Genomic DNA, 56,220 nt, shown 5'->3' with positions numbered 1-56,220 from the left:
GGCAGGACAGGATTGTGGTGGTCCTGCACGAGGACGCGGACGCGCAGTGGTCCGGCCTCGCGGAATTCCTCGGGCAGTTCGGCGGTGTCGTCGCGGACGGGCAGCGTGGCGGGAGCGTGCCAGGGCGCGGTCTCGAGCCAGGCCTGCACGGTGATGCCGGTGACGTCGGCGAGATCATCGAGGACGAGGGTGCCGTCGACGAGGCGGAGGCCGCTGAGCAGCTCGGCCGGGCGCACGGTGGCGAGGAGCACGTCGTGGGGCGCCTCGTCCTCGGCCTGCACGACCGCGACGATTCGGGCGGAGCGGAGCCTGCCCATGCCCTCGCGGAGGGTGCGCAGCTCCACCTCGAAGGCGTCGGCATGCTCGTTGTAGCTCGGCGGCTCCTGCATGCGGGTCTTGCCGGTGCGGTCGCGCAGCTCGACCCAGGTGTTGATGTCGGTGCTCGCGGGAACGCGGTAGGCGAGGGTGTCGTCGCTGTCGAGATCGGCGGGAGTGATCACGTGCGGCACCGACGACCACAGGCCGGGCTCGCCGGGCCGCCCGAGCCGAGTCTCGGCGCGCGGCGGGCTGATGACCACAGCGATTCCGGGGCTGTCCGGGCCCGTGAGCACCGCGATGCTGTCCGCGTCATCACCAGCGACGGTGATCGTGGTGGGATCGACCTCCAGCGGTGGATCAGCCTGCAAAGTGATGGTGGCGTTGCTGAGGCCGTCCTTGGTGGGGACACGATAATCGGGCTCGGCGGTGGCGGCGAACCCCTCGGCGAGGTGGACGACCTTGCGGATGTCGGTTCCGAGCGGGCCGCGGATGACGATCTCGTAGGTGCCGAGCAGCCCCTCGGGAACGTCCTCGAACGGGTCGCAGGTCAGTTCCTCGTCCTCGAGGGTCCACGCGTAGTTGGCGACCCAGGTGACAGCTCCGAGGCGCCGGGACCCGACGAGCCACTGGGTGGCGCTGCCCACGGCGTCGGCGGGCAGCCAGGCGGCGGGACGCTCGTTGTAGAGGGGCGAGCCGTTGGCGGCGGTGACCCCGCGGATCGGTTCCGCGAGCAGCACCTCGGGCAGGTAGCCGCGCCGCACCGCGCGCGGCGTGCCGATCAGGGCGTCATCCTTGAGCAGCTGGAGCGCGGCGATGCTGGTGGTGTCCACCACGAGGAGCTTCCAGTCGTGCCAGCCGACCGGGTTGCCGCGTTGCTCGTCGGCCTCGATGGGGTCGCGCGTGGCGGCGTCGACGAGGTGGTGGCCGCGCGGGACGAGCGCGTGGACGGTGCCGAGCGGGATGGGCTGGCGGGGTGGCAGCAGCTTGCCGCCGTCGCTGAAGAGGACCAGCGGGTCCTTGGGATCCACCAGCGGGAAGACGAAGCGGCGCGGGATCGAGGAATGCTCGACGGTGACGTGGCGGGCGGGCCCGAGCACCGGGTAGTTGGCGTGCGGGGCGCTGGCGCGCGCACCGTCGCTGCTAATCAGCGGCTCGGGGGTGAGCACGTCGGTGATGTCGCCATCGGCGGAGACCTGCCAGCGATCCTCCGGGCGGGCCGGTGGCGAGGGGATGAGCAGTTGCACGCTGCCGTCGCTGGTGTCGAGGCGCAGGCGGGGCGGCTCGATGTGGCCATCGCTGTCGAACAGCCCCTCGGCGGCGGCCGCTGCGAGGTCGCAGTCGGCGAGCACGGTCGCGAGCTCGGCGAACAGGGCCTTGGGCAGCTTGCTGCTGTCCTCGATGCTGTCCTGGTGCTGCTGCCAGGTGGTGGGGTTGCCGAGCGCGATCGCGACGACGTCGATGATGCGGTCGACGAGGTCGATGGCGTACTGGCCGCCCTCGGTGACGAAGGTACGCACGGGGATGTCGACGCGCGCGAGCCTATGGGGCTTGCGCGGGTCGGTCAGCCAGTGGGTGAACGCGGCGCCGTTGGGCTCGCCGCCACGGGCGAGGTGGTCGATCATGACGTCGACGAGGCCGCGCAGGCAGGGCAGGGGGATGCCGGCCTGCATGCCGATGAGCTGGACGTAGCGGCTGCGCAGGCGGGGGAACTCGGCGAGGCCGAAGCGGCGGATCAGCTTCGGCACGGCTTGCCGGAGCTCTGTCTCTGCCTTGGCCTCGCGGGGCAGGCCGAGGTGGGTCCAGTAGCGGTCCCAGAAGTCACTGGTGCGGCTCTCGCCGCTGGCGTGCATCACGAGCAGGAGCAGGGTGAGGGCGGGGTACTTGCGGACGAGCGCGGCACCGGCGGCGAGGCTCGGCCCCGCCGTGCGCGCGGAGTACTGGGAATAGGCGGCGCTGATGGCCTCGACGGCCTCGATGCCGGGATGTGCCTCGATGACCAGGGTGGCGCGCTCCAGGACGCGGGTGGTCTCGTACTCGCGGTCGCTCAGCCAGTTCCCGATGGTTGCTGCCTCGCGGCCCGATAGCGAGCTGCCCCCCTGCGTCACGTTCCCACCCTTCTCCCGCGCCCGCCGGATCCTGGATCCGTGGCACGGGTCCTTGCATCGCTGCGGCCGCGTTGATGCTGCCGACCCACGATAGTAGTGCGATCAGGCGGCGCGCGACACCAGCCCTCCCCCGGACTGCCTAGCGTACTCGTATGTCGTCGGTCATGTCCTCGAGCTCCCGGCCCTTGGTCTCGGGGACCTGGGTGTAGACGAACGCGAAGCTGAGCAGGGCGAAGAACGCGTAGAAGCCATAGGCAAAGGTCAGGCCGATCTCGCTGAACGCCGGGAACGATGTGGAGATGGCGAAGTTCGCAAGCCATTGGGCCGCCGCCGCGACCGCCAGCGCGCCCGCGCGGATGAAGTTGGGGAAGATCTCGCCGAGCAGCACCCACACCACGGGCCCCCAGCTCACGCCGAAGAACACCACGAACGCGTTCGCCGCGATCAGCGCCGTGGTCGCCCAGCCGCCCTGCAGGTCCGCGTTGACGGTGCCGTCGGCAGCCGTGACCAAGGTCGCCTGGGAGAACGCGATCGACATCAGGCCCAGCGACAGGAACATGCCCGCGGACCCGACCAGCAGCAGGGGCCGGCGCCCGATCCGATCGACCAGCGCGATCGCGATGAGCGTGACCACGATGTTGGTGATGGAGGTGATGACGGTGATCGTGAGCGCATCGGATTCCTCGAAGCCCACCGAGCGCCACAACGTCGTCGAGTAGTAGAAGATGACGTTGATGCCGACGAACTGCTGGAACACCGACAGCAGGATGCCCACCCACACCACGGGCTTGAGCCCGAGCCGCGAGCCGCGCAGGTCGCGCAGCGAGACGCGGTGATCGGAGCGCAGCGAGTCCTCGATCGCGCGGATGCGGTCCCCCACATCGATGATGCCGGTGTAGACGCGCAGCACCTTGGTTGCCTCGTCGACCTTGCCGCGCGCCACGAGGTAGCGGGGTGACTCCGGGAGCCGCAGCGCGGCCAGGCCATACACGAGGGCGGGTATCGCCTCGGCCAGGAACATCCACCGCCAGGCCTCGAGACCGAGCCACAGCTCCTCGAGGGAGCCGCCCGCGGAGTTGGCGAGGAACGCATCGGAGAGCAGGGCAGCGAAGATGCCCGTGACGATGGCGAGCTGCTGCAGGGACGCCAGGCGGCCGCGGATGCGGGCGGGCGAGACCTCCGCGATGTAGGCGGGCGCGATGACCGAGGCGGCGCCGACGCCGAGGCCGCCGATGACGCGCCAGGCGATGAGGTCCGCGACGCCGAAGGCGAGGCCCGAGCCGAAGGAGGAGGCGAGGAACAGCCCGGCCGCGATGAGCATTACGGGCACCCGGCCGAGCCGGTTGGCGATGGGGCCGGCGAACCAGGCGCCCGCGGCGCAGCCGAGCAGCGCGGACGAGACCGCGAAGCCCTTCAGCGCCGGACCGAGCGCGAACGTCTCGGTCATCGCGTCCACGGCGCCGTTGATGACGGCGGTATCGAAGCCGAAGAGAAAGCCGCCGAGGGCCGCGGCGACGCAGATACCGATGATCCGGATGTTCATCCGGTTGAAGGTTTCCTGCCCGCCCGGAGTGCTCATCGCCAGCTCTTTTCCCTCTGCGCTTGCGGCGTGCGCGTGCTTGGTCCGAGCCTACCGCTGAGGGCGGCCCGCGTGGCGAGAATCCTGCTGATCCATCGCCCCACCAATACCCCTAGGCGTATGCTGGTTCCGTGGGGCACCCAGGGGTCCCCGGTCCGTCGCCCGGACCGCGCCCCTGCCCCCGGCACGCAGCACCAACGATTCAAGGAGCAGCGCGATGACCATCACCACGATCGAGACCTCCAGCCTCGGGGACCGCTCCTACCTGATCGACGACGGCACCGTCGCCGCGGTCATCGACCCGCAGCGCGACATCGACCGTGCCCTCGCCGCCGCCGGCGAGCGCGGCGTGATGATCACCCACGTCCTCGAGACCCACATCCACAATGACTACGTAACCGGCGGCCTCGAGCTCTCCCGCGTGACCGGGGCCGAGTACGTCGTCTCTGCCCTCGATTCCGTCGGCTTCCCCCACCGGCCCGCGCACGACGGCGACGTCATCGAGACCGGGACGCTCCGCTTCCGCGCCATGCACACTCCCGGCCATACCCACCATCACCTCTCCTATGTGCTCCTCGACGGAACCGGCAGCCCCAGCGCGGTCTTCACCGGCGGGTCCATGCTGTATGGCTCTACCGGGCGCACCGACCTCCTCGGCGCGCAGCACACCACCGAGCTCACGCACGCGCAGTACCACTCGGTCCGCAAGCTCGCCGACGAGCTCCCCGAGCACACCGAGGTGTATCCCACCCACGGCTTCGGCAGCTTCTGCTCCGCCACCCCCACCAGCGGCGATTCCTCCACGATCGGCGAGCAGCGCGCCGTCAACCCCGCCCTCACCCAGGACGAGCAGGCCTACGTCGACGAACTGATCGCCGGGCTCGCCGACTACCCCGCCTACTACGCGCACATGGGCGTCATCAACAGCGAGGGCCCCTCCCCCATCGACCTGCGCATGCCCGAGCGTGTCGACCCGGCCACGCTGCGCCGACGCATCGATGCCGGCGAATGGGTCGTGGATCTCCGGCAGCGCCGCGCCTTCGCCGCCGGGCACCTCGCCGGGAGCATGGGGTTCGAGCTATCCACGAGCTTCGTCACCTACCTCGGGTGGCTCTACCGCTGGGGGGCGCCGATCACGCTGCTCGGCACCAGCACCCGCGACATCATGGACGCCCGCCGCGACCTCGCCCGCATCGGCATCGATAATGTCACCGGGTCCGCCACTGGACCCATCGAGCAGCTCGCCACCAGTGACCAGACATTGCGCGACTACCGCGTCGCGTCCTTCGCTGACGTGGCCAGCGCCCGCGCCGAGCGGCCGATCACCGTTCTCGACACGCGACTGTCCAACGAGCACGAAAGCGGTGCCATCCGGGGCGCGATCAACATTCCCCTGCATGAGCTGCTCGCCCGCCGCGAGGAAGTGCCCAGCGGCGAGGTCTGGGTGCACTGCCAGTCCGGCTACCGCGCCTCCGTCGCCGCATCGCTGCTCGACCAGCCCGGGCGCGAGATCGTGCTGATCGACGACGACTTCGACAACGCCCAAGCCAACGGTGGGTAGGCAGCCCTGGACGCGCGCCGACCCCACCAGAAAGCGCCACCCCTGCAAATTGGCAGGGGTGGCGCTTCCTGGTGGGGCGAGGAGCTAGCTGATCGCGGCGATCGCGGTACGCAGGCGGGTCCCCGCATCGCTCGCGACCTCCTCTAGGGCTTCCTTCCCGGTGACCGTGACCATGATGTCGGGGTTCATGGCCTCGACGACAACGGTGCCAGGCTTGTCGCGGTGGTCGCGCACGATGACGTTGCAGGGCAGCAGCAAGCCGATCTGCGCATCAGCGCTGACCGCCCGATGAGCCAGCGGCGGGTTGCACGCGCCAAGGATGAGGTAGTTCTCGATGTCCTTGTCGATCTTCTTCTTCAAGGTGGCCTTCATGTCGATCTCGGTGAGGATGCCGAAGCCCTGATCGGCCAGGGCTGCGCGGGTCTTCTCGACTGCCTCATCGAACGGCAGAGTGACTTCGGTGGTGATGCCTAGCTCCATGGTTTCCTCCTGGAAATATCGGCGTTGATCTCTTGCAGGTCGAACTTTCCGGCTCAGCCGTGCGCGAAGCTGACCTCCGGCAGCACCTTCGCCAGCCAGCGGGGGCAATACCATGCTGCATGCCCGGACAGGCGCAGCACCACCGGCAGCAGGATGAGACGGATCATCACCGCGTCGAGCAGCACGGCGAGGCCGAGGATGATGCCCATCTCCTTCGGTGGCAAGGGCTCGGCGAGCGCGAAGGTGAAGAACACCGCGACCATCACCGCCGCTGCCGCCATGATGACGCGCCCGGAATGGGCAAGCCCCTCGACCTTGGCCTGCACGGCGCTGCCCGTCCTCTCGTAGTGCTCCTTGGCGCTGGCGAGCAGGAACACGGTGTAGTCCATGGCGATGGCGAAGATCATCGCGAAGAAGAACACCGGCCCCCACCCATTGAGGAAGCCCTGCGGCTCGAAGCCGAGCAGGCTCGCGCCCACGCCGTCCTGGAAGATCAGCTTGGCGACGCCGAAGGCCGCTGCGGTGGAGAGCAGGCTGACGGCGGTGCCGATGAACGCGATCAGCGGCGCGCGCAGCGCGACGAGCAGCAGCAGGAACCCGAGGATCAGGATGATAGTGACGATCAGCGGGAACGCGTCGTTGAGCGCCTGCTGCAAGTCGAGGTTCTCGATGGCGGCCCCGCCGACCACGGCGTCGGCCGGGATGGCAGCGCGCAGGTCCGCGAGGATGGTGCCGAGCTGCTCGTCGGAGGGATCGACCGACGGCATGGCCTGGATCATGGCGTACCCGGAGCCGTCGGTGGCCGGCATCGCGGGGGTGACCATGGCAATGCCGTCGGTGCTCTCGGTGGCGGCGATGGTAGCGGCAGCATCAGCCTCGGGGACGACGATCTGCAGCATGCCGGGCGCGCCCTCGCCGAACTGCTCCTGCACGACGTTGTACCCCTCGCGGACCGGCGATGCCTCATCGACGACGTCGATGGACGGCATGGCGACCTTGAGGGAGAACACGGGAATGGCGAGCGCCACGAGCAACGCGACGGCACCGGCCGCGAAGGGCCAGGGATGCTTGTTGAGGATCTCGCCCCACCTAGCGAACAGGGGCGAGCGATGCTCCTGCTTCCTCGCATGCGGCAGCGCGAGCGCATTGACGCGGTTGCCGAGCTTGCCCATCACCGCGGGCAGCAGGGTCAGGGTGGCGAGCAGCACGAACGAGACCGCGAGCATGATGCCCACCGCCATGGTCCGCACCGCGGGGGCCTCCACGAGCAGCACCGCGGAGAGGCTGATGAGCACGGTGATGCCGGAGAGAAGCACGGCCTTGCCGGCCGTGTCCATGGTCTCGGCAACGGCTACGCGGGCGTCGGCGGTGCGCGTGAGGGCATCGCGGAACCTCGCGACGATGAAGAGCGCGTAGTCGATGCCGAGAGCGAGCGCGAACATCATCGCGAAGTTCATCGCCCACACCGAGATGGGGGTGGCCATGTTCAGCAGGACTAGCGCGCCCGCGGAGGCGACGAGACCGGCGAGGGTGAGCAGCAGCGGCAGGCCCGCAGCGACAACGGAGCCGAACGCGATGATCATGATGGTCAGCGTGACCGGCCAGGAGATCATCTCGGCCTTGATCATCGCGTCATGGTTGGCATGGTTGAAGTCGCTCCACAGCGCGCTCGAGCCAGTCGGGTAGATCTCGATGCCGTTGCCGGACAGCGCCGCCAGCTCGTCGAGCCGATCATCAACGGCCTTGACCATGTCATCGGTGCTGGCGTTGGCACCGGCGATGAGGATGCCGGTGCTGCCGTCGGGCGAGATGGTCATCCCGGGCTGCGGCGGGATGATCTCGGCGAAGCGCTCGTCACCCGCGAGGGTGTTGGTGACCTCGGTGATGACGGCTTGCACGTCCTCGTCGGCGATGTCCTTGCCAGGTGCGTTGATGACCACCTGCAGCGCGGATGCCGAGTTGCCGCCGAAGTGCTCGTTGGCGAGCTCGCGGGCCTGGACGGACTGGGAGTCGTTGGCCTGCCAGCCAGCCCCGGCGAGGGAGGTGAACACGGCGGGAGCGAAAGCGCCCAGCGCGCCGATGAGGATGACCCACGCGACGAGAACTGTGCTGGCGCGGTGGGTCATGGTGATGCCGAGCCGCCCGAGGGGGCCACTTCGGGGGATGGATGACGTCGGGCGTGCATCGGGAGGCGCGGCACCCTCAGCGGGCGTCGCGTCCTCGGTGCGGACCGTCACGATGGGTCACCTTTCTACAGTTCCGGGCAGCATGGGCAGATACCCCCACGGGTAATGCCCCAACACTCGACTATATACCCACTGGGGTATTCAGCAAGCCGGGGTGTGATCCATGCCAAGATCGACCCGCTCGGATCGCCCGATTCCCCGTGCGCGGCGTACCCTGGGGGGTATCCGATCCGGTACAGTCAAGGATCCCGCACAACGAAGGAGGCCGCGATGGACCCCGCAGACCCCAGCGCCGCCCTGATCCTCAACCGCCTCCGCCGCGCCCACGGCCAGCTCGCCGGCGTCATCTCGATGATCGAGAACGGCCGCGACTGCCGCGACGTGGTGACCCAGCTCGCCGCGGTCTCCCGCGCGCTCGACCGCGCCGGCTTCAAGATCGTCGCCACGAGCCTGCGCGAATGCCTCGTCAACGAGGGCAACGCCGAGAATGGCACCGCCAAGCCGCTCTCCGAGGACGAGCTCGAGAAGCTGTTCCTCACCCTCGCCTGAGCCTCGGCGGCCGACGCTGCTAGCGGCGACTGGTCGCTGGCGGAGGTTGCTGGTCGCTGGCGCTGCTGGCGGCGGTGGCTAGCGGCGGTGGCCGGCAAACGCACCCGATACCGTCAAACGCGATAGAAATCGCCCGGAAATCCCTGGCGTTTCTATCGCGTTTGCGGCATCTGCCCCGGTTCGCGTGGGAGACCTAGCTGTGGCCGGCAACCCAGCGCGCGCGGCGGTCTTTCCAGCGCTCGAGGGTGAGGCCGAGCTCCTCGTCCATGAAGCGGTAGAACTCGATGGTCTCCTCGAGCCGCCGCCCGCCTGCTCGCGTCGCTCCGATCTCGCGGGCACCCTCGGTGAGCAGCTCGATGTAGCGCTCGAGGAACGGCTTGCGCTGCGCCATGATCGTGCCCCACACATCATCGTCGTCGATCCGGTAGAAGTCCGAGCGCTCCCCCGGCTCCCTGCCGCGCGCGAGCAACCCGGCCTGGACGAGCTGGCGAACCGCCCCCGAGATCGCCGCCGGGCTCACGCGCAGGCCCTCCGCAAGATCGCGCGCGGTGTAGGTGTCGGCATCATCGGCGAGCACGTACGCGAAGACCCGGGCCGACATGCGGGGCATGCCGGACTCGCTCAGCAGGATCGCGAGCTTCTCGGTGAATCGCAGCACTGCCTCGTGGTTGTCCGCCTCGTCCATGCCCGCTCCTTGCTCGAACCGTTGACCGCCCGCTCCCCCGTTGCCGCCTCGGCGCCCCTTGGCACTATCGTAACAAGATTCATACTATTCACACTTTAGTGAATGCTGTGTATTATCGACACCATGACTGCGGCAATCGACATGCACAATGTCGTCAAGACCTTCGGCACCGTCCGCGCCCTCGACCACCTCGACCTGCACGTCGAGCCCGGCGAGGTCCACGGCTTCCTCGGCCCCAACGGCGCCGGGAAGTCCACCACCATCCGCATCCTCCTCGGCCTCCAGCGCGCCGACTCCGGCACCACCACCCTCCTCGGCAAGGATCCCTGGCGCGACGCCGTCCCCCTGCACCGCCGCCTCGCCTACGTTCCCGGCGACGTCGAGCTGTGGCCAAACCTCACCGGCGGCGAGGCCATCGACCTCCTCGCCCGCCTCCGCGGCGGGATCAACACCGCCCGCCGCGCCGCGCTCATCGAGCGATTCGACCTCGACCCCACCAAGAAGGGCCGCACCTACTCCAAGGGCAACCGGCAAAAAGTCGCCATCATCTCCGCCCTCGCCTCCGACGTCGACCTGCTCCTCCTCGACGCGCCCACCGCCGGGCTCGACCCCCTCATGGAGACCGTCTTCCAGGACTTCATCCACGAAGCCACCGGCCGTGGCACCACCGTGCTGCTCTCCAGCCACATCCTCGCCCAGGTCGAGAAGCTCTGCGACCGCATCAGCATCATCCGCCAGGGCAAGATCGTGCAGACCGGAACCCTCGACGACATGCGCCACCTCACCCGCACCACTGTCGAGGCGATCACCGACCAGCCCGCCGCCGGGCTCGCACGCCTCGACGGCGTCCACGACCTCACCGAGGAGCACGGAGGAATCCGCTTCTCCGTCGACGGCAACCACCTCGACACCGTCATGCGCGAGCTCGCCACCCTCGGCATCCGCGGCATCACCAGCCACCCGCCGACGCTCGAGGAACTGATGCTGCAGCACTACCAGAACGAGCTCACCAACGGAGCCACGGCATGACCACCACCCACGCGCCCGAGCGATCCCGCCACGCCCTCACCGGGACCTGGACGCTCACCCGACTGGCGCTGCGCCGCGACCGCATCCGGCTGCCCCTCTGGATCGCCGGGCTCACCCTCTTCACCCTCTCCAGCGTCTCGAGCTTCGAGCAGACCTACCCCACTGCCGCCGACCGCGACACCGTCGCGCGGCTCGCCGAGCTGCCCGCCATGATCGGCATGGTCGGTCGCAACTACCAGCCCGCCGACTACCACTTCGGCATCATGATTGGCCACCAGATGACCGTCATGACAGCGCTCATCTTCGGGCTCATGAGCATCCTGCAGCTCGTGCGCCACACGCGCGCGGAGGAAGAGGCAGGCCGCGCCGAGCTCGTCCGCTCCAATGTCGTCGGCCGCCACGCCACCCTCACCGCAGCGCTCATCATCGTCACCGGCACCAGCCTCATCGCCGGGCTTCTCACCGCGGCGGGGCTCGCCGCCACCGGCCTCGAGGGCATCACCCCCGTCGGGTCGCTCCTCTACGGCCTCAGCATCGCCGCCGCCGGAATCGTCTTCGCCGGCATCACCGCCATCACCGTCCAGATCACCGAGTTCGGACGCGGCGCCACCGGCCTAGCCCTCGCCACCCTCGGCATCGCCTACGTCCTGCGCGCCTTCGGCGACATCGGCGACAACAACAGCAGCTGGCTCTCGCCCCTCTACTGGGGCCAGGCATCCCGCCCCTACGCCACCGACCAGCGCTGGTGGCCACTCCTGCTCGCCCTCGGCATCGCCGCCGCCCTCATCGCCATCGGATACCGGCTCAGCACCCAGCGCGATGTCGGCGCCGGCCTGCGCGCCGCCCGCCGCGGAGCCGCCACCGCCAGCCCCCTCCTCGGCACGCCCCTCGGCCTCGCCAACCGGCTCCATCGCGCCTCCCTCATCGGCTGGACCATCGGCATGCTGCTCTTCGGAGCGTCCTACGGCATGCTCATCGACGGCATCGAGGACATGATCGAGCAGATCGCCGCCCTCGGCGACATCATCGCCCAGATCCCCGGATCCACCCTCGTCGACTCCTACGTCGCCATGCTCATCACCTTCCTGTCCATCGTCATCTCCGCCCAAGCCGTCCTCGCCGTCAACCGCATGCACAGCGAGGAAGCCGCGGGCCGCGCCGAACCCATCCTCGCCACCGGCGTCTCCCGCCAGCACTGGATGACCAGCCACCTCACCATCGCCCTCGGCTCCAGCGCCATCCTCGCCATCATCACCGCCATCGGCATGGGTGGCTCCGGCGCCCTCGTCACCGGCGACATCGGCTTCCTCACCAAAGTCCTCGGCGCCGCGCTCGCCCACATCCCCGCCATCTGGGTCGCCGTCGGTGTCGCCGCAGCCCTCTACGGCCTCGCCCCACGCCTGCTCGCCCTCGGCTGGATCGTCCCCGTATACGGCATCATCGTCGTCTACCTCGGCGGCATCCTCGGCTTCCCCGAATGGACCCACCGCTACTCCCCCTTCGGCTACATCCCCGACCTGCCCGCCGCCGACCTCGAATGGACACCACTGATCGCCCTCACCGCGATCGCCCTCTCCCTCGCCGCCGCCGGGATCGCCGGATTCCGCCGCCGCGACCTGGAATCGAAGTAGTTCCCCCTTTGCTCGAATCTGCCCCTCGCCCGAATCTGCGAGTGAAAGTCCACCAAAGCGCCCGATTTGCCGGGTTCTAATTGACTTTCGCTCGCAGATTTCGCCGGGGCGGGGCAAGGCGTCGCCCGGCCCCGCAGCCGTAGCACCAGCCGCACCGACGAAGTTGTCCACAAGCCGAGGATTGTCCACAGGAACGCTGCAGGAAGATGCGCGCGCCACCAGCTCCCGGCAGGCTGCATTGCCATGCCACCCTCACGAAACCCGCTACGCGGTGACCAGCTGCCCCGCGCGGTGGAGAATCTCCTCGCGGCGAACGACGGTCTGGTCCGCGTCGGCGAGGGCATCTCGCGCCAGCCCGCGCAACAGTTATGTTCGCGCGGTCTCCTTGCTCGCCTCGCGCAGGGTGCTTACGTCGATCCAGTGGTCTACCAGCGACTATCGGACTGGGAGCAGTTCGCCCTGGCTTCGCGCGCATTCGTGGGATCCGGGCTGCCAGGCTCCTACCTCGCAGGCTGGTCAGCGGCGCCGGTGAATGGGTTGCCCACGATGGGGAGGCCACCCCGGTTGCCGTTGGTCGTGCGTCCGGGCACGCGATTGAGCGGGGTGACGAAGTGCGCGTATGGCCGCACGCGTGTGGAACCAATTCCCGAGAATCGGCTGCGGCACTACGCTGGCGTGCCCGCGACGACGGTAGGGCATGCTGCGTGCACGATCGCCTTGTCGCCGCGCATGCCCGATGCGCTAGCGGTGGCGGATCAAGCGTTGCGCCGAGGCGCGAGCCTCACTGGCTGCATCAAGGATTTCCGGGGCCGGGCAGGGATCGAGCGGGCCCGCTGGGTGGCAGATCATGCATCGGGACTTGCGGAGTCACCGCTGGAATCCTTGGGCCGGTTCGCCGCCTACTTGGGCGGCTTGCCCGTTCCGGTTCCGAACGCGTGGGTCGGTGATACCAAGCCGCGGTTCCGGCTCGATGGATTGTGGCCGTACCACTGGGCAGGGTTCGAGGCCGACGGTGCCATCAAGTACAACGACCGGCCCGATGCCGCACGCATAGTCGCTGACCAGCAGGAACGGGAATGGTTTCTACGGCAGAAGCTCTCGCTCGACCTATGCCGTTACACCTGGCAGCACACGCGCGGCAACCCCGACGAGCTAGCGTCGAGGTTCGCTGGCCTGCTGGCCGCCAATCCCATGCGCGCGGAGCCGATCCGCTGGTGGAAGCACGATCCTGATCGTGGGCCGTTCGAGCCGTTGCCGGAGGACTGGCCGAGCCCTCATCCGCAGGATGCCCGGTTGCCGCCGCACTGGTGGACGGACCTCCGCTAGCGTCGGTGGCCTCGCCGGCATCAACATGCCGTAATGGCCAATGTCCGAGAGGGCACCAAACCGACTATCGAAGACATGGTCCACCGCCGCAGGGGCGCGTGAAGTCCTGGCGATTGGCTGGCGGCGCTCGTCCAACGCCCCCCAAAAAATCTGCGAGCGAGAGTCAACAAATCCCGCCCAAAAATCGGACACCTGTTGACTCTCGCTCGCAGATTCCCGCCGCCGCCGGAGCTGCACACCCCCGAGCGGCCACTGCCTCAGCCTCCCACAGCGTAGGGTTGAGGGGCGCACCCATTTCAAGCAGCGGGCACCTGCCCCTGCGGGAGGCGCGTGATACGCCTGATCGGTTACCGACTCAGGCAGTCAGGAAGCTTCTCATGAGCCAGACACTCGCTCCCACCAAAGCCACTGCCACGGACACGGAAATAGCTGGCGAATCACGCCCCGACACGTGCGATATGTGCGGCCACTCCAGCGCCACTCACGATGCGATCGCCTCGCGCTACTGCCGCGCCACCCGCGAGCACACGCTGCACCGTGGATGTATCTGCCCCGGCTGACCCACCACGGTTGATCGACCACGGCTGATCCGCTCCGGTTGATCGACCACGGCAGGGCAGAGCGAACAACTCCTCGCACCCATGCGCGGTGAACTACGATCCTGGCCATGTCCAGCATCGAGCCCGCGCGCGAATCCACATCGGGCGCGCTGATCACCGGCACTGGGGCACTGTTCCTGTTCCTGCTGCTGCGACTACTGGCCGTCTGCGACTACAACTGGAACGTCGCGTTCGCCGTTATCCACACCGTTGACCTCAATGAAGGCTTCGGCATCCTTGTCGGAACGCTCATGGGCGAACCACTCTTCACCGGCATCGCACTCGCCCTCATCGCCCCGCTGCCTCTGCTCCGGCTGCTCTGGCCAGGCAGTGCCACGCACCGAGGAAGCGCGCTCGTACTGATCGCGGTAGTCACCACCGCTTACGCATCGCTGCTGGTCACCTACCAGCAATGGTGGCTGCTCGCGATCACCGCCGCCGTCACACTCACCCTCGTTGGCCTGCACCGATGGCGCCGCCATGGACGCCTGCACCAGGCCGGAACGCTCCTCCTGCGCCGCGCCTGGCTCATCACCGGGCTCCTCGTGCTCGTGCTCGCCGCACTGGTGCGGACGCCCTGGGTGCCGCTTGAGCACATCACCCTGACCGATCGAACCGAAGACGGCTATGTCATGGAAACCTCGCCCGGCTTCCTCAAGATCCTCACTGCCGAGGACCGCGAATTCCTCATCATCCCCACCGATGAGGTGACGGCCCGCGAGGAGAAACACGTCGACTAGGGCTCTGGCCGCAATGGCCCACAGGGGCCTCCGCTGACAAGGACGGTTCGCAGCCATGCACGGATGAGCGACCCGATCATGCAGTGAGCCGGACAGCGGGCAACGCGCCTTCCTGGGGCATCCTCACCGACATCCAGATCAACGACGGCGCGATGCTCCCGTCCGCCGAGCCACCTTTCAAGATCCAGATGCAGCACTACGCGCTTCTCGTGGACGACGGCCGCGGAGTGTACTTCCGCGCCCCCGCCGGCCACGGAATCGAGCTCATCACCCACCCGTACTTCTAGCTGTCAGGCTGATCCCCATCGCTCGTGCCGCCTCCGATGGGGATCAGCTCGAACACCACCGCAGCCTCGGTGCCCAGCTGCACGCCGCCATGCATGAGGATCTCCTGCATCATCTCCAACGACCGATCGTCTGGGCCGAGGCCCCGCAAGTACTCCTGATGCTCCTGCAATGACGCGACCGCTTCGTGCACGAACGCGCTCACGTCCACGCCATGCGTCGAGACGGGCGATGTACACGCTGCCACCCAGCGCACACCGCCCGCCTCCTGCGCAGCAGAAACAATCGCTGAACCCGCATTGACATGATCCGACGAGTTCGCGAAATCCCCGCCCGGCCAACGATCGCGGAAGTTCAACGTCACGATCAGCTCCGCCTGGTACTCGCGCATCACGGCGACCAGATCGGCACGCAACTCCGGTGAATTCTCCAGGACGAAGTCCGGGTACCGCAGGAAACGCACATCCGACACCCCCACCCGCGCCGCGCTCGCGATCTGCTCCTTCTCGCGCAACGGTCCACACACAGCGGGATCCATCCCCTCGATGCCCTGCTCGCCGCTCGTGATCATCACATAGGAAACCGACTTGCCCTCCCGGACCCACCGGGCTATCGCAGCGGCGGCGCCGTACTCAACATCATCCCGATGAGCAACAATCGCCAGCGCACGCGACCAATCGTTCGGAAAAGGCTTCATGGCTTCAAGTGTGGCGTAGCGGGGCAGGGTTCGGGGGCGACTCAGGCGTCGTACTCCTCGCTATCCTCGAAGTAGTGCCACTCCCCCTCATCATCCTTCACCTCGGCCCGCCAACCGAGCTCACCCTTGCGCGGCTCATGATTGCGAAACCACGTCACCGCGTCCTCCGCGCTAGCGAAATCCCCCGTGTCCGAAACATCGCCCGCCGGATCGAGAATCCGATAGGTCGCCATTAGCAAGCACCTCCTGGTTGTCGGTCACACGGAGGCTTCCCGGCGTCGCGGGTTTCAAACACGGGGGTTGGGTTGGTGGGGGTGGGGACCACGGCGGACGCCGCTATGCAGGGCGTAGTCGCACAGCGCCAATGGCTTTGTCATGCCGCGCTCTTGAGGAGGGTGCTGATTGGCGTCCTGGAGGATTGGAGAAGTCGATTACCCCGTTGCTTGTTGAGACCCAATCTCTGCCCCGAAGCCGGGAGTCAGCCCACAGCCTTCTTGACGAGCGCAGCGATGGCTTCCTCAGCCTTGTCATCCAACTCGGCCACTGCGTAGGAGGTTGGCCAGAAACCACCCTCGTCGAGGTTGGCGTCGGGGGTGAAGCCGAAAGTGGAGTACCGGTCTTTGTCATCCTGGCCGCTGCGGAAGAAGCACACGACCGTGCCCTTACTCGCATATGCGGGCTGCCCGTACCAGAGCTTCGGGGACAGTTCCGGGGCGTTGCCGGTGACGAGCTGGTGGATTCGCTCGGCCAACGATCGGTCAGGTTCGGCCATCTGCTCGATCTTCTCAAGCAGGTCCGCTTCGTCGGCAGCTGCCTTCTTGCCTCGCCCACGGCTTGCTTCCTTCTTAAGCTCGGCGCCGCGTTGCTTCATCGCTTCGCGCTCTTGCGCGGAGAAGCCCTCTGTAGCCATCGTCGTTTCCCTCCTAGCCTTGATTCATTCGGTGAGGGTGACGGTAGTCCGGTCGAGATTCGCGCACAGCATGACACGTGGGTTGGCTCCGCCGATTGGCTGTCGGCATGCGCGAGCGCGGCCTTGGCCACGGGCCTTCGCCGCGGTCGGCTGCGACCTGCTTATGCACTTCAATCCTGCTCTATTGGCTATTCCCTCGGCACAGGCCGGAAGCTCGCAGGGGTCACTCCGCCTTGGGAAACATTTCATGAGGCCTAGTAGAGAGAACCGGCTTAACACGCTCGCTTAAACGGAGCTACCAGTCGCCGGAGGTTTCGACGAATGCGGCTCCCCCTCACTCCGACACCTGCTTGACGATGCAGTCGCTGGTCACGTCCCGATACGTATCGATCACCACGTCCACAGGGATATCGTGGGGCACGAAGTACTCCGTCAGGATGCGCGTCAACGTCGTATGCCCGATAGCCGGATCATCGGTGGGATTGACCAGCGCGAGCGCCTCCTCGTACGGCATCAGCCCGTCCTCGCTACGGAACGGATCCAGGATCGGCGAGGTCGGCAGCAGGGCGAACAGGGCATTCGGTCGCTTGGCGAGGTACTCCTCGTTGACTGCCGCGATCGCATACAGGAGATAGTCATCGGTGATCCGTTGCTCGCCGTCACGGGTGTCCTGCATCGCCTCGGCAAACCCGTATCGCAGCGGACGGTCGTGGAAGCCCACGGAGGTCAGGTAGTGCACCATGGTTTCATCGATCTTCTCGTAGCCACGCGTCCCGCCCTGCGGATGGTTATTCCGCACGAGCGCTTCCTCTAGCGGCAAGAGATTCCCCGATTCATCCAGATAGCTAGCAAAGTCGCTGTTGAACTGACCTAGTCCTTCAGTCTCCTGCACGTACAAAACTAGATTGTAGGTCAATAAAGTGAAATCTCCTGGGTACGATATGCACGCGCGATCGAACGCCACCTCAGCCGCCGGTGGACCCTCGGCACAAGCAGTGGCTAGCAACACAGTGGATAGAGTCGCACAAGCGATTCCTGACCAACGCATATTGATCTGCACTTTCATCTCGGCGCCTCTAGATCATCTTTCGTGGTTCTGATCTTGCTAATGAATTCGCTAACTTCATGACCCTGATCGTCGAGGGCAAAGTAGATATTTTCCTCAAATTTATCAGCTTTTGCTGACTCGCTCGACCGTGCGTTCTCCACGAATAAAGCATCATCGTAGGGCAGGAATGCGCCATCGGCACCGCGATACTTGTCGACGCGCTCGTCGGCCTCCAGCGCTCCGCGCGCATCGAGCGACACAAGGAGGTTGTAGTAGTGGCGGGCGTCGACATGGTTGGAGCGCGCTCCGGTCTCGATATCCATGGGCTCGACATTGGGCACGCTGTGGCTGGAATAGCCATCGGCCAGCAGGGAGGTAGCCCCGCCCATGGCAGGCCCGGCGTAGGGCAGGAACGACAATACCGAGCCGGTGATCGTGCCTGTTCGCTCGATCGCGGCGCGCTGCGCATCCACGGCTTCCTGCCGGTCAGCGTTGCGATCTTCGACTTCGCCCAGGTATCCCTCCACGACGTACTCCTGGAGCCTGCCGACCACGCCTCCGAGCGAGATCAAGGACTGATCCTCGTAGAGCATGCTGGCGACGTAGCGATCCTCGATTTCCTTGATGGCCATGTACACGCTGCCGTTCCAGTCCTCGGCCACTTCTGGGTTGCTGTCGATGACCGAGAACAGGCGCATGGAATCCTCCTCGACCATGTCCGAGAATCCTCGGGTGGTGAGCAATCCTTGTTCGATGAGTCCGATGTTGGCGATGTACGGCGTCAATGCGTTCGCTATGGTGCGCGTCATGCTGGGGTCGTGCTGGCCGAGGGATTGCCCGTCGCGATCGGGCAGATTGAGGAATGCGTTGTGATTGTTGCCGTTGATTCCGGAGCCATCGGAGGAAATGGCGCTCGCGAGGCCGAATGCCGCTTCCCCGGCTCGTTGCGCTGTGTCCAGGTTGGGCGATGTCGCGTCGTCCTGGATCCAGTCGATCAGCTTTTCTGCTGGCTCGCCGCCTTCGAGGAGCAGCCAGCCAACAGCCGTATCGCGGTCGTATCCGAGCAGTTCGCGCCCATCGCTGTAGACGCCGGTGAGGATCGCGGCGGAGGAATCCTCATTGCGAGTGCCGATCTCGGTGAAGGTGTGCGCTATCCCGTCATACTCGCCGCGCATGGGATAGGGGTTTGTCCTTGGTTCGAGGACATGATGCTCGGCCTCGTATCCGAGGACGTGGAAGTCCGCGGCCCTGTCGACAAGATGAGCACCGAGTTCCTCACCCGGCGTATATGTGGCATCCGAAGCTTCGAGAAGGTCGGCGAAGTCCCTGAGCGCCGTCATTTCGCTCGCGCCGGGATAGCGGTCCGCATCGCGGTTCCAATGGATGAGCTCCTGCAGATCGTCCGGGAGCTGATCGAATCCACCTGGTCCGCGGATTTCACCGACTGCGATGCCGGTGCCGACGTTCTCGTTCGACACTGTCAGGAGAGCGTTCGCCAGCGAGGTCTGGTGCGCTGCGCCCACCTCGGTTCCCCCATCGGCGTAGTGCCTGCTGAGCGCGAGGAGACCATTCATGCCCGCGTGCTCGACAAAGTTGTTCATGAACATCAGTTGGTCAGGCGAAGCTGCGACTGGCTCGCCCGCTGCGAGAGCCTCCAGCTGCCGAGGCGTGAGGCCAACCTCCTCGAGGTGCTCGCCGATGCTCCGAGCAAGCTCGGTGGGGATGCGCCCATAGATGCTGTCGTAGGGGATGTTGGTGGTGATGGCCGCAGCGAGGGCACCCCCAAGCCTGGCTCCCTCTCCTGAGTCATGTCCCGAGTTCTGCGGCATGGCCTGCCCGAACTCGTCGATGAACGCGTCAAGCCGTGCCGCCAAGGCATCGTCCTGGGCCGTGAGATCACCGACGAGATGATTGATCCGGGTCTGCCAGGCAGTGACCACGCCCTTATCGACGTCCGCGAGCGCTTGGACCTGCCAGGAATCAGTGACCGTCGCGGACTGCGCGCCGATCTCGCGGACGAGATCCTGCAGGGCCGCGCATGTCGAACCGAGCGTGAAATGCGCGCGCTTGATGTCCTCGGCGACGTCCTCGATCATCGTCGCGATCGTGCGGGTCTGCTGCCATTCGTCGGCCGCGCGCTCCCCTGCTGCAGTGCTGGCATCCCCCTCCCACGCCTCGGTGAGCTGCGTGAACTTCTCGTTCATGGCCTTGCCGCTGCTGAACAGCGCGCCACCGGCGTTGTCGATCGCTTCGGCGTGCCGGGGGATCGAGTCCATGCGCCACTGCATTACTACGGCACGAGTGATCATGAGCCGCCACCGAACGAGCCGAGATCAGCGGTGAAGCGGTCCTCGGTGAGGTCGTAGTCCTCCGCCGTGCCGTGCGCCAGGTCGCCCAACGCATGCGCCCTATCTGCGATGATCTGGATCGCCTGGTCGATCAGTCCCGCCGCATAAGGAACAGAGGCTGCGCTCGATGACCCGGGCAGGTCCGCCGCGAGTGCGCCCAGCCCAGCCGCTGGATCGAGGCCCTCGACCGTGGTCGCATGGTCACGGAACCTGCCAGCGACCAGCCGCAGGAACTCCGGCTCGACGTGCAGCACGCCCGCACTGCCCTCGGCGGCAACGGGACGACGCTCCTCCCCATGCATCGGCGCGGTCACGATTGATCCCCCTGTTTAGATCCCCTTGTTTGGCTCAAGAGATTGGACGTGCTGGATCCGCGGTTGGTTCCGTCAGGGCCTGTGGCGTCTGTCACTGGTTGGCGACTTGACACTTTTCGCTGCTGGTGGCGCTGGGTTCATGGCGATGGCCTATGAGACTCCACAATTTGCTCCAACTGCGAGCGCGATTTGTTGCGTTTCATAGGCGTTTTCGAGCCTGCTGCCAGGGCTACTCCTCGAAGATGTCGTCGGACCCGCTGATAATGATCCGCGGCGTGCGGGGCAGGTCCCCGATCAGGGCGCGGCCGTTGCGCTTGGAGGTGAGGTACGACGCCGGAGTGTGCCCCTGGCCCCCAGCGGCGCCTCCACCTGCCATCGGTGCCATCGGAGCCATGCCGCCCATCATCGGACGGGAATTGGTGCCTGGAGCGCTGGGTGCAGTGGTGGCGGCGCCGGTCGTGGTTGGCGGCAGGGATCCTCCGGGAAGCCTCGCGGTGCCGCCGCTGCTGCTGGGCGGCCTTCCTGGTCCGCTGGGCGACGCCCCCTGCGCAATGCCGCGCGATGCGCCACCACCAGATACCGGGCCACCAGCCAGCGCGCCACCGGCTGGTCCGCCCGCGCCCGCAGCGCCGGGCTGGCCACCAGGGCCCGCTACCGCTCCCGCGCCCATGCCTGGACCGGCACCGGTGCCCGGCCGTGGTGCTGTGCTCGCTTCGCCACCGGCCGTGGCCAGGCCCGCGGGCTGCGTACCGGCCGGGAGGGTAGTCGGCTCGCTGTGGTGGCCCAGACGGGCATCACCGGGAGCGCCCTCACCCGAACCGGCTGCCAGGCTGCTGCCCGCATCCGCGGCGGCACCGCCACTACCTGATGCTCCGCTTCCGGCCCCGCCGGGCCCCCGCTCCCCCGTGCCTGGCCCGCTGCCCGCCTGTGGCGCGATACCCGGACCAGCCGTGACGGCACCATCGCCGCTGGTGGGCACGTCCGGCGACGGCAGCAGCGGCACACGGTCCGCAGCATCGTTGACCACCGGCCGGTACCGAAGCTCCATCGCGTCGCGAGCGAGTTCCAGCGCCGCCTGCTGCTCCGCGGCCAGCCGCGCCTGCGATGCTCCTGTCGGGTCCGCCACATCCGCTGCGCTCATCGTCGGCACCTCCGGTACTGCCCGCGCCGCGTCCGACAACCCCTGGACCGTAATGTCGAGCTTGCCGCCGATCTCATCCGCCACAGATCCCAGCGTGACGAGGCTGACCAGGTGGTCCTCGATCGCGGCGATCATCCGGTCAGCCAGTTCCCCCGACAGCCCGCCGGGCAGCACGCGCAGGCCCGCCGCGGCATCCTCGGCAGCCTCCGTGAGGCCCGTTGCAGCGAGCTTCCACGAGTCCGCGAAGTTCATCAGGCTGTCGAGGTCGGCAGCCAGCGCGGTGGCGGCCGCGGCGATCTCGGCATGCCCCATCGTCCCGAACGGCTCGGTGACCGCCACCGGCAGCGCGTGGTAGCCCGGCGAGCGGGGGCTGAGGTTGAATACCGCCGCCGCAGCAGCGAGCAAGCTCTTGGCCAGCACCGCGCCGGTGCCACCCTGCTTGGCCAGGGCCTCAATCGGCCCGGTTCCCGCCTGACCGGTGCTCGCCACATCGGTGCTGGGCAGCAGGCTCTTGGCCAGCACCGCCCCCGTCCCGCCCTGCTTGGCCAGCGCCTCGAGCTCGGCGAGCGCCGCGGCGGCCTCCCTATCGGTGCCAGTCAGCTGGTCACGCGCGGAGGCCAGAGTGGCCGCCATCGCCTCGGCGATGGAGACGTGGGAGGTGACGATGCCATCGAGCGAGGCTTCCCCGCCATCCCACAAGGCGCCGTAGGCCCTGGCCAGGGCATGAGCCGAGGGCAGGGTACCCAAGCGCAGGCTAGCCGAGGGAAACGTGCGGATGCGACCGTTCCTGGCGCGGACCAGGTCGGTCGCGAGTTGCTCGCAGGCGGTGATGGCGCGGTCGAGGGTGGCCGGGTCGAGCTCGAGCAGCCCCCCGGCGCTGGTGATCGGTGACGACATCGTGGTGGTTCCCCCTGGCAGTTGGGCGGTTGTCTAGCGGGCGGGCAGATACGGCTCGAGCAACGTCGTGTAGCGGATGACCTCCTCGTTGGCGTGCAACGATGGATCAGCCGAGACCGCGAAGTTCAGGTTCACCCACACCGTGCCCTCCCCCGTGGGCAGGGCGATCTCCGCGCATAGGAACGCCCCGCACGACTTGAGGTTGCTGCGTATCCCGGCACGCCCGTTGATCACCACCTCGGTGATTTCCGAGGCGATAGGGCGCTGGCGCACCTCGTCGAGCGAGCGCATCTCCGAGGCGATCCAGATGCGATGGTCCTCGCCCCACCAGGCGCACTCGCGGTGATCGTCCCAGTGCTCCCCGGAGATTTTGGCGTTGCCATAGATGCTCATGTACTGCGAGTCCCGCTCCACATCCACCGCTTCCAGCGCCTCGTCGGGGATATCAGTACACGGGTCAAACAACGCCGGCGGGCGCACAGGCCCGGTCGATGTTGGCGCAGCGATCGAGGTCGACCCGCCGGACTCGGACTCTCCCGGCAGCGCGCACCCCACCAGCAGCCCCGCCGCCAGCACCAAGCCCGCTCCCACCCCGACTCCCCGCATGCCCGTCCCCTTTTATCGTTGCCAGCACTCGCCTTGGGAAGTAGGACGCAATCCGAGCGACGATGGTTCCACCACTCCACTGTGTGATGCACCACAACCGAGGCGCCCAACCGCCTCTGCTCCAACCTGCCCCACAGCATCTGCTAGCTAATGTCACGCCAAACAGACCGTGTCGCGGCGTGTCGCGTGACATCAGCTAGCAAATTCGCCCGGAGCCACGGACCCACGGCACATCACACCCCCATGACACCTGTCATGCCTCGCCCGTGCATTCCTCCCGTTTTCTCGTGATGCGCTGCTCTACTGCGAGGCCCGAAAACCGAAGACCATAAGAGTCATGAGCAATGAACTGGTTGTGGAGGTGGATTCGCTGGAGTGCCGGTATGGCGACTTCCTGGCGGTCCGCGGTGTTTCGTTCGGGGCGGTGCGGGGCGAGTGCTTCGCGCTGCTGGGCACGAATGGCGCGGGCAAGACGACCACTCTCGAGATGGTGCAGGGGTTCCGGCAACGGTCTGGTGGTTCGGTGCGGGTGTTCGGGCGCGATCCGCGGGAGCAGCCTGATGTGGTGCGGCGCGGGACTGGCGTGGTGCTGCAGCAGGGTGGTCACTTCGGCGAGATCTCGGTGCGGGAGACGGTGAACCTGCATGCTGGCTTGTCGTCGCGGCGCGATGATGCCGCACGGGTGCTGGAGCGGGTGGATCTGGCGCACAAGACGGGCACTGCGGTGCAGAGCTTGTCGGGTGGCGAGCGGCGCCGACTGGATCTGGCGCTGGCGATGTGGGGCAGCCCGGAGCTGATCATCCTTGATGAGCCGACGACCGGCCTGGATCCGGAGTCGCGCAAGCGCATGTGGCAGGTCATTGGTGATCTGAAGGCGGCGGGATCGACGGTGCTGTTGACGACGCATTACCTGGAGGAGGCGGAGCAGCTCGCTGACCGGGTCGGCATCGTGCATGAGGGCGTGCTCGCCGTGGAGGGGACGCTGGAGGAAGTGCTGGCGAGCCGTCCGGCGCGCGTGGTGGCGGAGGTGGTTTCCGCGCCGCCGGGGTGGTGGCCGCAGCCTCCCGCGGGGGTGTCGATCACGGTCGGTGATCAGCGCGGCAAGCCGACGGGGGTGGTGGAGGCCGCGGACCAGCAGCGGTCGATGCTGTGGTTGGTGCAGCAGGCCGACGAGGCGGGGGTGGAGCTGGGAATGATCCGCGCCAATCCGGCTTCGCTCGATGAAGTGTTCCATCAGATCGCAGGAGGTCAGGCATGAGCGCGCAGACAATAGCCCCGCTGTCCCCGGCGAAGCGGGTGGCCCGGATGTCATTGTTCGAGGTCCGCTACACATTCAAGCAGCGGATGGTGCTGGCGATGCTGGCGTTCGGCCCGGTCATGGCGATCCTCCTGGCGACGGTCGTGGAATCCGATGATCGCGCGGTGTGGGGCACGATGGTCGCCTCGACAACGCCGGTGCTGGTGACGATGTCGGTGGCCTCGGCGCTGGCGATCGTGATCGCGGTGCGCCGCGAGTCCCACGTGTTCAAGGCATTGCGCACCACGGAGCTGTCGCCGGTGCAGATGGTGCTGGCGCTCGCCGCGCCGTACCTGGTGATCGGCATGGTCGTGGGCGCGCTCGTGCTGGGTGCCTTCACGCTACTGGGCGCACCGGCGCCCGAGAGCTGGGCGCTGCTGCTGGCGGGCCTGGTGGGCGTGGTGATGCTGAGCATCATTGGTGGCATCGCGACGGGCGCGTTCTCGACGAGCGCTGCGTCGGTGCAGTTCACCACGATCCCGGTGCTGCTGGTGAGCGTGGCGTTCCCGACGATCGCGTTGCAGCCGTTGATCGGGGCCGAGGCACGATCGTGGTTGCTGCTGGCACCGTTCTCCGGCGTCGCGGACCTGCTCGCCCGCGGCATGGGCGCGGATCTTGCCGCTGCTCCGGCCGCGCTGGGCATGCCGATCGTCCTGGTGGATGTGCTGTCCACCGTGGTGTGGATCGGTGCTGGCCTGTGGCTTGCACGGGCAACGTGGCGGTGGGAGCCGCGCGCGTAGGCCCTAGATCCAGCCTCGCTGGCGGGCGATGGTGCAGGCGTCGAAACGGTTCCGGGCACCGAGCTTCGTCACCGCCGAGGAGAGGTAGTTGCGGGTGGTGCCCGCCGCGAGCGAGACGCGGCGGGCCACTTCCTCGAGCGGGGCGCCGTCCGCCGCGGCCTCGAGCACATCGGCCTCGCGGGGTGTCAGCGGGCTGTCGCCGGCGCTGATGGCATCCGCGGCAAGATCTGGGTCCACATAGCGTCCTCCATCGGCGACGCGGCGGATGACGTCGGCCAGGGTGGCTCCGGTGGCGGTCTTCGGGAGGAATCCCCGTGCCCCCACGGCGAGGGCCCGCTTGAGGTAGCCGGGCCGGGCGTGGCTGGTGACGATGATGGTCCGGCAGTCTGGCACCTCCCGGGCGAGCAGCTCGGCGAGCTCCACCCCGTCGAGGCCTGGCATCTGCAGATCCAGCACGGCGACATCGGGTTTCAGCGCACGGGCCTTGGCCAGCGCCTCAGTACCGTCGGCGGCCTCGGCAATGATCTCGAGATCGGCCTCGAGCGACAGCATCGAGGCCAGGGCACTGCGAATAAGGTTCTCGTCATCGGCGAGCAGTACCGTGATCACGCGGTCGTTGCTGGTCATCGCACCTCCCCAGTGGAGCGGGAGCCGGGGAACCGGGCCGCGACCGTGAACTCGTTCTCGCTGCGCCGGATGGACAGTTCTCCACCCACGGTAGTCAGTCGCTCGCGCAGCCCCGTCAGGCCGACTCCCTCGGTGGCCCGCGACCCTGCGGCCGCGCCATCGTTGGTGATGGCCACGCCTTCCACACCGATGACGATGCGGCAGCTACCGGCATGCGAGTGCCGCAGGATGTTCGTCACTGCCTCGCGCACCACCCACGCTGCGGATTCCCGCGCGAGCTCCGGCACATCCTGGGATCCGCCCTCGACGGTCGTGGCGATGCCGGCGGATTCGAGGAGCTCGCGCGCGCCCCGGACCTCCTGGTCGAGGTTGATCGTCCGATAGCCGCGGACCAGTTCCCGCACGCTCCGCAACGATTCATGCGCGATGCCCTCCACCTCGCGCATCTGCGCCGCCGACGCTGGATCACCCCGGTCCGCGAGCTTCGCCGCCAGCTCCGACTTGATGGCGATCGTCGATAGGGCACGCCCCACCACGTCATGCACATCGCGGGAGAACCGCAGCCGCTCCTCCGCCACCGACAGCGCCGCCTCCCGCGCGCGGGATTCCTCGAGCTGCCGCATCACATCGATCGGCCACAACGTCGAATGCACCAGCAGCACCATCACCAGCGCCAGCACCGCTGCCGCGACCGCGAGGCCTACCGTTCCCGCCACCACGAGGGCGGCTCCCGCGCCCGCTAGAGCCACCACACCGAGCATGCGTTGCCGCAGAAGTGGCCCCAGCGCGATGGAAACGACGAAGATACCGCTCCAGAAGTGCGCGAGCACCCAGTCCTCGTCGCCCTCGCCCACCAAGGCCAGCACCGCGAAATGGACGGCTGCCACGAAAAGCAGCACCGTTGCCCACCGCCACGGGGCGCGCGTCACCGGCGAATCAGGATGGATGCGCTGCTGCATCCCGCCGTGGAACACCACCGTTGCGACGCCGAGCAGCACCACCATGACCAGCGCGGAGAGCAGCCAGTCCCGTCTCGGCGCGACGAACCACGCCGTGCTCACCCATAGCAGCGGAATCATCCAGAGCACGAGGTACCACGGCCACACCATGTAGACGGTGATGCGCTCCACGGGCGAGCGGGAACGCCACCAGGCCGTGGCTCGGCTAGCACTATTCACGAGGCCCAGTCTTGCACCTCGACTGCCCCCTCGAAATCTGCTCGCTCATGTCACGCAGGCGGGAACGTGTCGCGGCGTGTCGCGTGACATTGGCTAGCAGATTCACCCAGAAGGTCCCGGAGCTCCCCACCCACGCGCAAAAACAGGCCAGGGCCGCCCCGGTTCATCACCGGAACGGCCCTGGCCTGCGTTGACACTGGTGGAGCTAGGGGGAATCGAACCCCCGACCTTCTCGATGCGAACGAGACGCGCTACCAACTGCGCTATAGCCCCAGGATGTGTCGTGTGGAACTTTAGCAGCCGTTGCGCCGGGTGTGGAAATCGACGCGCTGCGCGTAGCGTCGTGCCGCGCTGCCACGGGCCGGGCCGCTTCAGCCCACCCGCGCCCCCGAGGCGTCAGCCGTGGCGAGCTGGAGGATCTCGGTCATGGCGTCGTGGAGGTGGCTCGCGAGCACGTCAAGGGCGGGGATGAGGTCGGGGCAGGTGACGAGCCCGAAGTCGATGTTGCCGTTGTAGGACATGACGGTGATGTTGAGCCCGCCGGTGAAGTCGGAGATGACGGAGACGGGGTAGTTGTGCAGCACCTTGGCCCCGGCGACGTACAGCGGCATCTGGGGGCCGGGCACGTTGGAGATTAGCAGGTTGAAGGGCGGCGCCGCGATGCCTGCCGCGGCGAACACCGCGCGGGAGGCAACACCGTGGAGGAGCTGCGGGAGCGCCTCGGTCGCAGCGTGCAGCAGCGTGGCGGGGGCGTGGGCGAAGCGCTGCTTGGCGGCGGCGATGCCGTCGGTGAGGTGGGCGATCCGACGGGCGGGGTCGGGCTCATGCGTGGGCAGGATCGTGGGCATGAAGCCGATCTGGTTGCCGGCGGTCCCATGCTGCTCGGGCGTGCGGACGGAGACGGGCATGGAGGCGACGAGCGGCTTGGTGGGGAGCGCGTCGTTGTCGCTGAGCCAGCGGCGGATCGCGGTGGTGCAGACCGCCATGACGATGTCGTTGACGGTGCAGCCCCAGGCGTTCTTCGCGGTCTTGATGTCGGCGAGGGGAATGCTGGTGGTGGCGATGCTGCGGCGCGCGGTGATGCGCTGGTTGAACGGTGTCATGGGCGGGGCACCGGGCCGCTCGGGCTGGGTGCTCGTGGTGCTGCGCCTGGTTTTCCGGGCGACTCCGTCGACACCGGGCAGCGCCATGATGCCGGGCACATCAGCGATGTGTGGCGCGATCGACCGGGCGGCGCGAGCGAGGCGGGCGGGCTTGGTGGCGGCGCGGCGGGCGGTGCGGCCGATCAGCCGGAGCGCGCGGGGGGCGACATACTCGGGCCCGTGGGTGGTGCTCGGTGGCACGGCGAACGGTTCCGGGGTGAGGTCCATGACGGCAGCCATGACCTCGGCGCCGGACACTCCATCGATGACGGCGTGGTGCACCTTGGTGTAGAGCGCTTGGCGGCCACCGTCGAGTCCAGAGATGAGGTAGGCCTCCCACAGTGGCTTGCTGCGGTCGAGGTGCGTGGCGTCGAGGCGGGCGACGAGATCGCGCAGGGCCCCGTCGCTGGTGCTGCCGTTGCCCTCGTGGCGCAGGTCGATGGCGCGGACGTGGTAGTGCAGGTCCACGGGCTGCTCGTCGTCCCAGTAGGGCAGGTCGATGCCGAGCGGCACGGTGCGCAGTGTCCAGCGCAGGGGCGGCACGAGGTGGAGGCGGCTGGCGATGACGTCGCGCAGCGCGGGAGCGGTGAGCACCCCGCCGGGCAGGTCGCTGGGGTCGAGGATGGTGAGGCCGCCGACATGGATGACGGTGCTGGCGGTCTCGGCGTTGAGGAACTGGACATCAAGGCTGGAGAGCTGGCGCACGTGGGGCGTGGCGAGCGTCGTGGCCGGTGGCGCTTCGGGTTCTGCTCCTGGGATCTCCCGGCGTTCCGGATCAGTCGCTGGGGAGGCAGGTGCTTCCTGCGTGGGCGCGACGAGCTCGAGCAGTGCTTCGACGCGGGCGAGCTCGCCATCGACGTACGGCGCCCAGGCACGGGTGTATCGCGTGCTGTTCCCGGCCGCGGTGATGGTGGCGGCATGGCCCGTGGCGTCGAGCAAGGCCTGCTCCCTCGCTCGCGCGGCAGGTTCCATCGAGTCGGCACCGAGCAGCCGGCGAATCGCCTCGGCAACGGTGATGGTCCCGGCGAGCGCGGCGCGGGTGAGGCGCAGCAGAGTGGTCTCGGGGTCGACGAGGTCGTTGACGCTGCCGGTGGTGAGCCCGCAGCAGGTCACCGAGTCGGATTCCACGAGCGCGCGCAGGTGGTCCGCGGTCATGCGGGCAGGGGCGCGGAGGACGAAGTCGTCGACGACGTTTCCCTCGGAGGTGTCGCTGCCGGATACGGGCAGCACGGTCACCGCGAGCAGGTTGCACTCGTGCGCGGAGAGGCGCGCGGTCAGCGCCGAGAGGGTTCCTGGCCGGTCCACGAGTTGCACGCGCACGCGCCAGATCTGTCCAGTGTCACTGATGCGTTCCCATTCCATGCATTCCAGTGTTCGCGCGTCGTGTTTCCGGCATATCGCCGAAGGGTGACCGCCCCGTAATGCTTGTGTGTCGCATCACGGTGCTGGAGAAACATTGGCCTGGGTCACACCCGGCTAGCGTGCTTGGCGGGGGTTGTACTGGTAGCCAGGCTCGTCGTAATCGCCCAGCGGATCGAACTCGGGATCCTCGTCGTCGTAGGCGACGTAGTCGGCGTCGTGCGGGTCAAGATCGTGCGGGTCCCCACCGGGGATGCGGGCGGAACGCTCGCCACGCAGGCGGGCCATGCGGCGCTCGCGGATATCCCGCTCGATGCGCACCTGGGTGCGCAGGTACATCAGGTAGCCAACGAGCGCGACGATGCTGGCGATCGTGAGGTACCAGGCCGCTGGAACGAGGAGCAGCGCGATGACGGCGGAGAGCACGACTGTCGCGGCGAGCCCGATCACGATGCGCTGGCGCAACCGGTACCGCGCGGCGCTGGCGAGCGCATCGGCCTCGGGGTCGAATCCCCCGCGGCCGCGGCGCCGCGCGAGCTCCTCCTCGGACGGCCCGGCCACTGCCCCGCCGTGACTGCTCGTATCGCGCATTGCCATCCGATCCTCCCCGGGATTGGTGTTCAGCTCGATGTGCGCCCGCATGGCACCGCCCGCGAGGAACTGCTCCGCGGACGCGCTCTCGGTGCGTGGTCGTGCCCCGCCATAATGCAGGACCCTGGTGGCGAAGGCGCGATCGCCAGCCCGGAAGACAGGCTCGCGCATGTTCACCATCATGGGAACAAGCACGAACAGCGAGAGGGCCACGAGTCCCAACCAGAGGAACGAATTCGGCATGACCACGGGCTCCTTCCTTGCCGCCGAGCTCAGGGCGTTCGCGTCAATAATGCTTGACGCCTCGAGGACAGGCTAGGTGGGATCACCGTTGGGTAACGCGCGACGCGCCGAGCGACAATTCTAAGAGTTCACCATGACGCCTTGCCCATGCGAACGATGCGCGAGGCCGCGCTGTCGGGCAGCTCATCGGCGAGCAGCGCGACGAGGGTGTGGTCGCGCCATTCGCCATCGACATGCAAGTACCGGCGCAGTAGCCCTTCCTCGCGGAAGCCCACGTTGCGCAGCACGGTGCGGCTGGCGTGGTTCTCGGGCCGCACGGTCGCCTCGAGCCGATGCAGGTGGCTGGCGGTGAAGCTGTGGTCCACGCCGAGCGCCAGCGCAGCGGTGGCGATGCCCTGTCCCGCCATCGATCGCGCGACCCAGTAGCCGATCCAGGCGGAGCTCAACGGTCCGCGAACGATATTGCCGACGGTGAGCTGGCCAGCGAAATCGCCATTGGCCTCGATGGCGAACGGCATCATCGTGCCCTTGCGCGCCGCGGCACGCAGCGTCATGCAGATGGTTGGCCAGTTGCCGGGCCGGTGGCGCAGCATCCAGCCGCCCTCGCCGGTGGGTTCCCAGGGGCGCAGGTAATCCTCGTCCTCGAGCCGGTGCCGGCTCCATTGCGAGGCGTCGCGGAGGCGGATGGGCCGCAGGAGGATCGTGCCCGCGGCCGTGGTGATCGGGCCGACGACCGCCGGCCAGCCCGGATGCGTCACCCGCGCTGCGCGAGGAACGCGACGGGAACGGTCTCCCCCGCCCCAACGTGAGTGGTGCCGGGGTCGACCTCGATGAGGCAGTTCGCGTCCGCGAGGTGCACGAGCCGGTTCGCGCCGTCGACCGCGCCGAGTGCACGCACGTGGTAGCTGCCCCGGGCGTCGCGCAGGAGCTTGCCGCGCACGTAGCCGACCACGCCCGGCTCGGAGTTGAAGTCGTTCACGGTGCGGGCCTTCACGCGCCGCCGGTACGGATCGGTGCGGCCGAGCATCCCCCGCACGAGGGGCCGCACCATCACTTCGAACACAACGAGCACGCTGGTGGGCAGCTCGGGCAGCAGGAACGTGGGGACCTTGCGGTCGCCGAGCATCCCGAACCCCTGCACGCCTCCGGGGTGCATCGCGACGCGGCTGATCTCGATGTTGCCGAAATCGAGGAGCGCCTCCTGCACCGTGTCGGAGGCACGGCCACCCACTCCCCCGGTGATGACGAGGATGTCGGTGCGCGGCAGGTGCTCAGTGATGGCGGAGCGGAGTGCATCCGCGTAGGGGTCGACGATGCCGACGCGGTTCGCGATGGCCCCGGCCTCGGTGGTGGCCGCGGCGAGCGCGTAGGAGTTGACGTCGTAGACCTGGCCCGTGTCCGGGGTGAACGCGATGTCCACGAGCTCCGGGCCCACCGCGATGATCGTGACGCGGGGCCGGGCGCTGACGAGCACGTCGGTGCGCCCGACGGAGGCGAGCAGCGCTACGTGCGCGGGGGAGATCAAGGTGCCCTCGGCGACGGCCACGTCGCCCACGCGCACGTCGTCGCCGGTCTCCCGGATGTTGGTGCCCGGCTTGATGGGGCTGTAGATCGCGACCTTGGTGCGGTCCCCGTTGGTCCCGTCGAGCGGGACGACGGCGTCGGCGAGCGCGGGCAGCGGTGCCCCGGCCTCCACGCGGACCGCCTGCTGCGGCTGGAGGCGGGGGATCTGCCGGGCTCCGGCACGGATCTCGCCGACCACGGGCAGCGCGAGGTCCGCGGGCTGGCCGAACTGCCCCTTGTGGTCGGGGCCGGCCTCGGCGATATCGATGCTGCGCACGGCGTATCCGTCAACGGAGGCTTGGTCGAACCCGGGCAGGGGCCTGCGGGCCGTCACTTCCTCCGCGCATACGAGGCCGCGTGCCTCCGCGATGCTGACTCGTTGTGGCTCCAGCTCCACGGCCGCCTCCGCGATGCGAGCATGCTGCTCCTCGACCGTGCGCATGGACCCCTTCCTTCCCGTCAGTCCCCTTCCGGGCCCGGGTCCTCGTCCGAGGTGGGAACGAGACCCGGCAGGGAAGGGAGGCCAAGCCTCTCGGTCAGCCATTGCGTCAATGGCGGACCATACTCTTCATCGTCGAGAGCAAAGTCAACCGCAGCCTTGATGAAGCCGCCGGGATTTCCGAGATCGTGTCGGCTTCCCGTGTGAACATACACGTGCACGGGGTGCCCCTCGTCAACAAGCATCTCGATGGCATCCGTCAGTTGCAGCTCGCCGCCCGCGCCAGGCGTGATGCGGCGCAGCGCGTCGAAGATCTCCCGGTCGAGCAGGTAGCGGCCCGCTGCGGCGAGGTTCGACGGGGCGTCCTCCTGCGCGGGCTTCTCGACCATCGCGGTGACCTTCAGCACGGTGTCGGTCTCGTCGTCGTTGCCCGTGGGGACGACGTCGAAGATGCCATAGGAGCTGACCTCCTTGGCCTCCACCTCGATGGCGCAGATGACGCTGCCACCATGCCGAGCGCGCACCGCGGCCATCCTGGTGAGCACCCCGGTGGGCAGCACGAGGTCATCGGGCAGCAGGATGGCGATGTCGTCCTCGTCCTCGTCGAGCACAGCCTCGGCGCAGGCGATGGCGTGGCCGAGCCCGAGGGGCTTCTCCTGGACGACCGCCTGGACATCGAGCAGGGCTGGGGCCCGGCGGACCTTGTCGAGCAGCGCGTGCTTGCCGCGGGCCTCGAGGGTGCCCTCGAGCACGTCGTGCTTGATGAAGTGGGCCATCACGCCCTGCTTGCCCTCGGAAGTGATGATGACGAGCCGCTCGGCCCCGGCCTCGGCGGCCTCGCTCGCGACGAGCTCGATCGCGGGAGTGTCCACGAGGGGAAGCAGTTCCTTGGGGACCGTCTTGGTCACCGGCAGGAAACGCGTGCCGAGCCCTGCCGCGGGTACGATCGCTGTGCGAAATGGCTTCGCGGGGCTCGCGCCGACGTCACTCATCTTCCACCTCGTTGTTCTGCTCGCGTATTAGCCTGATCGTGCTTCACACTGCCAGGTCGTGAAGTGCTTGGTGCCATGCTGATCGTGGTTCTCGCAGTGGTTCCGCGCATGGAAGAACGTCGGCCCGCAAGCATTGTGCGAGATGAATACCGAGGTAATCCATGCTTGGTGATTCTACTAACACCGATCATCCGGGATCTGGCCCTGATCCCGGGAATCAACACGGCAAGTCCGCGTGGCGTACGTTTTTCGTTAACGCGCGCGCAACCCTGCCGCGGGCCGTTCATGCCGCCGAGGCGGAGCAGATCGCCGTCCATGCGGTTGCCGTGGCCCAGTCCCTCGCCCCCGATCGCGACGTCGCGGCCTATGCTCCGTCCGGCACGGAGCCCGGCTCGGCGCTGATGCTCGAGGCCCTGGTCGCGGCCGGGTTCCCGGTGATCCTGCCAATCATGCGGCCCGGCAGCGCGCTGGACTGGGCGCGGTTCGAGGGCGCGGCGGCATTCCGGCAGGCACGGTTCGGGATACTCGAGCCGGCTGGTCCGCTGCTCGGGCCCGGGGGCGTGCAGTCATGCGGCTTGGTCCTTGTCCCGGCGCTGGCCGTCGATCGCACGGGCACCCGCCTGGGTCGCGGGGCTGGCTTCTATGACCGCGCGCTGGGGGCGCTCGCCCACCGCCCGCCACTGATAGCAGTGGTTCGCGATGAGGAACTCGTGGATCACCTGCCGGCAGATCCGCACGATGTGCGGATGGATGGGGTGATCACACCGAGCGGCGGGCATATACGGCTGCCCGCGGGCGTTGAGGGCACTGAAGGAGCGTGATCGCCGCGGAGGCGATCCCGGCCCGCTACCACTCCTAGCACTCCGCGCGCTAGAGTGCCAATAGCTGATCCTGTCCTCATGGAGGTCCCCGATGCCCACCTATTCCTACGCCTGCACCGCGTGCGATCACCAGTTCGACATCGTCCAGTCGTTCACCGATGACGCGCTGACCGAGTGCGACCGCTGCGATGGCAAGCTCCGCAAGCTGTTCAACTCGGTGGGCATCGTGTTCAAGGGCAGTGGCTTCTACCGCACTGATAGCCGCAGCTCCGCGAGCGCGTCAACCGGCTCGTCCACGAGCTCCCCGAAGAGCAGTGGCTCCCAAGCCAGTCCCTCGCAAGGCAGTTCCTCGCAAGTCAGTTCCTCGCAAGGCAGTTCCTCGCAAGGCAGTTCCTCGCAGGGAAGCTCCACGCAGGGAAGCAGCTCCTCCTAGCACCCTCGCGCGCCCGGCAGCGCCCCCTGTGGACCAGCATCCGGTTATCCACAGGCGCGCTCGCGCCAGTCCCGCCTTCCTGGAACGATCCCTAGACTGCGATCGACCTCGCGCGCCGCGCCCTGATCAGGGCACCACCTGATCGGGGCGCGGCATGCCAGCCCGCAGACCCAGGAGATCGCGTGCCCCCGACCCATCCAGCGACTGCCCCGCTTCGCAAGCAGCACGCGCGGTCCTCAGCGGGGATCGCCGACCTCTCCCCTAGCCTGCTCGACAGGATCACCGCGCGCGCGGTGATCCCGCCCCACCAGCTGCACCAGGCCCGCCGGGGCCTCGCGCTGGTGCTGCTCGCGGTCGCGATCTTCGTGTTCCTCCTGCGCGGCCCCGGCCATACGGTCGCCACGATCGCCGTGCACGGGATCGAGGCCGGCGAGGAATTCACCAGCAGCAATGTCGCCGAGCGCGCCGTGGATGCGACCGGCCTGGCACCGTCCTCGCTCATCACCCCGGCCGAGGCCATCGGGTCACGCGCCGCGACCCCGATCCGCGCGGGCGAGATCCTTACCGATGCACGGCTGCTGACACCCCGTATCGTCGACGAGAACAGCCACGCCGCCGGTGCCCGCGCGGTCCCCGTGCGGCTCTCCGACCCCGCCGTGACGAGCCTGCTCCAGCCCGGCGACCGGGTTGATGTGGTGGCCGTGCCGCCAGGTTCGGAGCTCCCCGCGCGCGTCCTTGCCAAGGATGTCGCGGTCCTGTTCACCAGCAGCCCCGGCGATACCGGCGGGGCGCTCGCGGTGCTCGCTCTCGGCCCCTCCGACGCGGTGGCCGTGGCTGCCCATGCGGCGCAGGGAATCGTGACCGTGACACTCCGGTGAGCCGCGACGGCGTCACTGATCACAACCGGTCTTGCGGCGCTAGGATCCATTCCAGCCGAATAATTCCCGGCATTCCACTGCACACACCTGGAGTCCCCATGCTTAAAGGTTTCCGCGATTTCCTGATGCGGGGAAACGTGCTCGACCTCGCTGTCGCGGTCGTCATCGGTACCGCGTTCACCGCCATCGTCACGGCATTCACCGAGAACATCATCAATCCGCTCATCGCCGCCATCGGCGCGGACACCGACGTCAACGGGCTCGGGTTCGCCATCCGCCCCGGGATCGATGCCACGTTCATCGATGTGGGCGCAGTGATCACCTCGGTGATCAACTTCGTCATCCTCGCGGCGGTCGTGTACTTCGTGCTGATCGTGCCGTTCACGCACGCCAAGAAGCGGCTCATCAAGGAGCAGGTCGCGGACGAGGAGGCAGGCGTCACCGATATCCAGCTCCTCACCGAGATCCGGGATCTCCTGCAGGACCGGACCCCTCGCGCCTGATCCCACCCAGCAACAGCACAGGTCCCGCCCCCGGAGAACGGCGGGCGGGACCTGGTAGCAAGGGCGTGGCACCATGCCGGGCGCCGCGTCACGCCGGCTAGGCATCGCGCTAGGTAGGAATGTCGTCAGTGGTGCGGCGGCTTGTTCTCCCGCAGCCACTGCTCGCGCTGGGAGTCGTCGGCCCCGGATGGCGCACCACGCGAAGGCCGCTCCTCCGGCAGGACCTCCCCGAACACCGCATCGAGCCGTGCCCGCCGCCGGGCACGCTCCCGCGGATCCTCGGGCTCGCTCACCGGTACGCCACCTCGCCGTCGAAATCCGACTGCTCGGCAAGAACATGCGACACCAGTGGCCCGATCGTGGCCATCGAATCGCGGACCGCCGCCCGCGAGGAGGCGAAGTTCACCACCACCGTGCTGCCCGATACCCCGGCGCGCCCCCGCGACAACGCCGCATCCTGCACACCGTCCGCTCGCCCCGATGCCCGCAATGCCTCGGCGATGCCAGGGATCTCGCGGTCGAGCACCCCCGCGGTGGCCTCGGGAGTGACATCGCGCGCCGTGCTTCCCGTGCCACCGATCGAGATGACAAGGTCGATGCCGCCGATCACCGCGGTATTGAGGGCATTGCGTATCTGCACCTCGTCAGGCTGCACCGCGACGATCGCGTCAACATGGAAACCACCCTCGGTAAGCAGCTCGCGCACCAGTGGCCCGATCGATTCAGGCGGTTCACCCGAAGTGTGCCCGTCGTCAACAATGACCACGAGCGCCCGCCCCTGCGGCGATGTCTGCATCTCCATCCCTCTTACCGTAATGCCCGCGACCACCGCCACGGAACGGGAATCGTCAACAGCGTCACCCACGATCGTGTTGCGCACCATCATCCTTCCCGCAGCTCGACCTGAGCGCGCTGCAACGCGCCGCCGTCGGGCGGAATCCAGGAGATCTCGACGACATCGCCCGGCACCTGCGACCGGACCGCCGCGATCAACGCCGTGGCGGTCGTGATGGGCCGATCATCGAGGCCGACGACCACCGCTCCCGGCGGGATGCCCGCCTGCTCGGCAGCGCCATCCGGAACGATCTCGGTGACCAGCGCGCCACGCTCCGGATCGCGCATGTCCACCAGCACGCCCAGCGTCGCCTTGCGCACCTCGCCGGTAGCAAGCAGCTCGTCCGCGACCCGCTTGGCCTGATCGATGGGGATCGAGAAGCCCAGGCCGATCGAGCCGCCCTGGCCCATGCCGGCGCGGCCCAGCGTCGCGATCGCCGTGTTCACGCCCACGAGCTCGCCGTTGAGGTTCACCAGAGCACCACCTGAGTTGCCCGGGTTGATGGCGGCGTCGGTCTGTATGGCATCGATCACCGACGTCTCCTCGGCGGTCTCGCCACCCGCGTACACCGGGCGGTTCAGGGCGCTGACGATGCCGGTGGTCACGGTGGCGGACAACCCGAGCGGCGAGCCTATCGCCACCACGGGCTGGCCCACGTTCAGCGCGCCCGAGCTGCCGATCTCGACGGGAGTGAGATCGGTACGGCCCTCGACCTGCACGACGGCGATATCGAACTGGGCGTCGCCGGCAATGACCCGGCCGGGCGCGACGGATCCATCATTGAACGCGACATCGACGGTGCCGTCGGAGCCCGCCACCACGTGATTATTGGTCAGGATCACGCCATCACTGCTGAGGATCACGCCGGAGCCGCTTCCCGAGGCGGACACGGTATCGACATCGATCTTCACCACCGAGGGCAGCACGCGCTCCGCCGCCCACTGCACCGATCCACGCGGCGCCTCCTCGGCGGGGTCCGCTACGGAGGGCAGCTGGCCGCCGAACGGGGCGGTCTGGGCGCTCGACCCCTCGCGCCCGGCGATCCCCGCCCCCACGAGGCCGCCGACAAGGCCACTGGCCAGGGCGATGACCAGGGCTCCCACCAAGAACCAGGGCGCTCGCGAGCGGGGACGCTGCTGCTCGGCGCTGGGTTGCGCGGGGGTGCCCGGCGGCGGTGGGCCTGCTTGGGGATATCCCGGCGGCGGACCTCCCGGTGGTGGAGTCGCGCCCATCGGGGGATAGTTCCGCGGCGGGTTACCCAGTCCGTGCCGGGGATCGTTGCCCGGCGGATTGCCGCCTGCCGGGGTGCCATCGGCTCCGTAGGTCATGCCATCAGCTCCTCATGTTCCAGGCGGCCACCCCGGGGCGTGGCCGTTCGGATCCTCTAGCAACACGGTGCATGGGCGCTCTGAGAGCATCCTGAGACTGGACCGATAATTCTGCCACGAGAGCGGGATCACCGTTCGACCGGTTCGCCCGGGAGGCTCAGGGTCACCCGCGCGCCCCCGCCGTCGGCATCGTCGATCGTGACCTGCCCGCCATGGCGATGCACCACGTGGTAGACGATCGCGAGCCCGAGCCCCGAGCCAGGCATGGATCGCGAGTCATCGGAGCGATAGAAGCGCTCGAACACCAGCGCCCGTTCCTCGAGCGGGATGCCCGGCCCCTGGTCCTCGATGATCACATCCACGTTGCGCCCGCGGCCTGGCTGCATCCGCAGCGTGATGATCCCTTCCTGCGGGCTCCATTTCGCGGCGTTGTCCAGGACGTTGAGCAATGCGCGGGTCAGTCCGCCTGCATCGCCCCACCCCCACCAGCCGAGGGTGGAGGCGTCGATCTCGACGTCGGTGCGCCGCCTGCGCACGCGCTCGATGGCGCGGTCGGCGATCTCCGCGAGATCCACGCGTTCCATGCCAGGTTCGGTCGAGTCCTCCCGCGCGAGGTCCACGAGATCGCCGACGAGCGTGGACAGTTCCTCGATCTGGGCGAGCACGTCCTCCTGGAGGCCCTCCATGTCCTCCGGGGCCAGCGCCGGCGCGCCCTGCCTGCTCGCCGCGATCAGCAGCTCGGTGTTGGTGCGCAGCGAGGTCAGCGGCGTGCGCAGCTCGTGGCCAGCATCGGCCACCAGGCGGGACTGGCGCTCCCGGGATTCGCGCAGGGCGAGCAGCATCGAGTTGAATGCCTCGGTCAACCGGGCGAGCTCGTCATCCCCCGTGACAGGGATGGGTGTGAGGTCGTCGGTGCGCGCCACGCGCTGGGCCGCCGCCGTCAATCGCGCCACCGGGCGCAGGCCCGTGCGCCCCACCCCGGTTCCGGCGACCACGGCGAGGATCACGCCGCAGCCACCGACGATCAACAGGACGAGGGCAAGCCGGTCGAGGACCTCCTGGGTGGGGGCGAGATCCTGGGCGAGGACAAGGGTGGCGCCCTGGTTGGAGCGCTGCGCGATGACCCTCCGGTTGCCAATGGTGCGCAGCGACGATTCCTGCTCGCCGCGGATCACGGCGAACTCGGGCTCGCCCAGCTCGATCAGCGGCGACATCGGCGCGGCCGTGTTGTCGGGGTAGATCAAGGTGCCCGAGAGGGTGTCGGAGAACAACGAGGCCGCTGTCACCGCGTCGCTGCCAAACCGCTCCGGCAGGTGCGAGGCCACGATCAGGTCGACGCGCTTGCGCAACTGGTCATCCACATCGCTGTAGAGCGCGCGGGCGACCACGCTGAACGCCGCGCCCGCCATCAGCGCGACCGCGATGGTCACCACGAACGCCGCGAGCAAGGTAACGCGCGTACGGAGGGACATCGTGCGGCCGATGCGCCGCGAGGGGTGCAGCCACCCCCCGGTCCTCACGGGGGCGTCTCCCGCAGCACGTAGCCCACGCCACGCACCGTGTGGATGATCCGCGGCTCCCCTTCCGACTCGGTCTTGCGGCGCAGGTAGCCGATATACACCTCGAGGGCGTTCCCGCTCGTCGGGAAGTCGTAGCCCCACACCTCCTCGAGGATGCGCGCGCGGGTGAGGACGCGGCGGGGGTTGGCCATCAGCATCTCGAGCAGCGAGAACTCGGTGCGGGTGAGACTGATCTGGCGCTCATCGCGGGTGACCTCGCGGGTGACCGGGTCCATGGTGAGCCCGGCGAACTCCATCGCCTCGCCAGCGCCGTCGTCGGCGTCGGCCGCTCCGCGCCGCCGCAGCAGGGCGCGGAGCCTGGCGAGCAGCTCCTCGAGCGCGAACGGCTTGGGCAGGTAGTCGTCGGCTCCGGCGTCGAGGCCCATGACGCGCTCGGACACCGAATCGCGCGCGGTCAGCACGAGGATGGGGCGATCGTCGCCCTGGCTGCGCAAGCGACGGCACACCTCGAGGCCGTCGAGCCGGGGCATCATCACGTCGAGCACGATCGCGTCCGGGGAGGTCGCCGAGACTTGCTCGAGCGCATCGACACCGTCGACGGCGAGGTCCACCGTGTAGCCGTTGAAGGACAGCGACCGCCGCAGCGACTCCCGCACGGCTCGATCATCATCGACAACGAGTATCCGCATGCCCACTAGTGTGTACTGCCCACCTGAACAATGTGTAAGAGTGGTCGCACTCTGCCGGGCCTCCTGCGCCGGGGCCGCTTGTCCCCTCGGATCCTGCCGCCCGGGGCGGCAGCGAGCACCGCTGGCACAGCCTAGGGCCCGCGCAGCAATGCTGCGCGGGCCCTAGGACAAAGTCTCTAGCCCGGTACGGCTCTGGATCAGAGCTTGTCGGGGTCGATCAGTCCGCGGCGGACGGCGTTGACGATGCGGCTCGGCACCCGGGTCGCCACGCCACCCACGGTCACGGGCACCAGGTCGACCGCAGTGGCCTTCCACTGCGAGCGGCGGTGGTGCGTCCGCGCGCGCGACTTCCTACGCTTGGGTACTGCCATTGCTATCAAGCTCCTCTCGTTTGCCGCCCGCGTTCCTGCGAGCGCCCGCGGGTCGGGCACGGTTGCCATAACGCTGACGGAACTTCTCTACCCGGCCGGCCGTGTCGAGGATACGCTGCGCGCCCGTCCAGAACGGGTGCGACTCGGCGGTCACATCGACGACGATGAGCGGATACTCGCTTCCGTCTTGCCAGCTCACTGTCCGCTCACTCCTTGCGGTGGACCGCGTGAGGAACATGGATCCGGTGTTGGCGTCCTGGAAGACAACCGGATGATACTCAGGATGAATGGCTGGTTGCACTAGTCTCCTTCTTTCCTTGTGTCGATGTCAATTGCGCCCGTGGTGGCGCCTGTTCCCGGGAAGCCGGCACAAGGATCCTGGTGCCATGCTCCAAAGGGGTCTTCCCATGTCCGCCACAGCTCATGGCCCGCGGCGAGCTCGGATTCAGTGACGAGGGCGGCGGCGAGCGCATCGCGGACCCGCTCGGGCTGCCCGTCGTGGACGAGCAGGACCAGCGCGGTATGGCGGTCGCCGTGCTCGGGGGTCCATCGGGCGGCGGCCATCGCGGTGCGCTCGGCCGGCTGCTCGTCGTGCTCGGCGGGGGTCATCGCGGCGAGCCAGCGGTCCGCGGCGCTGATGGTCAGGCCTCCCCCGGACGATTCGAGCCAGAGCATGGTGCCGGGGGCTGTGGCGAGCCAGGCGCGGCCGCGCGCGTGGATGGTGCCGTCGAGGATGGGGTCGAGCGCCTCGTGGAGGCGCTGGGGATGGAAGGGCCGGGTCGCGCCGAACTCGAGCCATTGGATGCCGTGCTCGGACTCGAGCGGTGGCTGCGCGCCGAGCAAGGGGTCGTGGATCCCGGGCGTGGCCGGGCTGCTTGCCTCCGCGGGCAGGAGGGCGAGCAGGTCATGCGGATCGGGGACGAGGTCGCTGCCCTGCCAGGCGATGGGAACGCCGGGCGCGAGGCGGTCCAGGACGGCGGCGAGCCTCGGGGCCTCATCGAGCTCAGGGTCCCCATGGCTGGCGCCCAGGACGACGATCCCATCGGCGGCGCGGGCCCATGCTGTGACCGCGCTCGCGACCGTGGCCTCGGGCGGCGTGCCTGCTAGCCCGCGCCCGGCGAGGGCCTCGGCGCTCGTGGCGTCGGCGAACCAGGTGGCCGAGTCGAGCGCGCTGATCACCGCGTGGATCCGCACGTCCTGCCGGAGCGGGCCATCGCGATGTCCGACCATCCCGGTGATGGCGGCGGTGCTGATGCTTCCGCGCAGGTCCTCGATGTCGATCATGGGAGGCACGAGGAGTACTATCCGCTCTACACGGCTTCGACTAGCCAGCCGGCGCAACAAGGGAAGGAGATCCTCGCGGATCGCGTCTGATGCACGACCTGGCGCGGCCGCGAGCAGGGTTGTTCGCATGCGTGGCGTGACACCATCAGTGGTGGTCAATGCCCTGCAGATGACCCCCGTTTTGACCTCTGCGAGGTCATAGTGGACGATTGAGGTACCCTCGCGTTGAAATGCGCGCGCAATGGGACTAGCATCTTCTTGCCATCCGCAGACCAGCACGACGGGTGTGCGCTGATCGGTCACTCGATGCTCCTTATCGGTAATGGTTGTCAGAATCCTTACCGGAAAGGTACCGTGTCCCGTCGGCTTTGTCGAAAATGAACGTCACTTACGAGAGGTCTGTAGTCATGTCGGCGCACTGCCAAGTAACTGGGCGCAAGCCGGGCTTTGGGAAGTCCGTATCCCACTCGCACCAGCGCACCTCGCGTCGCTGGAACCCGAACATCCAGCGTCGTCGGTACTTCCTGCCCAGCGAAGGCCGGTACGTCACGCTCCAGGTTTCCACCAAGGGCATCAAGACCATCGATCGGGATGGCATCGAGGCCGTCGTCGCCGCGATCCGTGCACGTGGCGACAAGGTCTAGCTCCACCCCGCTATCGAACTAGGAAGGGAACACCATGGCGCGAAATGACGTGCGCCCCATCATCAAGCTGAAGTCGACGGCTGGCACAGGTTTCACGTACGTGACCCGCAAGAACCGCCGAAACAACCCTGACCGCATCGTGCTGCGCAAATACGACCCCGTCGTTCGCAAGCACGTCGACTTCCGCGAGGAGCGCTGATGGCCAAGAAGTCCAAGATCGCCCGCAACGAGCAGCGCAAGGCCATCGTCGCCAAGTACGCGACGCGCCGCAACGAGCTCAAGCAGATCATCAGCAACCCCGCGACCTCCGATGAGGCCCGCGCGGATGCTGTCTCCGAGCTGCAGCGCCAGCCTCGGGATGCCAGCCCGATCCGGGTGCGCAACCGCGACGCCGTCGACGGCCGCCCGCGCGCCTACTTCCGCAAGTTCGGACTCTCCCGGGTCCGCGTGCGCGAGATGGCACACCGCGGCGAGCTCCCCGGTGTCAGCAAGTCCAGCTGGTAAACAACAAACGTTGAGGAACGAAGGGTAAATGGGCAAGAAGAGCACCGCACCAGTAAAGAAGAAGGGCGGAGACCAGGGTCGCAAGACGAAGAAGAACCCGCTGATCTCAGCCGGTATCGAGCACGTTGACTACAAGGACGTCAACCTGCTTCGCACCTTCATCTCCGACCGTGGCAAGATCCGCTCACGCCGAGTGACGGGCTTGACGCCACAGCAGCAGCGCCAGGTCGCTATCGCCGTGAAGAACGCGCGCGAGATGGCGCTTCTCCCCTTCTCCAGCCGCTAACCACTACCGGCTCCCAGCAATACCGCTCTAGCCCCGGCAGCATGGATCGACGCTGCCGGGGCTAGCGGTGCATCCCGGTGCCTCCCGGTGCCTTCCAGCGCCTGTGCCGGTGCGTTCCAGCACCTGTGCCGGTTCGGGCGGCGGCGCGGGACGGAAGGCGGCGGCGAGGGGCGGAGGGCGGCGGCGCGAGATGGAAGCTGCCACCCAAAGCTAGCTGCGGCCACGGCTAGACCACGATGCCACCGATATTTCGGTGGCATCGTGCATTGAGGGTGGCAGGAACTCGCTAGCCGTGGCAGGAGCCCATTGGGATGCGTGGTCGCTGCGCCCCGAATTCACCCGGCGAGCCGCTGCGCCCCCAGGCAGAGATCCACGCCATAACGGCACCACCGCCTACGCGCCTAGCATGGCAGCACACGCGGGCCTAGCGGCCAGGGCGGGCCTAGCGGCCAGGGCAGGCCCGCTAGCGGCCAGGGAGGTGGAGCGCCGATGTCAGGAGTGGTGGTCGGCTTCTCGGTCATCCTCGGCATCATCGGGGTGGGCTACCTGCTGGGCCGGACGGGCGCGCTCGGCACGAGCGGCGAGCAGGTCCTCGCGCGGCTCGTGTTCCTCGTCGCGACACCAGCGATGCTGTTCCATACGCTCGCCCACGCCGATGTGTCAGTGGTCTTCTCCCCCGGCCTCGTGGTCGCGGCGGGCTCGGCCTCGCTAGCGGCGCTGGTGTACTTCGTGCTCGCTCGTGCTTGGCTGCGCCGCCGGGTGGCGGAGAGCATCATTGGCGCCCTCGCCGCGTCCTACGTCAACTCCGTCAACCTGGGCCTGCCCATCGCGGTGTATGTGCTCGGCGACGCGACGGTCATCGCTCCCCTGCTGCTGTTCCAGGTGGTGTTCCTGGGGCCGATCGCGCTCGGGATCCTGGAGATCACTCTTCGCCAGCCACACCATCAGCGATCGCTCGCGGGAATCTTCATGGCCCCGCTGCGCAACCCGATCCTCATCGGTGCCGCGCTGGGAATGCTCGTCGCGCTGTCCGGGATCAGCGTGCCGGAGATCATCGACCAGCCGATCGAGCTGATCGGTGGCATGGCAGTACCGGGCGCGCTGATCGCGTTCGGCATCTCGCTGCATGGCACGCGCGCGCTGCGCCGGGGTACCAGCCCGCGGCGCGATGTGCTGCTCGCCTCCACGATCAAGGTGCTGGCGCAGCCGCTGCTCGCGTGGCTGATCGGCGCGTGGATGCTCGGGCTCGAGGGCGAGTCGCGGCTTGTGGTGGTGGTGCGCGCGGCACTGCCGACGGCGCAGAACGTGTTCGTGTTCGCGAGCTGGTATGGCCGCGGGGTGGTCCTCGCGCGCGATTCGGCGATCGTGACGACCGTGCTATCGGTTCCGGTGATCGCGGCGTGCGTCCTGCTTGCCTAGCCAGCCGCCGATGGGACAGCAGCGCCCGCCACGCTGGATGTGCGTGGCGGGCGCGAGCGTTGCCGACTAGTGGGCGAAGTGGCGCGCCCCCGTCAGGTAGAGGGTGACCCCTGCTTCCTTCGCGGCGGCGATGACCTCGGAATCACGCACGGAGCCGCCGGGCTGCACCACGGCGCGCACCCCGGCATCGAGCAGGACCTGCAGGCCGTCGGGGAACGGGAAGAACGCATCAGAGGCACCCACGCTGCCCCGGGACCGGTCGCCGGCGCGGGAGACCGCGAGGCGCGCGGCATCGACCCGGTTGACCTGACCCATGCCCACTCCGACGGTGGCGCCCTCGTGGGCGAGGAGGATCGCGTTGGACTTCACGGCCCGGCAGGCGCGCCAGGCGAACGCGAGATCCGCGAGGGTGGCCTCGTCGGCGGCATCGCCGACAGCCAGGGTCCAGTTCGCGGGATCATCACCGCCGGCGTCGAGCACATCGCGGTCCTGCAGGAGGATGCCGCCGGAGATTGCGCGCAGCTCGGTGCCCCGCGGCTCGGGCACGGTGGCCCGCAGGATACGGATGTTCTTCTTGCGGCTCAGCACATCCACCGCGCCCTCCTCGTACGAGGGAGCGACGATCACCTCGGTGAAGATCTCCGCGACCTGCTCGGCCATCTCGACAGTGATCTCGCGGTTGGCGGCAATGACGCCCCCGAACGCGCTCACGGGGTCGCAGGCGTGCGCGCGGCGGTGCGCTTCAGCGATCGCTCCGCCGCCGGGCAGGCTCGACACCGCGATGCCGCACGGGTTGGCATGCTTGATGATCGCCACGCACGGGTCCTCGTGGTCATGCGCTGCCCGCCACGCCGCGTCCGTGTCGGTGTAGTTGTTGTACGACATCTCCTTGCCGTGGAACTGCTCGGCCGAGGCGATGCCCCCTCCCCCTGGCGAGACATACAGCGCCGCCGCCTGGTGCGGGTTCTCGCCATAGCGCAGGACCGAGCTGCGCCCCCAGGTGGCGCCGGCCCACGAGGGGAACGGGCTGTCGGCGGTGGCCCGGGCACGAACGCTGGTCATCCAGCTCGCCACGGCAACGTCATACATCGCCGTGTGCTGGAATGCCTCGGCGGCGAGGGCGATGCGCTGATCAAGGCTGAATCCGCCCTCGCGCGCCGCCTCGAGGACGTGGGAGTACTTGGCGGGATCGACGACCACGGCCACGGAGGGGTGGTTCTTCGCGGCGGCACGCACCATCGAGGGCCCACCGATGTCGATCTGCTCCACGCACTCGTCCTCGGTGGCGCCGGAGGCCACTGTCTGGGTGAACGGGTAGAGGTTGACCACGACGAGCTGGAATGCCTCCACGCCGAGGGTGTCGAGCTGCTCGAGGTGCTCATCCTTGCGGGTATCGGCGAGGATCCCGGCGTGCACGCGGGGATGGAGCGTCTTGACACGGCCGTCGAGGGTCTCGGGAAGCCCGTGAGCTCCTCGACGGGGGTGACCGCGACCCCGGCGTCGGCGATGCGCTTGGCGGTGGAGCCGGTGGAGACGATCTCCACGCCTGCCTCGGCAAGCCCGCGGGCGAGGTCCTCGAGGCCGGTCTTGTCGTAGACGCTGACGAGGGCGCGCTTGATAGGAATGGTGGGTGGGGTGCGGTTGCTCACGGGATCATGGCCTTCCGTCCATCGATGACCACTCCTCGGGTCACCACGTCGGCTACCACCTCGATGAGGAGGCGCCGTTCGACTTCCTTGATTCGTTCGTGCAGTTCAGGCTCGGCCTCGCCGGGCATGACGGGCACTGCTTCCTGCGCCAGGATCGGCCCGGTATCGACACCGTCATCGACAAGATGCACCGTCGTGCCGGTGATCCGCACGCCATGGGCCAGTGCGTCACGGACCGCGTGGGCCCCGGGGAACGACGGCAGCAGCGCCGGGTGGCTGTTGACGATCCTGGTGTTGCATGCTCGGAGGAACGACTCGCCGAGGATGCGCATGAATCCCGCAGTGACCACCAGGTCCGGGCTGTGCTGGTGGACGGCCGCGGCGAGCGCGGAGTTCCATGCCTCACGGGTGGCGTGGTCCGCGGGCATTATCCGTTCCACGGGAACGCCGTGCTCCCGGGCCCGCTGCTCGGCGGTGCATTCCCGATCCGTGACGAGAGCGGCGATCCGGGCGGGGTAGTCGTCCTTCGCTGCGTCGAGCAATGCCTGGAAGAGAGTGCCGCTGCCTGAGGCGAGCACGACGATGCGGGCTGGGGCATCCTCGGTGCCGCGGCGGGGGCTCCGGGAATGATCGAGGCGGTTCAGCGCGGATCTCCTGGTTCAGGCGAGCACATCGACCCTGCTGGGCCGACCGACGCGACATAGCCTAGTGGCTGGCATCAGGATCCCCGCCATCGGGTCCACGACAGCGCTGGGGGCCTAGCGGCGGCGGCCGCGCCCCGGAGCGCGCATGGTGTCCTTGCCGCGCTGGCGCTTGGTCCCGCCCGTTGCGGGCGGCTCCGCGCTTTCGCCGGGTTCCTTGGCGGGCTCCTTGGCGGTGGTGTCGTCCGGGCTGGCATCGTCGCTGGACGCGGGTGGGCGTGGTGCCGACGCCGAGGCGGCGGGCTGGGCGCCGTCGTCCTCGTTCGGCTTCTCGCCATCCTGGCCCTTGGCTTCCGGGGCCTTCTTGGCTTCGGCCTGATCCTTCTTGCGGCGGCCGGGTCGTCCCGGGATCGACGGCAGCAGCTTGCCGGCGGTGGCGAGGGCGGCGCGGGGCGAGGGCAGGCCCGATGGCTTCTCCGGCTCGGTGGCCTTCGGGGCGGCCGGTCCGCTCGGCGCGTCCGCGGCCTGATCGGCGCCCTCCGCCTTCTCTGCGCCTTGTTCGCCGGCGGGCTCCTTCGCGTGATCCTTCTCGTCGTGATCCTTCTCGTCCTCGAGCGCCTCGGCGATGGCGCGCTCGATCTCGGCGCGCCGCTCGCGCCGCTCGTGGCGATCAGCAATCCGCGCGGTCGTTGTGGCCGTGACGGTGCCGAGCACAGCGATCCAGGCGAGCAGCAGCGCGCTGGCCAGCCAGGGAGCGTAGGAAACGCTGCCGAGCACGCCGATGGGGCCGCTGGCGAGGAGAGCAAGGACGAGGAAGCCCCCGGCCTGGAGCGCCGCTGCCGCGACCACGGTGGCGACCTGATCGCGGATCTCGAGGTGGTAGCGGGTCACCGCCTTGCCCGTGACAACAGCGACCGCGGCCGGAACCACCAGCGCTAGCGGCCACCACGCCGCCGCGGGCCCGTCGGGCATGATCGCGAGAATGGGCAGGCCCGGGAGGGAGGCGGGCTCGGTCGCGAACAACGATGCGGATGCCTCACCGATCTGCACGGTGCCGCCGATCGTGGCGGAGGCGACGCCGACGATGATGTTCCCCAGATAGAGCAGCGAGAGCGCACCGAGGCCGAGGAACGACCCAGCTCCACCGAACGCGAGGAGCTGCTCGATCGCCTCCGACGCGGAGAGCACCAGCAGCGCGACCGTGATCGCTGCGCTGCTCGCCACGAGGACGAGCGCGCCACGCCGGGCAGCCTCGAGCGCGACGGCCACCCATTCCGGCAGCGTGATTCGCTCGGCGATGCGCTCCCGTACAAGGGGGGGGAGGGCCGCGGTGGCAGCGCCGCCATGAATGGCCGCGGTGAGCAGCAGCGCGATCAGCACGTTGGGCGTGTCGATCTTCAGGACTGTCGAGGCATCCTTGATGACGGCCAGGGAGATGATCGTCATGACGACGGGAATGGCGGTCGCGGCGGCGATGAGCTGTGCGAGCTCTCGGCTAGTCGTAGCGACCACCCTGGCCCGTCGCACGAAGTGGAACGTCAGAGCGACCATGCCGGCGGTGAGCAGGAGCGGCAGCACACCGAGGTGCACGCCACTGATCGGCAGCACCACCTGGTGGACCGCTAGCCAGGACGCGCCGACGGCTGCGAACACGCCGGTGAGATCGCTGCTCGAGGCCAGCAGCAGCGCCACGATCGTGACGGTGATAGCGCCCACCACTGCCCCGGTGGGCACGAACGCCGCCTTCATCAGCGAGCGGGCGACGTCGCTCATCTCGTTGCCGCGGCTCTCCTGCCGGGATGCGCGGGCTCGTCGTGCATGCAGATCGGTCATCGATATCGAGAGTGGCACTTTGCCGCCGCGGAGGGTGCAAGGCGCGCCGCTGCCGGGGCGCGAGTGTGCGCTAAACGACAGCTCGCGCGCTCAACCCTGTCGCTTTTCGCACAGCCGCCGGGGCCCGAGAGCGGGCGACAGCCGCCGGGACCAGAGAGCGCGAAAGCACGGACGCCGCGGCCTGCGAGTCGCAGTGCCGCGGCGTCCGGGGACCCAGCTCTAGGGCCTACTTCTTCTCGAGGATCGCGCGCGCGAGCTCCGCGGTGGCGGACGGGGTCTTGCCGACCTTCACGCCCGCGGCCTCGAGCGCGTCCTTCTTGGCCTGCGCGGTGCCGGAGGAACCGGAAACGATGGCGCCGGCGTGGCCCATCGTCTTGCCCTCGGGAGCGGTGAACCCGGCGACGTAGCCGACGACGGGCTTGGTGATGTTCGCCTTGATGTAGTCGGCGGCACGCTCCTCGGCGTCGCCACCGATCTCACCGATCATCACGATCAGCTCGGTGTCGGGCTCATCCTCGAATGCCTGGATGCAGTCGATGTGGGTGGTGCCGATGACCGGGTCGCCACCGATGCCCACGCAGGTGGTGAAGCCAAAGTCGGCGAGCTCGAACATCATCTGGTAGGTCAGGGTGCCGGACTTCGACACGAGGCCGATCTTGCCGGCTCCGGTGATGTTGGCGGGAATGATGCCGGCGTTGGCCTGCTCGGGGCTGATGATGCCGGGGCAGTTCGGCCCGATGATGCGGGTCTTGCCGCCCTTCTTCAGGTTGTAGGCCCAGAACTCGGTGGAATCGTGCACGGGCACGCCCTCGGTGATGACCACGGCGAGGGGGATCTCCGCGTCGATGGCCTCGATGACGGCGGCCTTGGTGAACGACGGGGGCACGAACAGCACGCTGACGTCCGCGCCGGTCTTCTCCATCGCTTCCTTGACGGAGGCGAAGACGGGGATGCCAGCGACATCGCTACCGGCCTTGCGGGGGTTGACACCACCGACGATGTTGGTGCCCGAGGCGACCATGCGGCGGGTGTGCTTGGTGCCTTCCGCCCCGGTGATGCCCTGGACGATGACCTTGCTGTCCTTGGTGAGGAAAATAGCCATTGTCTTCGTTCCCCTTTACTTTGCCGCTGCAGCGAGCTCAGCGGCCTTGGCTGCCGCGCCGTCCATGGTGTCGACCTGCTGCACGAGTGGGTGCCCGGCCTCGTCGAGGATACGTCGACCCTCTTCGACATTGTTGCCGTCGAGGCGGACCACGAGCGGCTTGTTCGCCTCGTCGCCGAGGATCTCGAGGGCCTTGACGATGCCGTTGGCGACGGCGTCGCACGCGGTGATGCCACCGAAGACGTTGACGAATACGCTCTTGACGCTCGGATCGCCGAGGATGACGTCGAGTCCGTTGGCCATCACCTCGGCCGAGGCGCCGCCACCGATGTCGAGGAAGTTGGCGGGCTTGACGCCACCGAAGTCCTCGCCGGCGTAGGCAACCACATCGAGGGTGGACATGACCAGGCCCGCGCCGTTGCCGATGATCCCGACCTCGCCCTCGAGCTTGACGTAGTTGAGGCCCTTCTCCTTGGCCTTGGCCTCGAGCGGATCGGCGGCGTCGGCGTCGACGAACTGCTCGTGGTCGGGCTGGCGGAAGTCGGCGTTGCTATCGAGGGTGACCTTGCCGTCGAGGGCGAGGATCTGGTCATCGGGGGTGCGCACGAGCGGGTTGACCTCGACGAGGAGCGCGTCCTCGTTCACGAAGACCTCCCACAGCTTGGCGATGGTCTCCGCGGCCGCGTCCAGGACCTCGGCGGGCAGCTTGCCCTGCTCGGCGATCTGGCGGGCGAGCTCGCGGCTGACGCCCTCGGTGGCGTCCACGGGAACCTTGGCGAGCGCGTCGGGGTTCTCGACGGCGACCTGCTCGATCTCNGACGCCCTCGGTGGCGTCCACGGGAACCTTGGCGAGCGCGTTTTTTGCCTTCCTTCGAGCACATCGCGAGGAAGGTGCGGTTCGTGCGGTCGAGCAGGAAGCCGATGTAGTACTCCTCGGCGATGTCGCTGGCCTCGGCGACGAGAAGCTTCTTAACGATGTGGCCCTTGATATCGAGGCCGAGGATGTCCTCGGCCTTGGCGCGGGCATCGGCGGCGTCAGTGGCGAGCTTGACGCCACCGGCCTTGCCGCGGCCACCGACCTTCACCTGGGCCTTGACCACGACCTGTTTGCCGATTTCCGCGGCGACCTGCTCGGCTTCCTCAGCTGTATCCGCGACGCGCCCCGGTGTGGTGGGGACTCCGTGCTTCGCGAAAAGCTCTTTCGCTTGGTATTCGAAGAGATCCATGTGCTCACCGTCTCATTTACTGTGACGCTCACCCGGGTTGGGGCGAGCCAAGTCGGACCTTAGTCCAGGCCATGCGCGCGCGTGGCACAGGCATGGCCCGGACGTGCGCTACGTCACGCCCTAGGCGAATCCAACCTATCGCGCGGGGCCACGAATCGTGACGTTATGGCGGTATTCGGTGGCCGCTGGAGTGCTTGGCGCGGGGTTCACCAGGGGTGGGGCGCCATAGTGAGGGCCGACCGCGGACGCTGGCCGGGCAATGGCAGCCAGGGGTCCGGTCGTGGCGGCGATCGGCACGGGGACCGTGGCGAGGGTGGCTGGGGCCCGGTTGGCAGCTGCCGCCTACATATCCCGGTTGGCGGCTGCCACCTATATATGGAGCCCATCCGCCACCGTTGACGCGATCCACCCACCCTTGGTCCACAGTTGCCACTGAAATAGCGGTGGCAGCTGGGGCCTTGCCGTGGCAGCAATCCGCCTGGGGTAGCAGCTGTGCGCATCGATGCCGATAACGGCGCCAGGGGCCCTCCGAGTGCTAGCCAGTAGCGAACTGCGTCCCAAATAGTGAGACGCTAGCCGTTGCCAAAGATCGCCTGCACTCCCGCAAACTGGGCTTTTGCGCTCCAGCGTTGTGAGTGCGCTCTCAAAACGGCCTCCAGGGGCTGTGAGTGCTTGCAAGCGTCGCAACCGTTTCGTTACCTTTTCATCAGTGAAAGTCACGATCTGATCACGACCACGGGGCGCCCCGACAGGCACTAGGCCCCGAGGATACGAACAACGATCGTGGACCAGCGGCAAGCACCACTTCCGCTGGCGTCATCAACCGGGATGACACCGCAGTCTTCAGCGAGACTGCGGCGGAACCGACCCGAGGGATTCGCACCCCTTTCTGGATACCCCATGCTGCGCACCACACTGAACAAACATGCCCAGAAGCGTGCCCCCAAGGGCCGTATGGCCCTCGCCGTCGTCACCATCGGCGCCTCCGTCGTTGGCGGACAGGCCGTCCTGCTCTCCGACACCACAGCGAGCGCGAACGACATCACCTTCGCCGCTTCGAGCGCTACTAGCGACAACATCGACCTCGTCGCCGCCGAGGCCAGCGCCCCGGCCGGCACCGTGCAGGTCCTCAACGTCAACCGGGCGCTTGATCCCTCCGCCTTCGCCCAGCAGCTTGCCACCGCGCAGCGCTTCAGCGACGAGCGTGCCGCCCGCGAGGCCGAGCTTCGCCGCCCGCTGTTCCACCTCCCCGCCATCGGCGTGCTGTCCTCCACGTTCGGCCAGCGCTGGGGCACCCTCCACGGTGGCATCGATATCGCCGGCCCGATCGGCACGCCGATCGTCGCCGTCGCCGGTGGCGAGGTCATCGACTCCGGGCCCGCCGCGGGCTTCGGGCTGTGGGTCCGCGTCCGCCACGATGACGGCACTGTCACCGTGTACGGCCACAACGACACCAACACCGTGTCGGTCGGCCAGCGAGTCGAGGCAGGCCAGCAGATCGCCACGATGGGCAACCGCGGCTTCTCCACCGGCCCGCACGTGCACTTCGAGGTGTGGATCAACGGCGACCAGAAGATCGACCCCATCGGCTGGCTCTCCAGCAAGGGCGTCAACGTCTTCGGCAGCAGCTGAGCAACCCGCTAGGAACACCTAGCAATCAAGACAGCAAGAGGGGCGCGTGCCAATCCCGGGGCACGCGCCCCTCTTGCTGCGCGCGGGGCCCGGGCTTGCCCGGGTCCCGCGCCTAGAGCTTCACCATGGGCACGCCGCCGGCGAGCATCAGGGTCATCGTCCCCGCACCACGGAAATCGATCGTCGCCCGGGTCATCGCCCCGTTGCCCTCGGTGCTGACGACGGTACCGAGGCCGAAGGTGTCGTGGCTGACACGATCACCGGCCGCTAGCTCGAGCATGGGCCGGCGCTGGCGCGCCCGCGGCAGGCTCGGCGCCGCGTCGGCCGGCTTGTCCGGTCCACCGCGCGAGGACCAGCCGCCCTGGCCTGCCCCGCGCTGGCCCCAGCTCCCCTGGCCCGATCCGAACTGGCCGGATCCGAACTGGCCCGCGCCGAACTGCGCGGCCGGGCTGGGTGCGACGCGCCGCCAGTTCATCAGTTGCTCGGGGATCTCCTGGAGGAACCGGGACTCCGGGTTGGCGGTCGGCTGCCCCCACGCGGAGCGGGTCACTGCCCGTGTCAGGTAGAGCCGCTGCTTAGCACGGGTGATACCGACATAGGCGAGGCGCCGCTCCTCGGAGAGCTCGTCGTTGTTGCCCAGCGAGCGCATGTGCGGGAACTGGCCGTCCTCCCACCCCGTGACGAACACGACCGGGAACTCCAGCCCCTTCGCGGTATGCAGCGTCATGAGCGTGACGACACCGGACTCGGACTCGGGGATCTGATCGGAATCCGCGACCAGTGACACACGCTCGAGGAACGCTGCCAGAGACCCGGGCTCTGGCTCGCCCTCCGCGGCGGTGATGCCCTCGGCGCGCAGCCTCATCGCCTCGTGGCTGTACTCGGCGGCCACGCTGACCAGCTCGTTGAGGTTGTCGAGCCGCGCCCCGTCCTGGGGATCGTTGCTGGCCTCGAGCTCGGCCCGGTACCCGGTCCGGTCCAGGATGGTCTCCACGAGCCGACCGAGGTCGAGATCGTCGTCCGCGGCGGCGAGGGGGGCGCGCAATTCGTCGAGCAGTTCCACGAACCCACCGATCGCGCGCTGGGCGCGGGTGCCGAGCAGCGCCACCGTGCCCGCGGCGGCATCGCGCAGCGCGGCACCGAACCCGATCCCCCGCTGCTCGGCATGCACCGAGACGCAGGCCTCGGCCCGGTCCCCGATGCCCCGGCGCGGCGTGTTGATGATCCGCCGCAGGCTGACGGTGTCGTCGGGGTTGGCCAGCACGCGCAGGTAGGCGACGATGTCGCGGACTTCCTTGCGCTCGTAGAAGCGCACGCTGCCGACGACCTTGTAGGGCAGGCCATGCCGGATGAGGATCTCCTCGAGCGCGCGCGACGCATTGTTGGTGCGGTAGAAGATGGCGATGTCGGAGTAGTTCACCTCGCCGCTCTCGGTGAGGTGGTCGATCTCGGACACGACGAAGGTGGCCTCATCATGCTCGTTGTCGGCGACATAGCCGACAATGGGCTCGCCTGACCCGGCGTCGGTCCACAGGTTCTTCGGCCGCCTCCCCTCGTTGCGGGCGATCACGGAGTTCGCGGCGGTGAGGATGTTCTGCGTGGACCGGTAGTTCTGCTCGAGCAGGATCGTCGTGGCATCGGTGAAGTCGCGCTCGAACTCGATGATGTTGCGGATCGTCGCGCCCCGGAAGGCATAGATCGACTGGTCGGCATCGCCCACCACGCACAGCTCCGCGGGCGGGATCCCGTCGGTCTTGTTCGTCCCGGCCCCGCACAGCTCGCGCACCAGCACGTACTGGGCGTGGTTGGTGTCCTGGTACTCATCGACGAGGATGTGCCGGAACCGGCGGTGATAGTAGGCGGCGACATCGGGGTACTGCTGCAGCAGCCGCACGGTCTCGCTGATCAGATCGTCGAAGTCCACCGCGTTCGCCTCGCGCAGGCGCCGCTGGTAGATGCTGTAGACGCGGGCCACCACGCGCGGCAGCTCGCCCGGCGCGCTCTCGGCATCGTCGGCGGCGCGCACCGGATCGATCAGCTCGTTCTTCAGGTTCGAGATCTGCGTGGCGAGCGACCGGGGCGTGAAGCGGCGCACATCGAGCTCGAGGTCCTTGGCGATCATGCCGAGCAGCCGGCGCGAATCATCGGCGTCGTAGATGGAGAAGTTCGTGTTGAGCCCGTCGACGAGGCCCGCCTGGGATCGCAGGATGCGCACGCAGGTGGAATGGAACGTCGCCACCCACATGCTGGCCCCCACGGGCCCGATGCGCCCGGCGACGCGCTCCCGCATCTCGGCGGCGGCCTTGTTGGTGAAGGTGATCGCGAGGATCTCCGACGGCCGCGCTCCCCGGTGCGCGAGGAGGTAGGCGATGCGCCGGGTGAGCACGGCGGTCTTGCCGGAGCCCGCGCCCGCGACGATCAGCAGGGGCGTGCCCGCGTGCACCACAGCCTCGTGCTGCGCGGGGTTGAGGCCCTCGAGGATCTGCTGCGGATCACCGCCAGTCCCGGGCTGGACGCTGCCCGCTGCCGGGGCCGTCCCACCAGGCCATTGCCCCGCCGTCCCGGTCGCGCTGCCCCACCCGTGCTGGCCTGTACCAGAAAGAATGTTCCTCACCCCATGCCGTGCTGCTCGTCGCGGACCCAACCAGGATAAGGCCGTGCACCGACAACGCCCACCACGCGTGCTCGCCCCGTCGCGCCATGAACCGGGAAATCCGCCCGCGCGGCGTGGCAGAATCAGGGGGCTAGGCGAGCGCCGGGCCACGGGCTCGGGCAGCACGACAGACGCCAGGACAGGGGATACACGTTGACGATGCCACCGGCCGACCACACTCCACCGATGAATGGGTCGAGCGAGCCGACCATCGAAGGCGCCGCGCCCGACATCGACGAGCTGCGCAAGGAGATCGACGAGCTCGACGCGCAGATCCTCCGGGCCATCAAGCGGCGCACGGAGGTCTCGCGCATCATCGGGCAGGTGCGCATGGCCTCCGGTGGCCCGCGGCTGGTGCACAACCGCGAGATGAGGGTCATCGAGCGATTCAGCGAGCTCGGTCCCGAGGGACAGACCCTGGCGATGCTGCTGCTGCGCCTCGGGCGCGGCAGGCTCGGCCGGGATCGCTGACACCGGGATGGCTGGCTCGTTGCGCTGAAGCGCCGTCGCCCACCGTCTAGGCTCGGTCGCACGGGACCAGACGAGACCCCGAGGAGCGCATGGTGACGCACACCCCCGACCGCCAGGACGTTTCCCCCCCGCGCGCGCCGCGCCCGATGCGTGGCACCCCGCAATGGGCCGCGCTGGAGAGCCACATGCCGGCATTGCGGGAACGCACGCTGCGCGAGCTGTTCGCCGCCGAGCCGGATCGCGCCGCCACCATGCGGATCAGCGCGGGCGAGCTCTACATCGACTACGCCAAG

Annotated in this window: 54 protein-coding genes, 1 tRNA gene and 3 pseudogenes (2 of these 58 running past the window's edge); 22 read left to right on the top strand and 36 right to left on the bottom strand. The window is 68.2% G+C overall.

Annotated features, from left to right (window positions below; all coding sequences use genetic code 11):
* Positions 1 to 2,423, bottom strand: partial view of a hypothetical protein gene (locus HT102_RS06510; protein WP_192038598.1) — the 5' portion only. Its footprint begins 1,087 nt before the window's first position; only the first 2,423 of its 3,510 coding nucleotides appear in the window; its start codon is at positions 2,421 to 2,423; its stop codon lies off the left edge, out of view.
* Between the two features lie 139 nt (positions 2,424 to 2,562).
* Positions 2,563 to 4,002, bottom strand: coding sequence for a sugar porter family MFS transporter (locus HT102_RS06505; protein ID WP_192038597.1), 1,440 nt, complete (start codon positions 4,000 to 4,002; stop codon positions 2,563 to 2,565).
* Positions 4,003 to 4,219: 217 nt separating this feature from the next.
* On the opposite strand from HT102_RS06505, the gene HT102_RS06500 reads away from it, so the two are divergent.
* Positions 4,220 to 5,563, top strand: a complete 1,344-nt coding sequence (locus HT102_RS06500; protein WP_192038596.1) for an MBL fold metallo-hydrolase — start codon at positions 4,220 to 4,222, stop codon at positions 5,561 to 5,563.
* 84 nt (positions 5,564 to 5,647) lie between these two features.
* Here HT102_RS06500 and HT102_RS06495 read toward each other — a convergent pair whose 3' ends face one another.
* Positions 5,648 to 6,043, bottom strand: coding sequence for a DUF302 domain-containing protein (locus tag HT102_RS06495; RefSeq protein ID WP_192038595.1), 396 nt, complete (start codon positions 6,041 to 6,043; stop codon positions 5,648 to 5,650).
* 53 nt (positions 6,044 to 6,096) lie between these two features.
* Entirely contained in the window at positions 6,097 to 8,169 is a 2,073-nt protein-coding gene (locus tag HT102_RS06490) for an MMPL family transporter (RefSeq protein WP_192038823.1), read from the bottom strand.
* Between the two features lie 330 nt (positions 8,170 to 8,499).
* On the opposite strand from HT102_RS06490, the gene HT102_RS06485 reads away from it, so the two are divergent.
* Complete coding sequence (locus HT102_RS06485; RefSeq protein WP_149361058.1) at positions 8,500 to 8,778, top strand: metal-sensitive transcriptional regulator; 279 nt, start codon at positions 8,500 to 8,502, stop codon at positions 8,776 to 8,778.
* A gap of 193 nt (positions 8,779 to 8,971) precedes the next feature.
* Here the strand turns inward: HT102_RS06485 and HT102_RS06480 are convergent, their stop codons facing one another.
* Complete coding sequence (locus HT102_RS06480; protein WP_192038594.1) at positions 8,972 to 9,463, bottom strand: GbsR/MarR family transcriptional regulator; 492 nt, start codon at positions 9,461 to 9,463, stop codon at positions 8,972 to 8,974.
* Between the two features lie 123 nt (positions 9,464 to 9,586).
* Between HT102_RS06480 and HT102_RS06475 the strand changes: the two genes are divergently transcribed.
* The 6 genes from HT102_RS06475 (at position 9,587) to HT102_RS06455 (ending at position 15,075) form a co-directional block, all read left to right on the top strand.
* The gene (locus HT102_RS06475; protein WP_192038593.1) at positions 9,587 to 10,492 is read left to right on the top strand and encodes an ABC transporter ATP-binding protein; all 906 of its coding nucleotides are present in this window, start codon (positions 9,587 to 9,589) and stop codon (positions 10,490 to 10,492) included.
* Entirely contained in the window at positions 10,489 to 12,123 is a 1,635-nt protein-coding gene (locus HT102_RS06470; RefSeq protein ID WP_192038592.1) for an ABC transporter permease, read from the top strand. The genes HT102_RS06475 and HT102_RS06470 overlap by 4 nt, the downstream gene beginning before the upstream one ends.
* 243 nt (positions 12,124 to 12,366) lie before the next feature.
* Positions 12,367 to 13,449 carry a type IV toxin-antitoxin system AbiEi family antitoxin domain-containing protein gene (locus HT102_RS06465; RefSeq protein ID WP_192038591.1) on the top strand — a complete coding sequence of 361 codons (1,083 nt, stop codon included), beginning with the start codon at positions 12,367 to 12,369 and terminating at the stop codon, positions 13,447 to 13,449.
* A gap of 377 nt (positions 13,450 to 13,826) precedes the next feature.
* A complete protein-coding gene (locus HT102_RS16415) occupies positions 13,827 to 14,009 on the top strand; it encodes an RGCVC family protein (protein ID WP_225443330.1) in 183 nt (60 codons plus the stop codon).
* Between the two features lie 107 nt (positions 14,010 to 14,116).
* On the top strand, positions 14,117 to 14,788 hold the full coding sequence (locus HT102_RS06460) for a hypothetical protein (protein WP_192038590.1): 672 nt from the start codon (positions 14,117 to 14,119) through the stop codon (positions 14,786 to 14,788).
* 83 nt (positions 14,789 to 14,871) lie between these two features.
* On the top strand, positions 14,872 to 15,075 hold the full coding sequence (locus HT102_RS06455; protein ID WP_192038589.1) for a VOC family protein: 204 nt from the start codon (positions 14,872 to 14,874) through the stop codon (positions 15,073 to 15,075).
* Here the strand turns inward: HT102_RS06455 and HT102_RS06450 are convergent.
* The 8 genes from HT102_RS06450 to HT102_RS06415 all read right to left on the bottom strand — a co-directional run bounded on the left by HT102_RS06450 (position 15,072) and on the right by HT102_RS06415 (position 23,034).
* Positions 15,072 to 15,770, bottom strand: a complete 699-nt coding sequence (locus HT102_RS06450; protein WP_192038588.1) for a PIG-L deacetylase family protein — start codon at positions 15,768 to 15,770, stop codon at positions 15,072 to 15,074. The two genes, HT102_RS06455 and HT102_RS06450, sit on opposite strands and share 4 nt — an antisense overlap.
* 41 nt (positions 15,771 to 15,811) lie before the next feature.
* Entirely contained in the window at positions 15,812 to 16,003 is a 192-nt protein-coding gene (locus tag HT102_RS06445) for a hypothetical protein (RefSeq protein WP_192038587.1), read from the bottom strand.
* Positions 16,004 to 16,248: 245 nt separating this feature from the next.
* Positions 16,249 to 16,680 carry a DUF1801 domain-containing protein gene (locus tag HT102_RS06440; RefSeq protein ID WP_192038586.1) on the bottom strand — a complete coding sequence of 144 codons (432 nt, stop codon included), beginning with the start codon at positions 16,678 to 16,680 and terminating at the stop codon, positions 16,249 to 16,251.
* Between the two features lie 334 nt (positions 16,681 to 17,014).
* Entirely contained in the window at positions 17,015 to 17,479 is a 465-nt protein-coding gene (locus tag HT102_RS06435; RefSeq protein WP_192038585.1) for a hypothetical protein, read from the bottom strand.
* Positions 17,480 to 17,742: 263 nt separating this feature from the next.
* Positions 17,743 to 20,037, bottom strand: coding sequence for a TPR repeat region-containing protein (locus tag HT102_RS06430; RefSeq protein ID WP_192038584.1), 2,295 nt, complete (start codon positions 20,035 to 20,037; stop codon positions 17,743 to 17,745).
* Positions 20,034 to 20,390 carry a hypothetical protein gene (locus HT102_RS06425; RefSeq protein WP_192038583.1) on the bottom strand — a complete coding sequence of 119 codons (357 nt, stop codon included), beginning with the start codon at positions 20,388 to 20,390 and terminating at the stop codon, positions 20,034 to 20,036. The genes HT102_RS06430 and HT102_RS06425 overlap by 4 nt, the downstream gene beginning before the upstream one ends.
* A gap of 229 nt (positions 20,391 to 20,619) precedes the next feature.
* Complete coding sequence (locus HT102_RS06420) at positions 20,620 to 22,428, bottom strand: hypothetical protein (RefSeq protein WP_192038582.1); 1,809 nt, start codon at positions 22,426 to 22,428, stop codon at positions 20,620 to 20,622.
* Positions 22,429 to 22,461: 33 nt separating this feature from the next.
* The gene (locus HT102_RS06415) at positions 22,462 to 23,034 is read right to left on the bottom strand and encodes a DUF3558 family protein (RefSeq protein WP_192038581.1); all 573 of its coding nucleotides are present in this window, start codon (positions 23,032 to 23,034) and stop codon (positions 22,462 to 22,464) included.
* 337 nt (positions 23,035 to 23,371) lie between these two features.
* Between HT102_RS06415 and HT102_RS16135 the strand changes: the two genes are divergently transcribed.
* Complete coding sequence (locus HT102_RS16135; protein WP_192038580.1) at positions 23,372 to 24,292, top strand: ABC transporter ATP-binding protein; 921 nt, start codon at positions 23,372 to 23,374, stop codon at positions 24,290 to 24,292.
* Entirely contained in the window at positions 24,289 to 25,071 is a 783-nt protein-coding gene (locus HT102_RS06405) for an ABC transporter permease (protein ID WP_192038579.1), read from the top strand. Before HT102_RS16135 ends, HT102_RS06405 begins: the two co-directional genes overlap by 4 nt.
* Before the next feature lie 3 nt (positions 25,072 to 25,074).
* On the opposite strand, the gene HT102_RS06400 is transcribed toward HT102_RS06405, so the two are convergent.
* From HT102_RS06400 to HT102_RS06365, 8 genes are all read right to left on the bottom strand, one after another.
* Entirely contained in the window at positions 25,075 to 25,698 is a 624-nt protein-coding gene (locus HT102_RS06400; RefSeq protein WP_192038578.1) for a response regulator transcription factor, read from the bottom strand.
* Positions 25,695 to 26,876 (bottom strand): sensor histidine kinase, encoded by a 1,182-nt coding sequence (locus HT102_RS16270; protein WP_192038577.1) that lies wholly within the window; start codon positions 26,874 to 26,876, stop codon positions 25,695 to 25,697. The genes HT102_RS06400 and HT102_RS16270 overlap by 4 nt, the downstream gene beginning before the upstream one ends.
* Positions 26,877 to 27,073: 197 nt before the next feature.
* Positions 27,074 to 27,149, bottom strand: a tRNA-Ala gene (locus HT102_RS06390).
* Between the two features lie 98 nt (positions 27,150 to 27,247).
* Complete coding sequence (locus HT102_RS06385) at positions 27,248 to 29,380, bottom strand: wax ester/triacylglycerol synthase family O-acyltransferase (protein ID WP_192038576.1); 2,133 nt, start codon at positions 29,378 to 29,380, stop codon at positions 27,248 to 27,250.
* A gap of 114 nt (positions 29,381 to 29,494) precedes the next feature.
* Positions 29,495 to 30,211, bottom strand: coding sequence for a gephyrin-like molybdotransferase receptor GlpR (locus tag HT102_RS06380; protein WP_192038575.1), 717 nt, complete (start codon positions 30,209 to 30,211; stop codon positions 29,495 to 29,497).
* A 128-nt stretch (positions 30,212 to 30,339) separates the two neighbouring features.
* Positions 30,340 to 30,969, bottom strand: coding sequence for a GNAT family N-acetyltransferase (locus tag HT102_RS06375; RefSeq protein ID WP_333473314.1), 630 nt, complete (start codon positions 30,967 to 30,969; stop codon positions 30,340 to 30,342).
* Positions 30,966 to 32,216, bottom strand: coding sequence for a molybdotransferase-like divisome protein Glp (gene glp, locus HT102_RS06370; protein WP_192038574.1), 1,251 nt, complete (start codon positions 32,214 to 32,216; stop codon positions 30,966 to 30,968). Before glp ends, HT102_RS06375 begins: the two co-directional genes overlap by 4 nt.
* 17 nt (positions 32,217 to 32,233) lie before the next feature.
* A complete protein-coding gene (locus HT102_RS06365) occupies positions 32,234 to 33,205 on the bottom strand; it encodes a UTP--glucose-1-phosphate uridylyltransferase (RefSeq protein ID WP_192038573.1) in 972 nt (323 codons plus the stop codon).
* 161 nt (positions 33,206 to 33,366) lie between these two features.
* Here HT102_RS06365 and HT102_RS06360 point away from each other — a divergent pair, with 161 nt between their 5' ends.
* Both HT102_RS06360 and HT102_RS16410 read left to right on the top strand, forming a co-directional pair.
* Positions 33,367 to 34,026 carry a 5-formyltetrahydrofolate cyclo-ligase gene (locus HT102_RS06360; protein WP_192038572.1) on the top strand — a complete coding sequence of 220 codons (660 nt, stop codon included), beginning with the start codon at positions 33,367 to 33,369 and terminating at the stop codon, positions 34,024 to 34,026.
* Between the two features lie 91 nt (positions 34,027 to 34,117).
* Positions 34,118 to 34,258: pseudogene (locus HT102_RS16410) on the top strand (FmdB family zinc ribbon protein); the annotation flags it as partial.
* Positions 34,259 to 34,306: 48 nt separating this feature from the next.
* Here the strand turns inward: HT102_RS16410 and HT102_RS16405 are convergent.
* On the bottom strand, positions 34,307 to 34,462 hold the full coding sequence (locus HT102_RS16405) for a pentapeptide repeat-containing protein (RefSeq protein ID WP_408611328.1): 156 nt from the start codon (positions 34,460 to 34,462) through the stop codon (positions 34,307 to 34,309).
* A 179-nt stretch (positions 34,463 to 34,641) separates the two neighbouring features.
* On the opposite strand from HT102_RS16405, the gene HT102_RS06350 reads away from it, so the two are divergent.
* Together HT102_RS06350 and mscL are read left to right on the top strand one after the other, a co-directional pair.
* Complete coding sequence (locus HT102_RS06350; RefSeq protein ID WP_192038570.1) at positions 34,642 to 35,337, top strand: SAF domain-containing protein; 696 nt, start codon at positions 34,642 to 34,644, stop codon at positions 35,335 to 35,337.
* A 98-nt stretch (positions 35,338 to 35,435) separates the two neighbouring features.
* Positions 35,436 to 35,840, top strand: a complete 405-nt coding sequence (mscL, locus tag HT102_RS06345; protein WP_192038569.1) for a large conductance mechanosensitive channel protein MscL — start codon at positions 35,436 to 35,438, stop codon at positions 35,838 to 35,840.
* A 125-nt stretch (positions 35,841 to 35,965) separates the two neighbouring features.
* On the opposite strand, the gene HT102_RS06340 is transcribed toward mscL, so the two are convergent.
* From HT102_RS06340 to mrf, 8 genes are all read right to left on the bottom strand, one after another.
* Entirely contained in the window at positions 35,966 to 36,133 is a 168-nt protein-coding gene (locus HT102_RS06340) for a hypothetical protein (RefSeq protein ID WP_192038568.1), read from the bottom strand.
* Positions 36,130 to 36,642: a MogA/MoaB family molybdenum cofactor biosynthesis protein gene (locus tag HT102_RS06335; RefSeq protein ID WP_192038567.1), complete on the bottom strand. Its 513-nt coding sequence runs from the start codon at positions 36,640 to 36,642 to the stop codon at positions 36,130 to 36,132. The genes HT102_RS06340 and HT102_RS06335 overlap by 4 nt, the downstream gene beginning before the upstream one ends.
* 80 nt (positions 36,643 to 36,722) lie before the next feature.
* On the bottom strand, positions 36,723 to 38,003 hold the full coding sequence (locus HT102_RS06330) for a S1C family serine protease (protein WP_192038566.1): 1,281 nt from the start codon (positions 38,001 to 38,003) through the stop codon (positions 36,723 to 36,725).
* Between the two features lie 128 nt (positions 38,004 to 38,131).
* Positions 38,132 to 39,475 (bottom strand): HAMP domain-containing sensor histidine kinase, encoded by a 1,344-nt coding sequence (locus HT102_RS06325; protein ID WP_192038821.1) that lies wholly within the window; start codon positions 39,473 to 39,475, stop codon positions 38,132 to 38,134.
* Positions 39,476 to 39,519: 44 nt separating this feature from the next.
* A complete protein-coding gene (locus tag HT102_RS06320) occupies positions 39,520 to 40,212 on the bottom strand; it encodes a response regulator transcription factor (RefSeq protein ID WP_225443329.1) in 693 nt (230 codons plus the stop codon).
* Between the two features lie 197 nt (positions 40,213 to 40,409).
* Complete coding sequence (gene rpmF, locus HT102_RS06315; protein ID WP_149361104.1) at positions 40,410 to 40,583, bottom strand: 50S ribosomal protein L32; 174 nt, start codon at positions 40,581 to 40,583, stop codon at positions 40,410 to 40,412.
* Complete coding sequence (locus HT102_RS06310) at positions 40,564 to 40,884, bottom strand: type B 50S ribosomal protein L31 (protein WP_192038564.1); 321 nt, start codon at positions 40,882 to 40,884, stop codon at positions 40,564 to 40,566. The genes rpmF and HT102_RS06310 overlap by 20 nt, the downstream gene beginning before the upstream one ends.
* Positions 40,884 to 42,146, bottom strand: coding sequence for a ribosome hibernation factor-recruiting GTPase MRF (gene mrf / locus HT102_RS06305; RefSeq protein ID WP_408611327.1), 1,263 nt, complete (start codon positions 42,144 to 42,146; stop codon positions 40,884 to 40,886). Before mrf ends, HT102_RS06310 begins: the two co-directional genes overlap by 1 nt.
* Before the next feature lie 128 nt (positions 42,147 to 42,274).
* On the opposite strand from mrf, the gene rpmB reads away from it, so the two are divergent.
* The 5 genes from rpmB to HT102_RS06280 all read left to right on the top strand — a co-directional run bounded on the left by rpmB (position 42,275) and on the right by HT102_RS06280 (position 44,720).
* Positions 42,275 to 42,511: a 50S ribosomal protein L28 gene (gene rpmB / locus HT102_RS06300; RefSeq protein WP_149361107.1), complete on the top strand. Its 237-nt coding sequence runs from the start codon at positions 42,275 to 42,277 to the stop codon at positions 42,509 to 42,511.
* A 34-nt stretch (positions 42,512 to 42,545) separates the two neighbouring features.
* Complete coding sequence (gene rpmG, locus HT102_RS06295; RefSeq protein ID WP_192038562.1) at positions 42,546 to 42,710, top strand: 50S ribosomal protein L33; 165 nt, start codon at positions 42,546 to 42,548, stop codon at positions 42,708 to 42,710.
* Positions 42,710 to 43,015, top strand: coding sequence for a 30S ribosomal protein S14 (rpsN, locus tag HT102_RS06290; RefSeq protein ID WP_192038561.1), 306 nt, complete (start codon positions 42,710 to 42,712; stop codon positions 43,013 to 43,015). The genes rpmG and rpsN overlap by 1 nt, the downstream gene beginning before the upstream one ends.
* 28 nt (positions 43,016 to 43,043) lie before the next feature.
* A complete protein-coding gene (rpsR, locus tag HT102_RS06285; protein ID WP_149361110.1) occupies positions 43,044 to 43,301 on the top strand; it encodes a 30S ribosomal protein S18 in 258 nt (85 codons plus the stop codon).
* Positions 43,302 to 43,790: 489 nt separating this feature from the next.
* Positions 43,791 to 44,720 carry an AEC family transporter gene (locus tag HT102_RS06280; RefSeq protein ID WP_192038560.1) on the top strand — a complete coding sequence of 310 codons (930 nt, stop codon included), beginning with the start codon at positions 43,791 to 43,793 and terminating at the stop codon, positions 44,718 to 44,720.
* Positions 44,721 to 44,786: 66 nt separating this feature from the next.
* Here HT102_RS06280 and purH read toward each other — a convergent pair.
* The 5 genes and pseudogenes from purH to sucC form a co-directional block, all read right to left on the bottom strand.
* A pseudogene (gene purH, locus HT102_RS06275) lies at positions 44,787 to 46,339 on the bottom strand (bifunctional phosphoribosylaminoimidazolecarboxamide formyltransferase/IMP cyclohydrolase).
* Positions 46,340 to 46,365: 26 nt separating this feature from the next.
* Positions 46,366 to 47,013, bottom strand: a complete 648-nt coding sequence (gene purN, locus HT102_RS06270) for a phosphoribosylglycinamide formyltransferase (protein WP_192038820.1) — start codon at positions 47,011 to 47,013, stop codon at positions 46,366 to 46,368.
* Between the two features lie 114 nt (positions 47,014 to 47,127).
* Positions 47,128 to 48,843 carry a cell division protein PerM gene (locus HT102_RS06265; RefSeq protein WP_192038559.1) on the bottom strand — a complete coding sequence of 572 codons (1,716 nt, stop codon included), beginning with the start codon at positions 48,841 to 48,843 and terminating at the stop codon, positions 47,128 to 47,130.
* Positions 48,844 to 49,069: 226 nt separating this feature from the next.
* Entirely contained in the window at positions 49,070 to 49,945 is an 876-nt protein-coding gene (sucD, locus tag HT102_RS06260; protein ID WP_192038558.1) for a succinate--CoA ligase subunit alpha, read from the bottom strand.
* A 15-nt stretch (positions 49,946 to 49,960) separates the two neighbouring features.
* Positions 49,961 to 51,171, bottom strand: a pseudogene (gene sucC, locus HT102_RS06255) (ADP-forming succinate--CoA ligase subunit beta).
* Positions 51,172 to 52,071: 900 nt separating this feature from the next.
* On the opposite strand from sucC, the gene HT102_RS06250 reads away from it, so the two are divergent.
* The gene (locus HT102_RS06250; protein WP_192038557.1) at positions 52,072 to 52,803 is read left to right on the top strand and encodes a M23 family metallopeptidase; all 732 of its coding nucleotides are present in this window, start codon (positions 52,072 to 52,074) and stop codon (positions 52,801 to 52,803) included.
* Positions 52,804 to 52,915: 112 nt separating this feature from the next.
* Here the strand turns inward: HT102_RS06250 and pcrA are convergent, their stop codons facing one another.
* On the bottom strand, positions 52,916 to 55,408 hold the full coding sequence (gene pcrA, locus HT102_RS06245) for a DNA helicase PcrA (protein WP_408611326.1): 2,493 nt from the start codon (positions 55,406 to 55,408) through the stop codon (positions 52,916 to 52,918).
* A gap of 234 nt (positions 55,409 to 55,642) precedes the next feature.
* Between pcrA and HT102_RS06240 the strand changes: the two genes are divergently transcribed.
* Entirely contained in the window at positions 55,643 to 55,927 is a 285-nt protein-coding gene (locus HT102_RS06240; RefSeq protein WP_192038556.1) for a chorismate mutase, read from the top strand.
* A 146-nt stretch (positions 55,928 to 56,073) separates the two neighbouring features.
* Positions 56,074 to 56,220: the beginning of a glucose-6-phosphate isomerase gene (gene pgi / locus HT102_RS06235; RefSeq protein WP_225443362.1), read on the top strand. 1,497 nt of this gene lie beyond the right edge of the window; only the first 147 of its 1,644 coding nucleotides appear in the window; the start codon lies at positions 56,074 to 56,076; the stop codon falls past the right edge of the window.

Origin of the sequence: Lolliginicoccus lacisalsi (genome assembly GCF_014841105.1) — a bacterium.
Classification (GTDB): Bacteria; Actinomycetota; Actinomycetes; order Mycobacteriales; family Mycobacteriaceae; genus Lolliginicoccus; species Lolliginicoccus lacisalsi.
Note: the sequence above shows the minus strand (reverse complement) of the source record. Positions and strands in the feature narration are given on the sequence as shown.

Excerpts from the sequence above, each read along its gene's own strand:
- HT102_RS06505 (WP_192038597.1), bottom strand. The coding sequence starts at position 4,002 with ATGAGCACTCCGGGCGGGCAGGAAACCTTCAACCGGATGAACATCCGG.
- HT102_RS06500 (WP_192038596.1), top strand. The coding sequence starts at position 4,220 with ATGACCATCACCACGATCGAGACCTCCAGCCTCGGGGACCGCTCCTAC.
- HT102_RS06495 (WP_192038595.1), bottom strand. The coding sequence starts at position 6,043 with ATGGAGCTAGGCATCACCACCGAAGTCACTCTGCCGTTCGATGAGGCA.
- HT102_RS06490 (WP_192038823.1), bottom strand. The coding sequence starts at position 8,169 with ATGACCCACCGCGCCAGCACAGTTCTCGTCGCGTGGGTCATCCTCATC.
- HT102_RS06485 (WP_149361058.1), top strand. The coding sequence starts at position 8,500 with ATGGACCCCGCAGACCCCAGCGCCGCCCTGATCCTCAACCGCCTCCGC.
- HT102_RS06480 (WP_192038594.1), bottom strand. The coding sequence starts at position 9,463 with ATGGACGAGGCGGACAACCACGAGGCAGTGCTGCGATTCACCGAGAAG.
- HT102_RS06475 (WP_192038593.1), top strand. The coding sequence starts at position 9,587 with ATGACTGCGGCAATCGACATGCACAATGTCGTCAAGACCTTCGGCACC.
- HT102_RS06470 (WP_192038592.1), top strand. The coding sequence starts at position 10,489 with ATGACCACCACCCACGCGCCCGAGCGATCCCGCCACGCCCTCACCGGG.
- HT102_RS06465 (WP_192038591.1), top strand. The coding sequence starts at position 12,367 with ATGCCACCCTCACGAAACCCGCTACGCGGTGACCAGCTGCCCCGCGCG.
- HT102_RS16415 (WP_225443330.1), top strand. The coding sequence starts at position 13,827 with ATGAGCCAGACACTCGCTCCCACCAAAGCCACTGCCACGGACACGGAA.
- HT102_RS06460 (WP_192038590.1), top strand. The coding sequence starts at position 14,117 with ATGTCCAGCATCGAGCCCGCGCGCGAATCCACATCGGGCGCGCTGATC.
- HT102_RS06450 (WP_192038588.1), bottom strand. The coding sequence starts at position 15,770 with ATGAAGCCTTTTCCGAACGATTGGTCGCGTGCGCTGGCGATTGTTGCT.
- HT102_RS06445 (WP_192038587.1), bottom strand. The coding sequence starts at position 16,003 with ATGGCGACCTATCGGATTCTCGATCCGGCGGGCGATGTTTCGGACACG.
- HT102_RS06440 (WP_192038586.1), bottom strand. The coding sequence starts at position 16,680 with ATGGCTACAGAGGGCTTCTCCGCGCAAGAGCGCGAAGCGATGAAGCAA.
- HT102_RS06430 (WP_192038584.1), bottom strand. The coding sequence starts at position 20,037 with ATGATCACTCGTGCCGTAGTAATGCAGTGGCGCATGGACTCGATCCCC.
- HT102_RS06420 (WP_192038582.1), bottom strand. The coding sequence starts at position 22,428 with ATGTCGTCACCGATCACCAGCGCCGGGGGGCTGCTCGAGCTCGACCCG.
- HT102_RS06415 (WP_192038581.1), bottom strand. The coding sequence starts at position 23,034 with ATGCGGGGAGTCGGGGTGGGAGCGGGCTTGGTGCTGGCGGCGGGGCTG.
- HT102_RS16135 (WP_192038580.1), top strand. The coding sequence starts at position 23,372 with ATGAGCAATGAACTGGTTGTGGAGGTGGATTCGCTGGAGTGCCGGTAT.
- HT102_RS06405 (WP_192038579.1), top strand. The coding sequence starts at position 24,289 with ATGAGCGCGCAGACAATAGCCCCGCTGTCCCCGGCGAAGCGGGTGGCC.
- HT102_RS06400 (WP_192038578.1), bottom strand. The coding sequence starts at position 25,698 with ATGACCAGCAACGACCGCGTGATCACGGTACTGCTCGCCGATGACGAG.
- HT102_RS06385 (WP_192038576.1), bottom strand. The coding sequence starts at position 29,380 with ATGGAATGGGAACGCATCAGTGACACTGGACAGATCTGGCGCGTGCGC.
- HT102_RS06380 (WP_192038575.1), bottom strand. The coding sequence starts at position 30,211 with ATGCCGAATTCGTTCCTCTGGTTGGGACTCGTGGCCCTCTCGCTGTTC.
- glp (WP_192038574.1), bottom strand. The coding sequence starts at position 32,216 with ATGCGCACGGTCGAGGAGCAGCATGCTCGCATCGCGGAGGCGGCCGTG.
- HT102_RS06365 (WP_192038573.1), bottom strand. The coding sequence starts at position 33,205 with ATGAGTGACGTCGGCGCGAGCCCCGCGAAGCCATTTCGCACAGCGATC.
- HT102_RS06360 (WP_192038572.1), top strand. The coding sequence starts at position 33,367 with ATGCTTGGTGATTCTACTAACACCGATCATCCGGGATCTGGCCCTGAT.
- mscL (WP_192038569.1), top strand. The coding sequence starts at position 35,436 with ATGCTTAAAGGTTTCCGCGATTTCCTGATGCGGGGAAACGTGCTCGAC.
- HT102_RS06335 (WP_192038567.1), bottom strand. The coding sequence starts at position 36,642 with ATGGAGATGCAGACATCGCCGCAGGGGCGGGCGCTCGTGGTCATTGTT.
- HT102_RS06330 (WP_192038566.1), bottom strand. The coding sequence starts at position 38,003 with ATGACCTACGGAGCCGATGGCACCCCGGCAGGCGGCAATCCGCCGGGC.
- HT102_RS06325 (WP_192038821.1), bottom strand. The coding sequence starts at position 39,475 with ATGTCCCTCCGTACGCGCGTTACCTTGCTCGCGGCGTTCGTGGTGACC.
- HT102_RS06320 (WP_225443329.1), bottom strand. The coding sequence starts at position 40,212 with ATGCGGATACTCGTTGTCGATGATGATCGAGCCGTGCGGGAGTCGCTG.
- rpmF (WP_149361104.1), bottom strand. The coding sequence starts at position 40,583 with ATGGCAGTACCCAAGCGTAGGAAGTCGCGCGCGCGGACGCACCACCGC.
- rpmB (WP_149361107.1), top strand. The coding sequence starts at position 42,275 with ATGTCGGCGCACTGCCAAGTAACTGGGCGCAAGCCGGGCTTTGGGAAG.
- rpmG (WP_192038562.1), top strand. The coding sequence starts at position 42,546 with ATGGCGCGAAATGACGTGCGCCCCATCATCAAGCTGAAGTCGACGGCT.
- rpsN (WP_192038561.1), top strand. The coding sequence starts at position 42,710 with ATGGCCAAGAAGTCCAAGATCGCCCGCAACGAGCAGCGCAAGGCCATC.
- rpsR (WP_149361110.1), top strand. The coding sequence starts at position 43,044 with ATGGGCAAGAAGAGCACCGCACCAGTAAAGAAGAAGGGCGGAGACCAG.
- HT102_RS06280 (WP_192038560.1), top strand. The coding sequence starts at position 43,791 with ATGTCAGGAGTGGTGGTCGGCTTCTCGGTCATCCTCGGCATCATCGGG.
- HT102_RS06265 (WP_192038559.1), bottom strand. The coding sequence starts at position 48,843 with ATGACCGATCTGCATGCACGACGAGCCCGCGCATCCCGGCAGGAGAGC.
- sucD (WP_192038558.1), bottom strand. The coding sequence starts at position 49,945 with ATGGCTATTTTCCTCACCAAGGACAGCAAGGTCATCGTCCAGGGCATC.
- HT102_RS06250 (WP_192038557.1), top strand. The coding sequence starts at position 52,072 with ATGCTGCGCACCACACTGAACAAACATGCCCAGAAGCGTGCCCCCAAG.
- HT102_RS06240 (WP_192038556.1), top strand. The coding sequence starts at position 55,643 with ATGAATGGGTCGAGCGAGCCGACCATCGAAGGCGCCGCGCCCGACATC.